This is a genomic window from Nocardia sp. NPDC050713 (assembly GCF_040654315.1).
Taxonomy (GTDB): Bacteria; Actinomycetota; Actinomycetes; order Mycobacteriales; family Mycobacteriaceae; genus Nocardia.
The window spans coordinates 1-55,415 of record NZ_JBFAHS010000027.1 but is presented as its reverse complement, the minus strand read 5'-3'; the positions used below and the strand labels follow the sequence as shown (position 1 = coordinate 55,415).

44 protein-coding genes and 2 pseudogenes are annotated in these 55,415 nt (G+C 64.8%); 32 read left to right on the top strand and 14 right to left on the bottom strand.

The window, feature by feature from the left end; all coding sequences use genetic code 11:
- Positions 1 to 402 precede the first annotated feature (402 nt).
- The 4 genes from AB0H49_RS33235 (at position 403) to AB0H49_RS33220 (ending at position 5,942) form a co-directional block, all read left to right on the top strand.
- Positions 403 to 762 carry a hypothetical protein gene (locus AB0H49_RS33235; RefSeq protein ID WP_357256851.1) on the top strand — a complete coding sequence of 120 codons (360 nt, stop codon included), beginning with the start codon at positions 403 to 405 and terminating at the stop codon, positions 760 to 762.
- Entirely contained in the window at positions 749 to 2,947 is a 2,199-nt protein-coding gene (locus AB0H49_RS33230) for a caspase family protein (RefSeq protein WP_357256849.1), read from the top strand. Before AB0H49_RS33235 ends, AB0H49_RS33230 begins: the two co-directional genes overlap by 14 nt.
- Positions 2,948 to 3,263: 316 nt before the next feature.
- A complete protein-coding gene (locus tag AB0H49_RS33225) occupies positions 3,264 to 4,091 on the top strand; it encodes a BTAD domain-containing putative transcriptional regulator (RefSeq protein ID WP_357256847.1) in 828 nt (275 codons plus the stop codon).
- Between the two features lie 63 nt (positions 4,092 to 4,154).
- Positions 4,155 to 5,942, top strand: a complete 1,788-nt coding sequence (locus tag AB0H49_RS33220; protein WP_357256845.1) for a hypothetical protein — start codon at positions 4,155 to 4,157, stop codon at positions 5,940 to 5,942.
- Here AB0H49_RS33220 and AB0H49_RS33215 read toward each other — a convergent pair.
- A complete protein-coding gene (locus AB0H49_RS33215) occupies positions 5,832 to 6,563 on the bottom strand; it encodes a BTAD domain-containing putative transcriptional regulator (RefSeq protein ID WP_357256843.1) in 732 nt (243 codons plus the stop codon). The genes AB0H49_RS33220 and AB0H49_RS33215 overlap by 111 nt on opposite strands.
- A gap of 204 nt (positions 6,564 to 6,767) precedes the next feature.
- Here AB0H49_RS33215 and AB0H49_RS33210 point away from each other — a divergent pair, with 204 nt between their 5' ends.
- From AB0H49_RS33210 to AB0H49_RS33185, 6 genes are all read left to right on the top strand, one after another.
- On the top strand, positions 6,768 to 6,956 hold the full coding sequence (locus tag AB0H49_RS33210) for a hypothetical protein (protein WP_357256841.1): 189 nt from the start codon (positions 6,768 to 6,770) through the stop codon (positions 6,954 to 6,956).
- Positions 6,957 to 7,021: 65 nt separating this feature from the next.
- Entirely contained in the window at positions 7,022 to 9,460 is a 2,439-nt protein-coding gene (locus AB0H49_RS33205) for a hypothetical protein (protein WP_357256839.1), read from the top strand.
- Positions 9,457 to 10,710, top strand: coding sequence for a hypothetical protein (locus tag AB0H49_RS33200; RefSeq protein WP_357256837.1), 1,254 nt, complete (start codon positions 9,457 to 9,459; stop codon positions 10,708 to 10,710). The genes AB0H49_RS33205 and AB0H49_RS33200 overlap by 4 nt, the downstream gene beginning before the upstream one ends.
- A gap of 18 nt (positions 10,711 to 10,728) precedes the next feature.
- Positions 10,729 to 11,178, top strand: coding sequence for a hypothetical protein (locus tag AB0H49_RS33195; protein ID WP_357256835.1), 450 nt, complete (start codon positions 10,729 to 10,731; stop codon positions 11,176 to 11,178).
- Between the two features lie 65 nt (positions 11,179 to 11,243).
- Positions 11,244 to 12,533 (top strand): hypothetical protein, encoded by a 1,290-nt coding sequence (locus AB0H49_RS33190; RefSeq protein WP_357256833.1) that lies wholly within the window; start codon positions 11,244 to 11,246, stop codon positions 12,531 to 12,533.
- A 408-nt stretch (positions 12,534 to 12,941) separates the two neighbouring features.
- Positions 12,942 to 14,558: a glucosaminidase domain-containing protein gene (locus tag AB0H49_RS33185; RefSeq protein ID WP_357256831.1), complete on the top strand. Its 1,617-nt coding sequence runs from the start codon at positions 12,942 to 12,944 to the stop codon at positions 14,556 to 14,558.
- Between the two features lie 120 nt (positions 14,559 to 14,678).
- Here the strand turns inward: AB0H49_RS33185 and AB0H49_RS33180 are convergent, their stop codons facing one another.
- Positions 14,679 to 15,317 (bottom strand): hypothetical protein, encoded by a 639-nt coding sequence (locus AB0H49_RS33180; protein WP_357256829.1) that lies wholly within the window; start codon positions 15,315 to 15,317, stop codon positions 14,679 to 14,681.
- A gap of 187 nt (positions 15,318 to 15,504) precedes the next feature.
- Here AB0H49_RS33180 and AB0H49_RS33175 point away from each other — a divergent pair.
- The 4 genes and pseudogenes from AB0H49_RS33175 to AB0H49_RS33160 form a co-directional block, all read left to right on the top strand.
- Positions 15,505 to 15,831 (top strand): annotated as a pseudogene (locus tag AB0H49_RS33175) (aldehyde dehydrogenase family protein); the annotation flags it as partial.
- A gap of 103 nt (positions 15,832 to 15,934) precedes the next feature.
- Positions 15,935 to 16,039 carry a hypothetical protein gene (locus AB0H49_RS33170; protein WP_357256855.1) on the top strand — a complete coding sequence of 35 codons (105 nt, stop codon included), beginning with the start codon at positions 15,935 to 15,937 and terminating at the stop codon, positions 16,037 to 16,039.
- 366 nt (positions 16,040 to 16,405) lie between these two features.
- Positions 16,406 to 16,567: pseudogene (locus AB0H49_RS33165) on the top strand (3-oxoacyl-ACP reductase); the annotation flags it as partial.
- Positions 16,568 to 16,824: 257 nt separating this feature from the next.
- Entirely contained in the window at positions 16,825 to 17,133 is a 309-nt protein-coding gene (locus tag AB0H49_RS33160) for a DUF3263 domain-containing protein (protein WP_357256827.1), read from the top strand.
- A gap of 218 nt (positions 17,134 to 17,351) precedes the next feature.
- Here AB0H49_RS33160 and AB0H49_RS33155 read toward each other — a convergent pair whose 3' ends face one another.
- A complete protein-coding gene (locus AB0H49_RS33155) occupies positions 17,352 to 18,308 on the bottom strand; it encodes a TetR family transcriptional regulator (protein WP_357256825.1) in 957 nt (318 codons plus the stop codon).
- Positions 18,309 to 18,985: 677 nt separating this feature from the next.
- Between AB0H49_RS33155 and AB0H49_RS33150 the strand changes: the two genes are divergently transcribed.
- Positions 18,986 to 19,279: a hypothetical protein gene (locus AB0H49_RS33150; RefSeq protein ID WP_357256823.1), complete on the top strand. Its 294-nt coding sequence runs from the start codon at positions 18,986 to 18,988 to the stop codon at positions 19,277 to 19,279.
- Between the two features lie 248 nt (positions 19,280 to 19,527).
- Here the strand turns inward: AB0H49_RS33150 and AB0H49_RS33145 are convergent, their stop codons facing one another.
- Positions 19,528 to 19,872 (bottom strand): hypothetical protein, encoded by a 345-nt coding sequence (locus AB0H49_RS33145; RefSeq protein WP_357256857.1) that lies wholly within the window; start codon positions 19,870 to 19,872, stop codon positions 19,528 to 19,530.
- Positions 19,809 to 20,507, bottom strand: coding sequence for a DDE-type integrase/transposase/recombinase (locus AB0H49_RS33140; RefSeq protein ID WP_357256853.1), 699 nt, complete (start codon positions 20,505 to 20,507; stop codon positions 19,809 to 19,811). The genes AB0H49_RS33145 and AB0H49_RS33140 overlap by 64 nt, the downstream gene beginning before the upstream one ends.
- A gap of 355 nt (positions 20,508 to 20,862) precedes the next feature.
- Here AB0H49_RS33140 and AB0H49_RS33135 point away from each other — a divergent pair, with 355 nt between their 5' ends.
- The 12 genes from AB0H49_RS33135 (at position 20,863) to AB0H49_RS33080 (ending at position 39,200) form a co-directional block, all read left to right on the top strand.
- Positions 20,863 to 22,278, top strand: coding sequence for an MFS transporter (locus tag AB0H49_RS33135; protein WP_357256821.1), 1,416 nt, complete (start codon positions 20,863 to 20,865; stop codon positions 22,276 to 22,278).
- A 1,585-nt stretch (positions 22,279 to 23,863) separates the two neighbouring features.
- Positions 23,864 to 24,913 (top strand): 2OG-Fe(II) oxygenase family protein, encoded by a 1,050-nt coding sequence (locus tag AB0H49_RS33130; RefSeq protein ID WP_357256819.1) that lies wholly within the window; start codon positions 23,864 to 23,866, stop codon positions 24,911 to 24,913.
- A gap of 155 nt (positions 24,914 to 25,068) precedes the next feature.
- Positions 25,069 to 26,118 (top strand): 2OG-Fe(II) oxygenase family protein, encoded by a 1,050-nt coding sequence (locus AB0H49_RS33125; RefSeq protein ID WP_357256817.1) that lies wholly within the window; start codon positions 25,069 to 25,071, stop codon positions 26,116 to 26,118.
- Between the two features lie 71 nt (positions 26,119 to 26,189).
- Positions 26,190 to 32,450: an SDR family NAD(P)-dependent oxidoreductase gene (locus AB0H49_RS33120; RefSeq protein ID WP_357256815.1), complete on the top strand. Its 6,261-nt coding sequence runs from the start codon at positions 26,190 to 26,192 to the stop codon at positions 32,448 to 32,450.
- 30 nt (positions 32,451 to 32,480) lie between these two features.
- On the top strand, positions 32,481 to 33,134 hold the full coding sequence (locus AB0H49_RS33115) for a hypothetical protein (protein ID WP_357256813.1): 654 nt from the start codon (positions 32,481 to 32,483) through the stop codon (positions 33,132 to 33,134).
- A 52-nt stretch (positions 33,135 to 33,186) separates the two neighbouring features.
- Entirely contained in the window at positions 33,187 to 33,981 is a 795-nt protein-coding gene (locus AB0H49_RS33110; RefSeq protein ID WP_357256811.1) for a cupin-like domain-containing protein, read from the top strand.
- A 60-nt stretch (positions 33,982 to 34,041) separates the two neighbouring features.
- Positions 34,042 to 34,311, top strand: coding sequence for an acyl carrier protein (locus AB0H49_RS33105; RefSeq protein ID WP_357256809.1), 270 nt, complete (start codon positions 34,042 to 34,044; stop codon positions 34,309 to 34,311).
- Positions 34,308 to 34,763 (top strand): ester cyclase, encoded by a 456-nt coding sequence (locus AB0H49_RS33100; RefSeq protein WP_357256807.1) that lies wholly within the window; start codon positions 34,308 to 34,310, stop codon positions 34,761 to 34,763. The genes AB0H49_RS33105 and AB0H49_RS33100 overlap by 4 nt, the downstream gene beginning before the upstream one ends.
- Complete coding sequence (locus AB0H49_RS33095) at positions 34,760 to 36,118, top strand: cytochrome P450 (protein WP_357256805.1); 1,359 nt, start codon at positions 34,760 to 34,762, stop codon at positions 36,116 to 36,118. Before AB0H49_RS33100 ends, AB0H49_RS33095 begins: the two co-directional genes overlap by 4 nt.
- A gap of 76 nt (positions 36,119 to 36,194) precedes the next feature.
- Positions 36,195 to 37,112: a phytanoyl-CoA dioxygenase family protein gene (locus AB0H49_RS33090; protein WP_357256803.1), complete on the top strand. Its 918-nt coding sequence runs from the start codon at positions 36,195 to 36,197 to the stop codon at positions 37,110 to 37,112.
- Positions 37,113 to 37,148: 36 nt separating this feature from the next.
- Positions 37,149 to 38,048, top strand: a complete 900-nt coding sequence (locus AB0H49_RS33085) for a phytanoyl-CoA dioxygenase family protein (RefSeq protein ID WP_357256801.1) — start codon at positions 37,149 to 37,151, stop codon at positions 38,046 to 38,048.
- A gap of 39 nt (positions 38,049 to 38,087) precedes the next feature.
- Complete coding sequence (locus AB0H49_RS33080) at positions 38,088 to 39,200, top strand: glycosyltransferase family 4 protein (RefSeq protein WP_357256799.1); 1,113 nt, start codon at positions 38,088 to 38,090, stop codon at positions 39,198 to 39,200.
- 80 nt (positions 39,201 to 39,280) lie between these two features.
- Here AB0H49_RS33080 and AB0H49_RS33075 read toward each other — a convergent pair whose 3' ends face one another.
- The gene (locus AB0H49_RS33075; protein ID WP_357256797.1) at positions 39,281 to 39,817 is read right to left on the bottom strand and encodes a DUF6879 family protein; all 537 of its coding nucleotides are present in this window, start codon (positions 39,815 to 39,817) and stop codon (positions 39,281 to 39,283) included.
- Between the two features lie 23 nt (positions 39,818 to 39,840).
- Positions 39,841 to 40,917 carry a 2OG-Fe(II) oxygenase family protein gene (locus AB0H49_RS33070; protein ID WP_357256795.1) on the bottom strand — a complete coding sequence of 359 codons (1,077 nt, stop codon included), beginning with the start codon at positions 40,915 to 40,917 and terminating at the stop codon, positions 39,841 to 39,843.
- A gap of 594 nt (positions 40,918 to 41,511) precedes the next feature.
- On the opposite strand from AB0H49_RS33070, the gene AB0H49_RS33065 reads away from it, so the two are divergent.
- The 3 genes from AB0H49_RS33065 to AB0H49_RS33055 all read left to right on the top strand — a co-directional run bounded on the left by AB0H49_RS33065 (position 41,512) and on the right by AB0H49_RS33055 (position 46,870).
- Positions 41,512 to 43,116 carry an ABC transporter substrate-binding protein gene (locus tag AB0H49_RS33065; protein WP_357256793.1) on the top strand — a complete coding sequence of 535 codons (1,605 nt, stop codon included), beginning with the start codon at positions 41,512 to 41,514 and terminating at the stop codon, positions 43,114 to 43,116.
- A gap of 134 nt (positions 43,117 to 43,250) precedes the next feature.
- Positions 43,251 to 45,824 (top strand): oligopeptide/dipeptide ABC transporter ATP-binding protein, encoded by a 2,574-nt coding sequence (locus AB0H49_RS33060; RefSeq protein WP_357256791.1) that lies wholly within the window; start codon positions 43,251 to 43,253, stop codon positions 45,822 to 45,824.
- A gap of 47 nt (positions 45,825 to 45,871) precedes the next feature.
- On the top strand, positions 45,872 to 46,870 hold the full coding sequence (locus AB0H49_RS33055) for an ABC transporter permease (RefSeq protein WP_357256789.1): 999 nt from the start codon (positions 45,872 to 45,874) through the stop codon (positions 46,868 to 46,870).
- 275 nt (positions 46,871 to 47,145) lie between these two features.
- Here AB0H49_RS33055 and AB0H49_RS33050 read toward each other — a convergent pair whose 3' ends face one another.
- Both AB0H49_RS33050 and AB0H49_RS33045 read right to left on the bottom strand, forming a co-directional pair.
- Entirely contained in the window at positions 47,146 to 48,078 is a 933-nt protein-coding gene (locus AB0H49_RS33050; protein WP_357256787.1) for a cytochrome P450, read from the bottom strand.
- Positions 48,079 to 48,087: 9 nt separating this feature from the next.
- Complete coding sequence (locus AB0H49_RS33045) at positions 48,088 to 48,255, bottom strand: hypothetical protein (RefSeq protein ID WP_357256785.1); 168 nt, start codon at positions 48,253 to 48,255, stop codon at positions 48,088 to 48,090.
- Positions 48,256 to 48,635: 380 nt separating this feature from the next.
- Here AB0H49_RS33045 and AB0H49_RS33040 point away from each other — a divergent pair, with 380 nt between their 5' ends.
- Positions 48,636 to 49,934 (top strand): lipase family protein, encoded by a 1,299-nt coding sequence (locus AB0H49_RS33040; protein WP_357256783.1) that lies wholly within the window; start codon positions 48,636 to 48,638, stop codon positions 49,932 to 49,934.
- A gap of 206 nt (positions 49,935 to 50,140) precedes the next feature.
- Here AB0H49_RS33040 and AB0H49_RS33035 read toward each other — a convergent pair whose 3' ends face one another.
- Positions 50,141 to 50,290 carry a hypothetical protein gene (locus tag AB0H49_RS33035; protein ID WP_357256781.1) on the bottom strand — a complete coding sequence of 50 codons (150 nt, stop codon included), beginning with the start codon at positions 50,288 to 50,290 and terminating at the stop codon, positions 50,141 to 50,143.
- Between the two features lie 913 nt (positions 50,291 to 51,203).
- Here AB0H49_RS33035 and AB0H49_RS33030 point away from each other — a divergent pair.
- Positions 51,204 to 52,427 carry an FAD-dependent monooxygenase gene (locus AB0H49_RS33030; protein WP_357256779.1) on the top strand — a complete coding sequence of 408 codons (1,224 nt, stop codon included), beginning with the start codon at positions 51,204 to 51,206 and terminating at the stop codon, positions 52,425 to 52,427.
- A 32-nt stretch (positions 52,428 to 52,459) separates the two neighbouring features.
- Here AB0H49_RS33030 and AB0H49_RS33025 read toward each other — a convergent pair whose 3' ends face one another.
- The 4 genes from AB0H49_RS33025 to AB0H49_RS33010 form a co-directional block, all read right to left on the bottom strand.
- Entirely contained in the window at positions 52,460 to 53,017 is a 558-nt protein-coding gene (locus AB0H49_RS33025; RefSeq protein WP_357256777.1) for a hypothetical protein, read from the bottom strand.
- 210 nt (positions 53,018 to 53,227) lie between these two features.
- Positions 53,228 to 53,683: a hypothetical protein gene (locus AB0H49_RS33020; RefSeq protein WP_357256775.1), complete on the bottom strand. Its 456-nt coding sequence runs from the start codon at positions 53,681 to 53,683 to the stop codon at positions 53,228 to 53,230.
- A gap of 217 nt (positions 53,684 to 53,900) precedes the next feature.
- Positions 53,901 to 54,644: a DUF2071 domain-containing protein gene (locus AB0H49_RS33015; RefSeq protein WP_357256773.1), complete on the bottom strand. Its 744-nt coding sequence runs from the start codon at positions 54,642 to 54,644 to the stop codon at positions 53,901 to 53,903.
- A 26-nt stretch (positions 54,645 to 54,670) separates the two neighbouring features.
- Positions 54,671 to 54,994 (bottom strand): metalloregulator ArsR/SmtB family transcription factor, encoded by a 324-nt coding sequence (locus tag AB0H49_RS33010; protein WP_357256771.1) that lies wholly within the window; start codon positions 54,992 to 54,994, stop codon positions 54,671 to 54,673.
- Positions 54,995 to 55,415 lie beyond the last annotated feature (421 nt).

Here is a 55,415-nt window from a genome sequence, read left to right as displayed (position 1 = left end):
CTCAACGCTTTCGCCATCACCTTCGAAGGCCGGATCCACCCGACCGGGAACTAACCCACACCGAGGTCGGATCCGCCGTTAAACCGACAGTCCCTGGAAGGAGCCCGGCCATGCTCATGAACGGCGACTGGAGGTTGCCTGATCGACTCAACCGTTGCGGTCCAGTATCGGCTCGAAATCGTAATGGACGGTGGTCGATGCAGGTGCTGGCGCTGGATCCAACGTTGTGACCGCGTGATTCTTGCCGAAATGCGAGAACGCAGGATGCCGATGTGCTCCGTAATCGGGCTGCACGCTCGTTGTCACCACCACTGAACAGCACTCAGCTGCTCGTGTCGAGGCGGGGGATCATCTACTACGAACCTTGGGGATCTCATGCGTGAACAGGTGGAATTCACTGTCGTGGAGGTCGGCGCCGACCCTGAGCGGCTGAGCTGGGACCGCGACCTGCTCCTCAGCGAATTGCGAGAACTCGGCTTCGATGACATCGGCCGTCCCATTGTGGACTCGGCCCCTCCGGGGACGCGGGCGGGTGACGTGACGACGGTCGCGTCGATCGCCGCGATCGTGTCCTCGCCAGCCGTGGTGCAGGCCGCAACCGAGATCGTCAAGAGCTGGTTGATCCGGCGCACCCGGGGTGCCGTACGGATCAAGGTCCGCGATTGCGAGATCGAGATATCCGCTGCTTCGACCGACGAGTGGCGCAGGCTCACCGCCGAACTCTTGGCCATTCTTCGAGCTGTGAACCATGGCGAAACGTAGCCTGATCATCGCGAATCAGCACTACCGCGATCCCGCCTACGCCGAATTGCCCGGCGCGGCACACGACGCGGCCGAACTCGAGGCGGTGCTTGCCAATCCGGATATCGGCGGATTCGAGGTCGAGGTGCTGCGCGATGCCACGGCAGCCCACTGCCGCATCGCGATCGAACGGTTCTTCGGCAACGCCCGAGCCGACGATCGGCTGCTGCTGCACATGTCCTGTCACGGTCAGAAGGACCTGCAGAATCGTCTCTACCTGATCGGCGCCGACTCCGAGAAGGCATATTTCGCATCGACCGGCATCGACTCGGCCTTCATCAACGATCAAATCGAGGGCAGTAGCTCGCACCAGACTGTGCTGCTGCTGGACTGCTGCTACAGCGGCGCCTTCGCCCGGGGCTGGCTCACCAGGTCCGGATCGAATTCCGTCGATGTCACTGAACCGTTTTCCGGGCGTGGCCGCGTGGTCATCACCGCCTCGACGTCGCTGCAGTTCAGTCACGAATCGGAAGCCAGCAGCCGCGCCGCCGCCGAACCGTCGGTGTTCACCAGTGCCGTCGTGCAGGGATTGCGCTCGGGCGCGGCGGATCTCGATGGCGACGGCTGGATAAGCATCGATGACCTCTACAACTACGTCCACGATTCGGTGAAACGGCGCACTCCGCACCAGACGCCCACTCGCAGCGTCAACAATGTGCAGGGCCCGCTGTACATCGCGAGGAACATCGCCTACCGGGCGAAACAAGCCTCAGAAGACAGCCGGCAATCGCGGCACGAAACCCCTTCCGTAGTGACCCGCACCGAGCAGTCGTGGCGGAGACGGTGGAGCGCCATGAGCGCGGCCACTCTGCTCGTTCTGGGGGTGGGCGCGATGGCGACATACCTGCTCGGGCCGGACCCCGCACCGGCACCCGCATCTGTCGAGCGAACGCTCGAGATCGCCAAGCCCGGTGATACGGCAGAGCTGACTTTCCAGGGACGAACCGGTCGCAAGGTATTTGTCGCGGCCACCTCGTCGACGTTGCCATCACAGTGTGGGCTCCTCGTAGTGCGAGATCCGGCAGGACACCAGATCGCCAGCGGCTGCACCTACTACGACGGCACCGGCTATGTAGACGGCACGGTGCTGCGAGCGGATGGTGAATACACGGTGACACTGGACGCCGCGAACAATGCCACCGGCAAAGTCACGGTACGCGTGAGCGATGTGGTCGACCAGGACTCGGCGATCACCGCGGACGGGGCGGCGGTTACCTCCACCCTCGAAGCACCCGGCGGAGTGAGCAAATTCCGGTTTACCGGCAATGCCGGCCAGAGGGTGTTCGTCGGAGTCACCTCCTCGACGTTGCCGTTGGAGTGCGGGATTCTCGAATTGCGGGATCCAGCCAACCGGGAGATCGCCAGCGGCTGCACGAACGCCGACGGTACCGGCTACATAGACACCGAGCGGCTGACATCGTCTGGGGAGTACACGATCGTGGTGGATCCATCCGATTCCGGGACCGGTGAGTCCCATGTGCGGCTGTTCGATGTCATCGACCAGGACACGACGATCTCGGCAGCTGGTCCGCCTGCTACCTCGTCCCTCGAGGAGCCCGGGGCCGAGAGCAAGTTCCGGTTCGCTGCTACCGCTGGCCAGAAGGTGTCAGTCGTGGTCAGCTCCTCGACGTTGCCACCGCAGTGCGGGGTCATCGAGTTGCGCGATCGTGCCGGCAGAGAGCTCGAGAGCGAGTGCATCGACCAGAGTGGCGCCGGCTTCATCGAGAACGCGATCTTGCCGGCTGCGGGGGAGTACATGATCGTCATCGATCCAGCCGACGATGGGACCGGTGAATCCCAGGTGCGGCTTTTCAACGTCAACGACCAGGACACGACAATCACCCCGGACGGACCACCGGTCACCGCCGCCATCAAGGAGGCCGGCGCGGTGAGCGAGCTCCGGTTCGCCGGGGCCGTAGGTCAGAAGGTGTCCATTGCGGTCAGCTCCCCGACATTGCCAGCGCAGTGCGGAATCATCGTGTTGCGGGACCCGACCGGAAAGGACGTCGTCGACAACGGGTGCATCAACGACGATGGCACGGGCAACATCGCTACGACTCTGCCCGCCACTGGCGAATACACAGTCGTGGTCGACCCGGCCGGGCCCGCGACCGGCGACTCCCAAGTACGGCTGTACACCGAGTAAGTCCTCAGCCGACTGCCTGCCTCGGAACAGGCGCCGACACGGACTCGATGCCCGCGGGTTCGGCGGCGGTGCGAATCATCTTCGATGTGCCGCAGCCTCCCTGCTCGCACAACCGGTCGCCGAGCGCCATCACTCTCGAACAGATTCAATCGGAAACATGTGAGGCACAACTATCACGTAATTTCCGAGCCGCCCATTCATATGTGGCATTCGCTGCTGTGGCGACGATTCGAGTAGAGATCTACTCGTGCGGCAGTGTTGGTCGCGAGGTCTTCTAGTGGCGAGAATTATTCCGATTACCAAGAGGTGATCGACCATGTGGACACCGACATCTGGTTCCGCCGATTCTCGGACCGGACCGCAGCGCCGGATGGTGCGCGCGGAATACCGCGCGACGATGAATGACCCCGTTGAATCCCGGACCACCGATGCGGCCGTACCGGCGACTCGGCTGGCGCTGTTCGGCGGGTTCGAGTTGTCGGTAGCCGGAGCACGAGTTGCCTTGCCGATGCATGCCCGGCGCGTGGTCGCCTATCTCTCGCTGCATAAAATGACGGAAAAAGATTGCGGCAGGCAGATTCTCGCGGAACGGCTTTGGGAGCACGCCGCCCCCGAACGATCGCTGGCGAGTCTGCGCACCGCGCTGTGGCTCATCCGCCGCGCCGGTCCCGGCCTGCTGTCCGGCGATGCGGAACGAGTGACCCTGGCCGACCACGTCGATGTCGACGTGCACCGGTTCAGACGGCAAGCCGAGTCGATGCTGGCCGGCGATGGCGGCCATGCGGATCTGCTGCTGTTGTGCGCCGCCGCCGAGTTGCTGCCGGGGTGGGACGAGGACTGGCTGCTGCTGTTCCGTGAACAACTGCGCCTGCTGCGGCTGCACACGCTGGAAACCGTGGGTCGCAGGTACTGCGAGCAGGGGCGTCATCCGCAGGCGATCGATCTGATTCTGCGCGTAGTCGCGGAGGAGCCGCTGCGCGAATCGGCCCAGGCCGTACTCATCGACGCTCACCTCGGCGCCGGGAATGCGGCGGAGGCCCGGCGGCAGTTCGATGTGTTCGCCGCCAATCTGTGGCAGGAACTCGAGCTCCGGCCGTCGGCGCAACTCGGGCAGCGTGTGGGCGTGCCGGGTACACGTCGTTGACGCCGGGGCATACGGGGGTACGGCAGCCTTGGACCACACGCCAACTTGATCACGAGGATGACGATGCCAGTCGATTTCGCTCACGCACCGCCCCCGACGACCGTGGATGGACTGCGCGCGGTGCCGATCCACATCCACGACCTGCGCGCGGCGGTCACACTCGATACGGCGGGGGAGGTCGCGTTCACACGCGCGACGATGACCTACATCGTCGGCCCGCATTCCGGTTCGCCGAGCTTCGATCTGCGCCAGCCGGTACGCACCTGCATCCTCGATGGTGAGGCGATCGATCCTGGGCGAATCGCGGCCCGCGATGTCGGTGCCGGGCCGCACGGTACGGTGCGCGTGGTCGATGCCGTGCAGGACGCGGGATCGGCGCACCAGTTGACCGTGGCCTACGAATTGGCCGCTCCGGCAGCCGATCTCGGCGGTGCGTATCCCCCTTGCCTGTGCTGGTCGGAGGGCGCGCGGGTGCGATGGTCGTTCGGTATGTCGGATCTGTATGCGGGCCGATACCTGGAGGCGTGGTTTCCGTCCAATCTGCCTTTCGACCGGTTTCCCTTCCGGCTCGGCCTGTGGATTACCGGAACCACCCTCGCGCATTCCCTGATCACCAACGGAGATGCCGCCGTCACCGGTGCGAATTCCTGGTCGATCCGGTTTCCACCGTTTTTCACCTCGATGTCACCGCTCGTCGAGATACGACCGGAAGACACCGTGCAGCGGAAATCGGCAACGGTTGTCCTTCCGGTGTCCGGTCGGCCGGTTGCGGTCGAGGTATGGAAACCATTGTCCGGTCCGGAGAATCCGGCTTCGCTGATTCCCCGAATCTCGCAATTTCTGGCGGGCGGCGAGCGCAGCCATGGCCCGTTTCTCGGGAACCGGTTCGTCTGTTTTCTCCACGGAGCCTCCGGCGGAATGGAATACGCCCACGCGGCCACCACCTCGGTGGGCGCGCTCGGCCACGAGATATTCCATTCGTGGTTCGGGCGCGGAGTGAGCCCGGCCGCCCCGGCCGACGGCTGGTGGGACGAGGCATACACCAGCTTCCACGAAGACGGCGATATCCGAACCGAGCCTTTCGATTTCACACAACCACCCACTGAGCTCTGCTCGCGCATGCCGTTCCAGCGCACCACACCGGCAGCGTCCTACGCGCAGGGCAGCCGATTCTTCCGCGGTGTCGCGGCGCGGATCGGGCCCGACCGTGTGCGTGCCCTCATGGCCGATCTGTATCGCAAGTACAGGGGCACCTCGGTATCTACCGCCGACCTGGAGGCTCATCTCGTCGCCGGTTGCGGCGCAGTGGATCTCGTGGATGCCTTCCATCGATTCGTGTACGGGTTCGACGAGCCCGCGCCGGTCCCCCGCATCGTTTTCGCTTCCGCACCCGAGGATCCTTCCCGCGCGTCAGCACTATGGGTTCGTCGCGCCGATGACCGATTACACCCATCCGAGCCGCCGAAACCGGGTCTGGACAACTGGTTTCATGCCCGCGTGCGCAGCTCCGCCGACGCCGGGTGCCGCCATTTCCTCGTCACCTTCGCTGTCCGCTCCTCGGCGGCATCGTTCACATACCCCGACGACTTTTTCCCTGCGACGGCGGCCATCGTGGGTTTCGATCTGGCATCCGGTCGGTCGCGCATCGTGTCGGCCCGCTGGCCGACTGCGCTGGTTCCGCCGCCCGGCACAGCAGTGTCACTGCTGGCGTCGGTGCATGCGCGCCGCGCGCATCCGGCCTCAGGCACCCATCCGTGGGAGCAGCACTCGACCGCCCGGCGCGACCTGACGATCGACCGGCCGCGGCGGCGGTACGGGGACCGCACCGACTCGGCCACACAGTTCCGGTGAGGGCCGGATGCTCAATTCGGTCCACAGCAGCTCGGCGAAGCGCGTGAACTGCCGGCGCGCCTCGACCACATTGCCCTCGCACAGGTGTGCCTCGATCAACGCGGCCTGTGCCGACTCGCGCAGCGGTTCCTCGGCGACTACCGCGAGCATCACGTCGATCGCCTCCGGATAGCAGCCGCGCTCGGCGAGTCGGCGCGCCTCCACCTCGAGCGCATGGAGCCGCAACTGCCGCAACTGTTCTCGCGCCAGCAGCAGCCAGGTCTCGTCCCATCCGGGCAGCAGATCGGTGGTGCGGGCCAGTAGCCGCTGCCGATCCCGTGCGCAGTCGCGCTGCTCGGCCAGCACCCGCTCCGCACTGCGACGGAAGTCGTGCACGTCGACCGCGACGCCGTCGGCGAGCCGCACTCGACCCCCGGCACCGTGCACCAGCACCGGGGACGCCTGCCGGATCCGCCACAGCGCGGTGCGCAGACTCGCCCGCGAACGGTCCACGGTGGCATCGGGCCACAGCCGCTCCGCCAGCAGGCCGCGGTCGCAGTCCGGCTCGGAACCCTTGTCCAGGCTCAGATACGCCAGCACACGGCGCGAATGCATCGGCAGCGCGACACGGTCGGTCCCCACGCGCAGTACGAAACCGCCGAGCAGGGAAATCGCAAGCTCGCCACTCGGGGCGCAGGCGGACACGGGCATCGGTATCCCCTCCGTCGACGGGTTCTGTCCAGGCCGGACCAGCGTGCACGGGCGCCGCCGCGAACACGTCAACACCGCGTCAACACCGAGGACCATTGACGCAGTGTGTTACGGCAGCCGGTGACCGTGAACCGTGTGATCGACGACGACAGCAAAGTGATCGTGATTCGTGCCTGGCGTGACGGCGGGCGAATGCTGATCCGTGTTCTCGCGGGCACCGGCGAGCCGAACTCCGCACAGGAATGGGTGTTCACCGACATCGACGCGGTGCTGGCGCGCATTGCCGAGGTGCTGGGCACCGCGCGCGGCAAGACGAAGTGTTGACGCTCGCGCATACCGCGGCCGCGCACAGTAACGCGAAACGACCGTCGTGCGCGGAGGTGACCACCATGCGAATCGACCCATACGCCGAGTCTCGCGGCGATGCGGAGGAGTTCGTCTCGCCCTTTGCCGGGCTCTCCACCTTGACCGAGGCAGCGCCGCCCACCAACGAGCAACCGGGCGCCGAACCCGAGGTCTCTCCCTTCGAGGGCTACTCGGTCACCGAGTCGCCGTTCGGCGAGCACACCTACTCAGAGGCGGACGAACAGTCGCAGGAGGCGATCGAGTTTCTCGAAGCCCTCTACGACGAGGAGTTCACCGACGCGCTCGAACAGCTTCTCGACGAAGGTGCCGCCCGCGTCCTCGCCGACGCTGAGCAGTGGACGGTCCCACCGTCCGAGGCAGAGGCCCAGGAATCGCTGCAGGAGTGGATGGCCCCACTCGCCGCCGAATGGGAGCGTGCGGTCGACGCCTTCGCGAGCGGACTGGAGAACGCCGACTTGCACGGGCTCACCGAACAGGAACTCGATGAACTGCTCGATTCGCTGGATACCGCTCCGGCGCTCGAATCGGAGGCGTTCGAGAACTTCTTCGGGAAGCTGATCCGCAAGGCGAAGTCGTTCATCAAACGGAAGGTCAAGCAGGCGGTCGGGTTCGTGAAGAACCCGATCAAGGGCGTCGTGAAAATCGCCAAGAGCGGCCTGAAGGCGGTCAAGAGCGGTCTGCAGACCATCGGCAAGTTCGTGCTCGGCCCGATCCTCGCCAAGTTGAAGGCCGCCGGGCGCGCGCTGCTCAAAGGCGTGGTCAAGAAGCTGCTCCGGCCGCTGGCCAAGGTCCTGCCCGCCTCGGTGCGCCCGCTGGTGCCGATCCTGGCCAGGCGGCTCGGGATCCGTGAGGCCGACGACGAGAGCGCCGACGAGGAAGCAGGCCACGACGGCGAACCCGGCACCGCCGCCGCCCTGGCGGAGGCATTCGACCAGCAATTGCTCGAGCTGTTCTACGCCGAAACCGGCGAAACCGTCCCCGACGAGGTGACGGCCGACGAAATGCTGGAAGTGGATTACGAAGAGCCGGAACATGATCCGGTGGCCGAACTCGACGACGCCCGCGCCCGTCTTGCCGCACAGTTGAGCGCCTACACCGGCAGCGAGGACCCGATCGCCGAAATCGAACAGTTCATCCCGGCCGTGCTGGCGATCCGGCCGCTGCTGAAGCTGGGCCTGAAGGTGACCGGCGCCCGGCCCAAGCTGATCAACCTCATTGCCCGGCCGCTGGCGAAGCTGATCAAGAAGATGATCGGGCCGCAGGCCGCCCGGTCCATCGCCCGAGCCGCCGGACAGGATCCGTCGCGAATGCTCGCCCGCGCGGTCGTCGACGTCGGGTTCACCGCTCTCGGGTTGGAGACCGCGGAGTCGGAGGAGCAGACGATTCCCGGTGAGGCCCTGGCCTCCGCGGTCGAGGCGAGCGTGATGCGCGTCCTCGACGAGCTGCCGGAGGCGGCGATGACCGATCCGCTGCAGGTCAGCGCCGCCGTGCAGCGGGCGTTCGCGGAATCCGCGGCAGCCTACCTGCCGGATCGGCTGCTGCGCGCGGATCTGCCGGAGCGGGAAACCGCCGAGGAGGGCGGGTTCTGGGTGATGATGCCGCGCGCGGCCCGCCCTCGGTATCGGTTCCGCAAGTACACCAGGGTTTTCGCGGTGCCGATCCCGCGGCAGGTGGCGCGGGCGGTGCGCTGGAACGACGGCGGCACCTTGGAGACCTATCTGCTCGACCACGGCGCCGACCGCTGGCCGGTACAGGCGGAGATCGATCTGTACGAGACACTGCCGGGCACGCTGCCCGGGCACTTCACCCGCGACGAAACCTTGCCCGCCGCCGAGCAGCCCACCGGCGACGAATACCAGCCGCTCACCGCGGAGGCCGCGGGACTGCTGCTGCGCGAACCGGCGCTGGGCCGGCGTCGGAAGGTCGGAACCACACCCGGCGCGTACCGCCCCGTGCCCGGTCAGCGCTACTTCCGGGTACGCGTCGCCGGCAAGCGCGCTCGCCGCGCTCGCCGCGGTCGTCGGCCGCGGCGAGTCGTCATCGTGCGCTGGGATCCGTCCTCGCAGCAGATGCGGATCGTGATCCGGATGTCGGAGCGGCGGGCGCGTGGTCTGCAGGCACGCCTGCAGAGGGCCGCCCCTGCGGGGCAGCGCGATCTGCCCGCGGTGCTCTCGGCGCTGCGCGAGGTCTTCCTGCCGCGCCTGCAATACCGAATCGCCCGGAGGCTGCTACGGGCTACTGTCGCCACCGATCCCACGGCGGCGGCCCAGCTGGCGGGCAGCATCGCGGCGGCCACCAGCACCGGTATCGCGACCTATCTGGCGCAGCGCGGCGCACAGTTCGCCGCCGCCGTCGCCGACCCGGCCGACGGTGTGACGCTCACGGTGACATTCACCGGGATCCAGGCGAACCCGGAGCAGGTTCCGGCCCCCGAAGTTGTTGCCAGCCCGGGGTTGTCATGAAGACAGACCACTTTGCGACCGAATCCGCCGCCCTCGCCTCCGAGGCCAGGCATTGGCGCCGGGCCTGCGCCGGCCTCGGCGATCTCGAGGTGAGCGCGTCCCCGGCCGCCTGGCGAGAACTCGAGTCCTATCTCGGGCTCAGCGTGCGGACGAATCTGAGCGCCCAGGCGAAACGGCTCACCGCACAGGCCGATCGCACCATCTTCACGATCCAGGGCGCGACGAGCCCGGCCGACCTGCGGACGGCGCGTACTGAGCTGCTGGCGTTGCGGCGGCGGTATCAGCGGGCCGAGACGATCGTCGACTTCTATTGCGACGCGGTGAATACCAGAACCAATCCGCGCACGGCGGCAGTGCTACGCGGTCTCGACGCCTTGGCGGTGCACAGCATGGACCAGGTGTTGCGGCCGTTGGGCATCGACAGCCCGCCGGTGCTGACCTACCTCGACAAAGGAATGGGCGCGTCGATCCTGCGGGCCGGGGTGCGGCTGTGGGACGCGTCGCTCTCGCCTGCAGCGGCGATCAAGATCACCCGGCACAACCTCGTGCAGCCCACCTCGCTCGTCCACGAGACCGGTCACCAGGTCGCCCATTTGACCGGCTGGACAAAAGAATTGGCCGCCGTGTTGTACGAGGCGATCGCCCCGCACAGCGCGGTCGCCGCTGCCGCGTGGCAGGGCTGGGCCTCCGAGGTGGCGGCCGATGTGTACGCGTTCTGCCTGCTCGGCTTCGCGCCGGTCCCGGCGCTGGCGACGGTGGTGGACGGCGCGTCGCATCAGGTGTTCCGGATGATGCCCGGCGACCCGCATCCCGTCTCGGCCCTGCGGGTTCAGTTCAATGTCGCGTTGTGCCGAGCCTGGTTCGGCGCAGGCACCTGGGATTCGCTCGGGCAACGCTGGCTGGCGAGGCATCCGCTGGCCCGGGCATCGTCGGAGGTGCGCGCGATCATTTCCGCCAGCCTGCCGCTGCTGCCCACGCTCGCCGAGGTCTGCACCCGGGTGCCGATGCGAGCCTTCCAGGGCGTCCCGCTGTCGGCTCTCGCCGACCCGCGACGGTTGTCGCCGCACGAACTGAACCGCCTCGCCGACCGCGCCGGTGCGTCGATGTACACCTCGACATATCTGCAGCGGCTCGAGCCGATGCGGATTCTGGCGCTGACCGTGTTGCGCGGGCTCGAAGCACCGACCGCGCCAACGGAAATGGAGACGTGGCTGCGGCGTATGGGTGGCGACCGAGCCGCCGCCGCCTGAACGCAGAGAGGAATCGAGATGGATATGCAACCAGCATCCATGGTGACGTGGTCGGACATCCAAGACTTCGTCCAGAAAGTGCTGGCTCAGCACCGACTGGCCACCGAGCCCAACATTTTCCATGACGGCAATGAAGAGACATTGTCGGTCTTCTCGGAGCTGCAGTGCTTCTTGCGGTCGGGTGACCTCAAGGGCGTCGGCCCGGTGCAGGAGCAGTTCCTGCCAGTAGAGGTTAAGAAGGTTGGCAACGAGATGAAGCTGGTGTTCTTGGAGAACATCCCGACTTATGCGACACAAGCCACCATCGTGCACCGTGACCGCCCGAAACAGGTCGAGTCTGTCGAGCCCGGATCTAAGCCGGAAATCAAGCTGAACTATCCCGACGAGGTGATCGCGGTAAAACTTTCGGACGACAAGCAAGTCCGTCTCGTCACCTTCGTGACCCACGCGGAGAATCCGCTCGGTTGAATCCGGCTATCCCTCGGGCAAGCCGGTCCTAGTTATCGACGCCACCCTGAGAAAGAGGCACCGCCATGTTTCGCACCTTGGCCACACTATTGATTCCGGAGGGGGCCCCTTCCGTCCAAGCGGAGGCGGTATTCGCGTTTCACCCCGAACAGTTGAGCCGATGGCTGGACGAGATGTGGGCAGAAGGCGGAATCTCCACGTGGGTACCGATCTTCACCGATCCTTTGGATCCTCTTGGCGATGTGAAAGCCATCACATCGACGCAGATACCGGATCAAATGATCGAGCTGTTCCAGTCCGGTATCAGCGGAACGGCGCCGGGCTATGTCCCACCCGCAGTCGGCACTCACAAGCAGGTCTTTCTCTGGGACCATCTCTTCTACGCCTACCTGATCGAAAGTACCGGTGCCTTGGAGATTTTCGCGGAGGTCGTACGGCGCTACGTTGTCGGGGAAACGCTGCCCGCGGCGAGTGCGGCGACCATGGCCTGGGTCCGCGCCACCGAGGAACTGTTCTTCCGTGATCCGCCCATGTTCCGGGTCGGAGGTCTGACCAGCCAGCTGCGACCGGACGCGCGTGTCAACCGGCGCAATGCCTATTGGCGTATGTTCGGCCTCGATCTGCCGCATGCGGCTCCGGGAGTGAGCGGTCAGCCCTGGAAGCAGGATGCGGGCGCCGCCCACAATGTTCGGTTCATCGAGATCTGGAACGAGCTGCTACGGCAGGTCTGGCTGGGTATCGAGAACGAACGGAACTCCTCCGGCGCAAATCCCACCGACTCGACCTACGTCGCGCTCCTGTGCAAGACGCTCGGTGAGATGCTGCGGATGCGTCGTATCGGCGGCATGCTGTCGCGCGACGAATTCAGCTTCGTTTCCGTGCTCAGCTGGTTCCACCTTACGGTCGGGAGCGATAACACGGTAATCCGGGACCTGAGTGCGAAATCCGGTTCCGGCGGGAATGCCGCCGACCGACTCGCGGTCGTCGGCGCTCGGGTAGGTGTAGCACCCTCGCGTCAGGCCCGCGAGCTGTTCGAACTTGCCGAGGTCATCTCGCCGCTGCTGTGGGCTATCGAACTGCGGATGTTCGATAGCGCGCCCCAAGCGGAACTGCTGTACCGCTCGACTGGGATCCCGAATCCCGCTCCGGCGCAGACCATGAACCGAATCATCGATCTCTGGCAGTCGGCGACCGGTGACCGGGTCAAGGATCTGGCGGTCACGACCCGGCGGCAGTGGAACCAACTGGCCGGATCCGCACAACCCGCCAAATTGCTGCCGACGGCAACGCTGTCGTCCGCGCCCGTACCCGCGCCATCGGCGAACGGTCAGCGCACCGCGGTCTCCCGGCGCTGAGCCGAGGCGCGGGCGTTTCCCACTAGGCGATCCCAATTGGTGGTCCGAAATGAGCACCGCTGCCGAATCGTCGACACTCGCGACCGAATCGACAACCGACCCCGTCGCGTGGCTCGCTCGCGAGGACGTATTCGCCGAGGATTTCGACGAAAGCTGTACGTACTCAGGTGAATACGACCAAGTGATCGCTGCGCGGGCGGACTGCCCAGGCGCAGCCAGTGCGCGCATGCCGCCTGCGTCGAACTCGTCGCGCGCGGGCAGGCGAGGAACTTCTGGACCCGCGGCAGCGCCGTGGTCATGTGGGCAGACCTGCAAGCGCGCCCCAGTGGGCCGGTTCGCCCGCCAAGGGAACGACGTGATGTCGCCTATCAGAGCACCCGCTGATGCGAACCCGATGGAGAGCCTGTCATGAGCATCTATGCCGAATCACCGATCTTCGCCTCGCCCGAATTTACACCTGACCCCGGGATGTGGCCGACCCGCGAGGACGTCTTCGCCGAGGACATCGGCGAAACCGAATATGGCGGCGAAACAACCTGGCACGGCGAGGATTTCGATACGGAATGGGCCGCGTCCGACTACGCGGGTGGGGAACTCGAGGAGGCCGATGCCAGCGAGGCCTGCCCCGGCGCAGTCGAATACGGTGACGAGTACGCCGATTACGAGAATGTCGACGTCGAAGTCGCCGACTACGAGGCCAGGGCCTACGAAGCGGCGGACTACGAAACCGCCGGCTATCAGGCAACCGATTACGAAGCGGCCGACTATGAAAACGCCGTTCACGAGGACACCGATTCCGAAGCGCCCGACTATGAGGACGCCGTTTACGAGGCCGTCGACGGTGAGGATGTCGACTACGGCGAGATGGACTACGAGGACGTCGATGCCGATTCCCTCGAACTTGAGGACGCGCCGGTCACCGACCGTGCCAAAGGTATCGTCCGCCGCGGCACATTCACCGGCTGCGTAGGCCGCGCTCAGCCTGGCGCCAAGGCTATGGCGGCGCAGTGGCGGCGGCTGACCGGCCGGAAGGCGGGTACCTATAATTGTCGCGGCACCTCACTGCACGGCGAGGGACGGTCGGTCGATCTCTACGCGCTGGTATCCGTTCCCGCGGAACGCGCGCAGGCCGAGTCCTACATCAAATGGCTGCAGGACAATGCGGTGGAATTGCAAGTGGCATACATCATCTGGAATCGGCAGCAGTGGAATTGGCAGCTCCGCCACAAAGGTTGGCGGCCTTATGGCGGCAGCAGTCCGCACACCAACCACATTCATGTCGACCTCAGTGTGGAAGGTGCGCGCACCTGCAGCCCGCTGTTCAATGGTCCCGTCCCCGGTTTGGGTTCCGGTGTCGTGCCGGTGCGGTCAGGACCACCAGCGCCCACGCCAGTGCGGTCAGCGGCGCCCTCATCGCCACGGCGCTCTGCTCCCGGGCAGGCGCCTGCGCGGAGCTTGCCGGCGCATGTCGTCGAGTTCGTGCGCAGGTACCAGCCCCATGCGATGGCGAGCCAGACCCGCACGGGTATCCCTTGGTTGGTCACTCTCGGACAAGCCGCCGTCGCAACCGGTTGGGGCAAGAACAGTTGCGGCAACAACGTCTTCGGCATCACAGCGCCGACGAACATTCCGGCGTCACAGCGCAAACTGTGCACAACCCGAAAGACGCATCGCACCCCGACCGTGCGGTATCCCGAGGTCATCTCCGTCACCCAGCGGTCCGACGGCCGCTACGATTACGTAGTCCGAGAATGGTTGCGCACCTTCGACTCACCCGGCAGCGCATTCGACGCGCACGCCCGCGTCCTGATGCTGAACCCGCGATACGGGAAGGCCTTCGCTCGCTCCGGCGGGAACCCGTACATCTTTGCCCAGGAGGTGGCCGCGGCGGGCTACGCTACCGCGCCTGGCTACGGAAGGGTGTTGGCCGCCGTCATGCGCATGATCGAGCGAGTACCGAGTAGCTCACCCCGGCGTGGGAGTCGGCAACCGGGCAGCTCGACAGCAAACGATCCGGTCAAGTGAGGTCCTGCCACCAGGTCAGTCCACATCACGTTCTCGATTCAGTCCGGTTTCCGGACCCCGGAGCGGCCCAATCACGACGGCATCGACTTCCCGGCACTGTTCGGCAGGCCATTTTTGCCCCTATCGACGGCGTCGTCGAAGGTGCGGATCGCCCGCCAGGATCGGTTCGGCCGCCGCCGGTAGTTCGGCGGTGGGTGCGCACATCGTCATCGCGGTCGGTGTTCTGCCGTCGTCGGTGACGAGGGCATCGACTGAAGCTGCGAGTTCGGCGTAGTCGCTGAACGCTGCGTCGGGGATGAGGATTGTCGCGCCGTTGTCGGTGAGCAACGCCAGTGCGCTGGACCCGAAGCGCCGCCGCAGCTCCGAATACAGCCGTGCGGCGGGTTCGGCGGTGCCGCGTGGCCCGTACTGCGGGACAGATCTGCGCGGCGGCAGCAGTAAATGGACCGCCAGACTCGCGTAGGCGTCGGTGATGCCGATCTGATGGCAATGGCCGAGCACTTTCGTCGAATCGCCACGCAACAGTGCGGCAGCCACGTCACGACCGGTGTCGGCGCACTCGTGCGACCGGGGTCTTGCCAACCGCCCGTGGACGCGAGTGACGATCCCTGTCGCCGCACGCACGGTCCGTAGTACTTGCCCGGAATCGGTGGCAAGCGGGGACGTCGCAAGCTCGGCGTCGATGATCAGTTCGATGGCTCCGATGACGATCGACAAGGTGGTGTCGAAGTCGACTCCCAGCCGAATGCACGTGGCCACAGTGCGCTCCAGACCTGCCGTCGCCTCGGCGTCGTCGTCGAGGGCCCTTGGCCGAGGCGAAGGATCTGGAGGCCAGGACGAGTAGCTGTCCCGCACTTCCTCGGAAGCGCTGTGAGTGGTCACTGCGGAGTCGACCATAAGGGTGGTATTCGTCCAGCGTCCGATCCACGACGGATTCGTCTCGCGCATGGCGGAATTCACCAAGACGATCCGAGTGGGTGACGGGCTCGAGCCGAATACCCAACTGGGCCCGCTGGTGTCGCAGCGCCAGCAGGACCGGGTGCTGAACTACATCGAGATCGGGTCCGGCGAGGCCGAGTTGGTCAGCGGCGGACGACGTCTGGACGGTGACCGGGCATCGGGATTCTTCGTCGAACCCGCGGTGTTCGCCTCCGCGACCAACGAGATGACCATCGCGCAGGAGGAGATCATCGGCCCGGTGGCGACGGTGATCCCGTTCGACGGCATGGACGAGGCACTCCGACTTGCCAACGCGACCCCGTACGGGCTGGCCGGAGGTGTCTGGATGACGGATCTCGGCACCGCCCACAAGGTGTCTCGGGGCATCACCGCCCGGCACCGTCTGGGTCAACTGCTACGGCGTACTCGACCCGTCCATGGGCTTCGGTGGAACCAAGATGAGCGGCTACGGCTGGAAGGGCGGTCGCGAACACGTCGAAAGCTACCTCTATCCCAAAGCCGTCTACATGAATCTGGGCTGAGTCGCGCCCGTGTCGGTCGGCGAGTCCCGACCGACACGGACGACCCAGTGGAAAATCATGGGCCCGCGCTCACCGCCTGACTTCGCTGCGGGGAACGCGGGCCGTGGCCGTCCCGGACCGCCGACGACGATCCGGGATCGGAGGGGTTCAGCGGGTCGGTTCTCCATCCCGCCTGGGGCCGATTGTGTGATGTGTCTGACAGGAAGCTGAAGCTCGGTTCCTATTGACGGTGTCTGTGACCTCCTGCACGATGCGACTAAGCAAGCGCTTATTTACCATGGAGCTCTGATGTCGGAAGCTGTGATCGTCGCCGCGGCCCGTTCCCCGATCGGCCGCGCAGGCAGGGGTCGCTCGAGGACATGTGCCGATTTGCTGGTCGACAACACCGGTATCAACCCGGTGTACGGTCCGATGATCGACATCGATCTGCCGGCGGCCCGCAAGATCATCGAGGTCAACTGCCTGGCCGCGCTGTCGTGGACACAGGAAGTGCACACGGCCTGGATGGCCGAGCACGGTGGCGCGGTGGCGTTCCTGCTCTCCGACGACGCTGCCTAATCACCGGTCAGCTACTGGTCCTCGACGGCAGCGTCACGCTGACCGGCGGTGTCTGACAACAACATTCGACTCCAGGAGATATCTATGAGAACCCTGACCAGACCGCGATCGTCACCGGCGCGGCTGAGTTGGGCCGTGTCTGAAACGATTTCGGATCGGTTGGGATCAACTCCGACGCGGTGCTGCGGTAGTTGGCTTTTCTGGGGCGTGGGCGAGCGTGTCCCGCGATGAGTTCTGTCGACATCGATCTCCTGGAGTTCGCCAGCGAGTGGGCACCCTACGGAGGCAACGACGCCGAGGCATTCATGCGATTCGGCCTCAGCGCAGAAGAATTCCACCATCGCCTGAACCGCCTGCTCGGCTCACCGGCTGCGCGCACGCTCACCAATTCGACCATCGCCATATTGCGCGAACAATGCCGCAAGCGGTTGTACCGGTCGTCCGCGGGCAGCACGGTTGAAACGGGCGAGGGGGGTGCTTCTCTGGTCAGGACTGAGACAGCTTCGGCTAGTCCGATCAGGGAGGGCCGGATGTAGGTGAAGGTCGCCGAACCACGTGGGGAGTTGGGCTCGTTGTGTCCGGTAGGCGCGGGCGATGGCGGTGCTTTCCAGGTCGAAGAAGGCGAATTCCATACCACAACAGCTTCGTTCGCTGTGTCGGATCGAGCACGACACCCGGAATCGCAGGTGCTCGGCGTAGTTGTCGGCCACGCTGTCGATCGCAGGCGGTCCTTCCTCCAAACCGTCAGGTTCGGCTACTGGGAGCGAGATCGAGATCCATCGGTATCCCGACGCTCGCTCCGATGGAGCCTGGGCCGGGTCGGCTCGGGTTGTGTGTGTCCGCGCATGATGTCGACGGCGAATTGCGCGTATTCGACGGCGATATGTTGTTGAGAAATGGGGCCGCCAGGTCGGAACCACTGCGGTAGGGACGTGCACATGGTGGCGACAGCGCGGGCGGCTTCGCGTGGGTGGCGGGTGGTGAACTCGCCTGCCTGGATTCCGGAGGCAACTTGATCGTCGATCATTCGCTGAATGTCGCTGCGCAGAGCGGCGATTCGGGAGCGGCTGGGTTCCTCGAAGCTGCGCATTTCGCTGGCCCCGATGAACGCGAGGTCACCGCGATACGTGTGGAACAACGCCAGGGCTTCGACCATGTTGGCGAATCGTTCGACTACGGTGACACCGTCGTCGCGGGCCGCCGGGATTCGCCAGTGCAGCTCGGACATTCCGAGGTCGAATATGGCGACGAGTAGGTCTTGTTTACTGGGGTAGTAGTGGTAGATGCCGGCGACACTCATACCGGCGTTGGCCGCGATACTCCTCATCGTCGCGCCGTGGTAGCCGGTTTGCATGAATGCTGCGATCGCAGCGTCGAGAGCTGGATCGAGGTCAAGCGGCTCGAAGGTGCGCCATGTCTGCCCGTCACCTGTCGACCGGGCGGTAGATGTGCCGGTGTCGCCGACGGCTGACGGTAGCCGGGTGGCGAGAATGTCGACGGTGGCGACGCCGAGTTCGGCAGCGATCCGGTCGAGCCGGTCGATGGTCAGTGGTGTTTTGCCGTTCTCGATGGCACTGAGGGTTCCGGCGCTGACGCCGATATTGCGCGCCAGTTCGCGGAGCGAGACTCCGGCCGCCGTCCGAGCCCGGCGCACCAGATTGCCCGCACCGGTGTCGCTGGAACCCTCGCTCGCTATCGTATGTTCAGGCATGCTGAACATAATATACCGCTCCTGTGAAATCGAATTGCAGAATTACCAGCGGATAGTCTTGACAGCCTTGTGGATGTGCAGTGACCATAGTCACTACCTGAACAGCTACCAATCGAACGTACGGTGAATGTTCAGTACCCTGGTAAACGGAAGGTGTGCGATGGCTGAGCTTCCAGCCCTCAGTGGTCCCGCTGGTCGCCGATCGCGCGACCGCGCCGGAAGTCATCGGCCTGGCGGTCGACGCGTCAGCACGCCTGGACGTGCCTACATGGATCTGTTCGCACCTCGGTGGGAAGAGGGAATCTTGTTCCAGTCGCATCTGGAGGCTGTCGCCACACTTTCCAGGCTCGAGACTGGCGGAGAGCCCATGAGATGCGCGCAGCGGCCGGCTCAGGCCGCTGCGGAACCCACTTCCGCCGTGTCTCTCGGCGCGTTCGACTGGCGGTCCGGCCTGCGCACACGACTGTCGCGACGAGACCTTCGCTACCACTCGCCGGTTCGCGCACCACCGGCTTCGGAACTGCGAACACGTCGATCCACTCCCGTTCCTTGCGGCGCGCCGCGGGTTGCTGGTGTCGTTCCTGGCGAACAGGTGGATGTGCTCCGTATGTCGCTGCCTCTTGCTATCACTGCTATCGCCGGAGGTGTATCACGCTAACTCGAACCAAGGATTGATCATGAATTCCCACGAAATAGATATCGACAGAGCCGGGTTTCATGCGGCTATGGAAGCCCTGCTGATGGACGACCCCCACCCCAGTGATTACTTCGAAGACCCCGGTGATTACTTTCGGGATTGCCCCTCACGATGGCTGCGGAGAGCGCTCTACGCGTACGAATGGGCAAAGCGGACCTATCTTTCTCAGAATCTGGATTCCAGGCTCTACCAGGAGCTTCCACGGCCGGGCGCAGCGCGTGAAGCTGTCCTGCTTCACGAGGCTGGAGAGCAACAAGGACGGACACCGCGATGACTACGTGGAGTTGTTCCGTATGCCATACCCGCATGCATACGGAGTGCGACTACAGAAATGGACGTCATCGTCGATGTGGTTCCTGGAACTGCTGCCCGCGTTGACGACGTCGGAAAGGAACAGTTCCGGTGCCGCTATTGGGATCTCCCGCGCGCCTGTATCGGCCAGAGGTCGACAAGAGTGTCTCCCTCGACCACGTGCAGGATGTCGTAGCGGTCGATGGTGGGGTCGCAGTGCGGAGGTATGAACTACACGTGAGATCCGAGGGCGGGTCTGCCGGGATGGTCGGTCAACAGAAGTCTCTGTTCGTCGCCGTAGCAGAGGTACGCACCGATGTCGCTGGTGGGGGCGCCTGCGTCGGTGGCGAAGGCCTTCGAGCCGGCGCCGTGGCGAACGAGCAGTTCGATCGCGGCGGTGAGCCGCTGCATCCCCTCGGCGACCGCGGTGTGGCGGTCGGAGGGGTCACCGATGTGCTGCCAGTTGCCGCCGTATCCCTGGACGCCGCGCCTGGCCAGCAGTGGCGCGGCGGCTATGGCTGTCGCCACACGCAGCGCGGCGTCCGGATCCGGCACACCGGTACGGCCTGAACCCACATCGATATCGACCACCGCGCAGATGCCTGCGCCGCTGCGAGCCGGTTTCGCGCTCGCCATGGGAGTGCTGGCCGCAATTTTCGGCTCCGCCGACTCATCTGTTGCGACGCACGGGCGGGGTCCGCGTACGCAGCTCGGCCGGGTACTTCGTCCTCGACAACCCGACTCCATCCTCTCCAACAGACTATCGGGGTCAGCATGCCGAGGCTGCTGTGACGGCTCTGCCGGTTGTGGAAGATCTCGAGGTAGTCGAAGATCGCATCGGCCAGCTCGATCCAGGTGTTCCAGCGGCGGTGGTTCAGTCGCTCGACCTGCATGCGGGACCAGAACGACGCCATCATCCGCGTTGTCGTACTGTCGCCGACCGACCCCTTCGATTGCACGATCCCGTTGTCGGCCAACCGATTAGCGAACCGGATCGCGGTGTGGGTCGAGTCGCGGTCGCTATGGTGTATCGACTGGCCGTCGCGGATCTCCCGGCTCCAGACCGTATTCCATCGCGCCGAGAACCAGCTCGGCATCGCAGCGGTCGGAAGGTTCCATCCGACGATTCGGTCGGAGAACGCGTCACGGACCGCCGCCAGCCAGAAAGCTGCCTGCCCGCACGGGATGTGGGTGGCATCGGCCACCCGCATCCGGTTCGGTTCGCCGGCGGTGAAGTTGCGTTCGACCAATGGCTTGGCCAGCGAAGATGGCCCAGATCCTGGCCGCGGCTGCCGCGTGACCATGGGCACCCGGCTGCCCTGGATGCATCGAATACATATCTGCGGCGGTTCACTCCGGCTGTGCTGTCGGCGGTGCGGTTCGCTGGCGGAATTTCGGCAAGCGAGCTGCTGATGGCGACCGGTCGCTTTCAGCTCGCACCGAGCGAGCACAGGCCATCAGCATCCCAAGAATGTGACGTAATTCACGTCCGATTTGTCCGAATACCGGTGCTCGCGAGTCAGTGATGATGCCCTCACGTACTGGAACCACGAAACGGAGGACACTGTGACGACAGAGCGAGAAGTGACGTCTTGGAGAGAATTCCGCGATCACCTCGGCGTTGCGATCGTGCTGGCGGGTGGAGTGCTCGTCGGTGCGATCAACATCTATCTCGTAGGGAGCCTGTTGCCGAGCGCGGTCGCCGACATCGGCGGCGAAAGGCTGTATGCGTGGAGTACCACGATCTTCTCGGTCGCGCAGGTGGCGGGCACGCTGGCGGTGAGCCGGATGTTGTCTCTGCGCGGTACGGTCGGCTCGTATCTGATCGGGTTCGGGGTGTTCGCCGCCGGTTCGGTGGTGTGTGCGGTGAGTCCTGGCATGGCGGTGTTCCTGATCGGCCGCGGGGTCCAGGGGCTTGGCGCGGGACTGCTCACCGGATTGGGTTTCGCGGCAGTGTATGTGGCACTGCCACCGTCGCTGTGGGTGCGCGGGACCGCATTGATCTCGGCCATGTTCGGCGTAGGCACTCTCGTCGGCCCGGCTATGGGGGGATTGTTCGCCCAATTCGGTTTGTGGCGAGCCGCATTCGTTGTCCTCGCCGTTGTGGGTGTGGCGGCCGCAGGTTCCGCGCCGCGGGTCCTGCCGAAGAGTGACGACCGCAAGACCCCAGCACCGGTTCCGATCGTATCGCTGACGCTGGTGGTCGGTGCCGCCACGGCGGTGAGTGTGGCGGGGGTTGTAGCGGGTGTCGCGGCGATGACGCTCGCGCTCGCGGTGGCCGTCGCCTCCGTGCTCGTGTTCCTGGTATGGGAAAAGCGTGCGGTGCAACGGATTCTCCCGCTCGCGACGTACCGGTCCGGCAGTCCGTTGCGGTGGGTATACCTGACGATCGTCGTGCTGTCGGCCGGGGTGGGTGTGGAGATGTTCCTGCCCTTGTTCGGCCAGCGCCTGGCCGGCTTGCCTCCGGTCGTGGCCGGATTCTTCGGTGCCGCCTTGTCTCTGGGCTGGCCGGTGAGTCAGATGCTCGTCGCTTCGGTGCAGAAGGAAGCCACAATCCGGCGACTTCGAGTTGCCGGTCCACTGCTGCTGGCGATCGGATTCCTGGGACTGGCGTTGCTACAACGCAGCCATGTCTCTTCGCCGATGGTTCTGGCGTGGTTGCCGCTGCTGTTCCTCGCCGGGGCCGGTATCGGTATCGCCTGGCCCCACCTGTCGGTGGCCGCGATGACCAGCGCGCCGGATCCAGAAGAAGGCCAGAAGGCTGCCGCTGCCATAGCGACAATCCTGACCATGTCAACAGCCTTCGGAGCCGCCGTCGCCGGCCTGCTGGTCAATCTCGGTGGATCCTCGCCGGTGAATTCGGCCCGCTACCTGCTGTTGGGATTCGCCGCCATCGCCGCACTCGGCATCCTTGCCGCTCATCGCGTGAACCACACGAGACTCATACCGGACCTCCGCAATCATCTCGTCGATCTCGCGTGACAGGAACTCGAGCCAGTCCGCGATCGCCGCGTGCTGTGCGGGGCGGAGGCCGCGCAGGGTCGTCTCGTCGTCGCGCACCGCGGAGAAAGATCCAGAGTTCGAAGTCGTACGGTTCGACCAGCATCAGCTTCAGCACCGCCAGGAGGTAGTACGCGACGGCCTGCGCGGTCATGTACGCGAAGTCTTCCATATGCAGACTGGACGGAAAGCTCGAGCGGTCGGTATCCGCACACTCTGTGCGGTATCCACCACCCTCGGCCACCGGCTGTCGAGAGGTTTCGTAGAGGCATGCGCAAACTCCTTCCACGTGGATGAACGTCGTAGTCGTCAGGTGGCTGTGGATATCCGCACCGCGCCGCCCGCTCAGTGCTGGTGACGCCGCCACCAGCGACATCAGCAATCAAGATCACCCCTGCGGCGGGTGCGAGTGTTGATTCCCGCGGGAATCGGGATAGTCGATCTTGGTCAGCGGCACGCTGGCATCGCGCAGATTGGCGGCGCCGCAGGCGATCCTGCGATCCTAGGCACACCGCGAGGGACTGCGTAGGCGTGGAAGTGACTGTGGCTCAGGCATTTGCGTGGCCAATAACCAGCAAGTCAACTGAAACATCCACTCTCGCAAGGCGTATCGCCGTAAAATGGTTCCGTAGCGATCGGTCGTGATCGATTACCGGAAGGGGAACCCACCCCTATGCTCGAGCCGACGACATCCGAGCGGGCCTTGCTGCCATCCGAGGAGAACGTGACGGCGAATGCCTGTCTCGCCCGGCACGATCTTCGATAGGCGTGCGGGCTCGCGCCACCGGATTCGGCTCGACGATCACGCTGACCAACCATGTCAGCTGCGGCAACCCGAGCGACCGTTCCTGCGTCGGCGCCGTCCCGCGTCCGCGCGATGGCGACAACAGATATCAACGTAGCTACGACGAAACAGGGGTTCTCGCATCGCACGATAACTAAGGCCTGAACAGCAAGCTTCCCGACTTCCCGGCCTTGTGGGAAAAGTGCCGAAGCTCGCCTTGCGCAACAGCTCAGCGTCCGTAACATATTTTCCATCTGGTACTGCCGCTTATGGTCGGCACCTTCTGCTCAGCAGGTCGTAGCGCGACGTATCGCCTCGCAGTCCGCAGCGCCCATACGAGCCGTCAACCTTGTCAACAATTGCGCAGCGACAATCTCGACAACTTGCGGGCCGGACCAGGCTACCGCTGGTCCGGACATGCGATTGTCGCGCGTGGCCATAGTGAATTTGCGACGCCTCGGTAACTCGACGGCCGTTCCGTGCCACCTGCGGACGGCAGCATTCGCACGCGGATTGCGTTCGTCGGCGTGCGCATATTTGCGAACCGAGAATTGCTTACCAACAGTCGGGCCGACTGTACGGTGGGATTGCCGAAATATAGCTATTGACACGTCATCTCCGTTGCGCCTTGCAACTCTTAGGACGGCTATTGACAGCGCACTTGCGGTGAGGCAACCTTGGACTACGCAGTATTTCCGTCTTGTTCGATCTTTCTCGAGCTTATCCAGCCGCCGAGTGGATCACTGCCCGGACGCCTGATCGAATATCTTGTAGGGGGCTAGCGTGAGTGCGAATACAGCTGATGCAGGGCAAACCAAATTCGCGGTGGTCGAGAACGATCTCGATAATCTGGAGTATTCGCTCGTCGAAAGTCCCGAAGACGTATTCGACGACAGTTTCGAGCCGGCAGTCTGCGACATGGCGGACCTCGACGGCGATGCGGCGGCGCAGTCCCGTTTCATCGATCGCCTCGGCGCGGCCATGGAGGACGTCGGACTCGCCATCTTGATCAACCATGGAGCGGAAACGGTTCTGCCCACGGCCGCCGACGCAGCACTGCAGATGTTCACGACGATACCTCTCGAACAAAAGATGAGGCACATCGCTACGGACTGCACGTTCGGCGAGCCGCTGCTGATGGGGTACATCCCGCTCCAGGAAAGTACCCCTTCGCTGCCGAATTCGGTAGAAGCGTGGGAACTCGACAAAGCGGCTTTCCGTATCCCGGGAGAAGACGCGGAAAAGGCTCTCACCTTCTGGCCGGATGAGCGATTCGAAGTAGCGCTGCGACCCTATTGGCAGGCTTGTGAACGGATGGTGCTCCCCCTCGTGCACGCGATGTTCCAATATCTGGGCGTCGAGCCTTCGTTGTACGACGAAGAACTGTCCCCGCCGAACAGCGTGCTGAGGTTCAACCACTACCCGCCGATCGATGACGCCGTGGCGGAGTCCGGGAAGACGGGCCGTGTCATCGCCCACGAGGACTACGGCTTGATCACTCTGCTGCCGGCCACTCCGGTTGAGGGGCTGCAGCTCTATCACCCGCGACACAAGACATGGAGCTGGGTCCACGCGCCGGCCGGATCTTTCGTCTTGAACAGCGGCGACTGGCTGAAAATGATCAGCAACGACCACTTCCATTCCTGTACTCATCGCGTCAGCGTGCCTCGTGACCGTGCTCAGCGGGCCGTGCCGCGCCTCACCATTCCGTATGTCGTACATCCCCATGAAACGTCGAGCGTGGAAGTGTTGCCGGGCTTCGATGCGAAATATCAGGCGCTCAGTGGCCGGGATTTCATGACGCGGCTGGCTGCGCGGTATGTGGGTCGCTGAGGTCGACCTGTGCGTCGGATCGGTGCACAGATGGACCGGCGGTTCGCTCGGGTCGAAATTTTTCGCAGAGGTTGTTTCGACTGTCTTGTCCACTCGACACTGCGCGCAAAAGTGGCCGTCCGTCGACGGCTTGGATTCATTCAGAGGTGACAAACGTGGGTACCAGCAACTCCAATAAGGCGCTCGGCAAGTTCGGAGTGGTGGACAAGGACCTCGATTACTCCCTCGAGGAGACGCCCGACGACGTGTTCGACGACAGTTTCGCGCCGCCGGTCTGCGATATGTCCGACCTGAAGGGCGACTCGGCGGCGCAGGAACGTTTCGTCGATATGCTCGGTCGCGCCATGGAGGACACCGGGCTCGCGATTTTGATCAACCACGGAATCGATGTCGACTTGCTGCAGGCCACCGATTCCTCCGCGCTGGAACTGTTCACTTCGGTTCCCGAGGAACAGAAACTGAAATTCGCCGCGACGGACTACGTGTACGGCGGAGCGTTCCGCCGCGGGTACTTCGCGGTCCAGCAGTGGACACCGACACGGCCGAATTCGGTGGAAGCGTGGGAGTTCTTTCGCGATTCCTTCCGTCTGCCCGGCGAGGATTACGACAAGGCGCTGACCTTCTGGCCGGAGGAGAAGTTCGAAACCGCGCTGAGGCCGTATTGGCAGGCGTGCGAGGACTTGACGCTGCCGCTCGTGCGAGCCCTCCTCCGGTATCTGGACATCGATCCTTCCCTCTACGACGGGGAACTCTCACCGCCGAACGGTGTGCTGAGAATCAACCACTATCCAGCCCTCGAGGGCCCCGCGAGTGGTCCTGCGAACACGGGGCGCTTCATGACCCACGAGGACTACGGCCTGATCACCTTGCTGCCCGCGAATCCGATCGAAGGCTTGCAGGTTTTTCACCCGGGGCGCAAGACCTGGAGCAGGGTCACCGCCCCCCGTGGGTCCATGATCTTGAACAGCGGTGACTGGCTCCAAATGGTCAGCAACGATCGTTTCCGCTCGTGTTCGCATCGGGTGTGTGCGCCTCGGGAACCCGGACACCGGGCGGTATCCCGGATCTCCGCTCCGTATCTCGTTCTTCCCCGGGAAACCTCGGTTCTCGAGGTATGGCCCGGCCGCACGCCGAAGTACAGCCCGATCGGCGCCAAAGACTTCATGGCGAAGCTGGCCGGCAAATATGTGGACTACGACCACTAGCCAATCGCGAGCGAGCTGCTTCCTGATATTCGGTTCGAACTTGTGCGTAAGCGTGATGAATGAATGGTGCCATGATTGACCACAGAGACTCCGGGCCGGGTGGATCGATCGCGATCGTAGGCATGGACTGTCGTTTCCCCGGCGCCGATGATCCGGATGGCTATTGGAAGATTCTTTCCGAAGGGCGGCATGTCTCCTACGACCTCCCGACGGAACGTGGATGGGATCTGCGTCGCGTGTACAACGAGGACCCGGCCGTCGAAGGGTCCACGTATATCCAGCGGGGTGGCTTCCTGCCGAACATCGGCGAGTTCGACGCGAGCCTGTTCGGGATAGGCCCGCGTGAGGCCACCACAATGGATCCGCAACAACGGATGCTGCTGGAAAGTTCTTGGCTCGCGCTGGAACGCGCACGCTCGAGCCCACGGTCGCTGAGCAATGTCCGCTCCGGAGTCTATGTCGGGGCGACCGACAGCTATTATGGCTTGGCAGGTTCGAGAATTCCAGGCCTGGAACGGCATCTGCTGATGGGCACGATGCTGAGCGCGACCTCCGGAAGAATCGCCTATTCCCTTGGCCTCAACGGCCCTGCCATCACAGTGGATACAGCCTGCTCGTCAGCTCTGGTGGCCGTGCACTTGGCGGTTCGAGCACTCCGCTCCGGTGAGTGTGATGTCACGATCGTCGGCAGCGCTACCGCGATCTCCGATCCGTCGATGCTGGCCCGATATTCACGGCACCGTGTCCTGTCCGTGGATGGCTACTCCCGCGGATTCTCCGCGGACGGCAACGGTTTCGCTCCAGCGGAGGGCGTCGCATCGTTGATCTTGATGCCGTTGGAGCGGGCCCTGCTTCTTGGGAAGCCGGTGCTGGCGGTGATCCGCGGCAGCGCGGTCAACGAGGACGGAGCCAGCGCCACCCTGCAGGCGCCGAACGGGCGCGCCCAGCAGGCCGTGATCGCTGCCGCGCTCGACGACGCCGGTTTGCTTCCCCAGCACATCGGAGCGATCGAAGCGCACGGCCCCGGGACTCCGCTCGGTGACACGACCGAGGCCTCGACTCTGCAGACCAGTTATGCGCGGCACCACTCCGCGGACGATCCCTTGTGGGTGGGTTCGGTCAAATCGAACATCGGCCACACACTGGCCGCGGCCGGTCTCGCGGGCCTCATCAAAATGGTGCTGGCGCTACAGCACGAGCGGTTGCCCGCCACGCTGCATGTGGAGAACCCCATCGCGGGTGTGGACTGGTCGGCAGGGGGGATGCGGCTGCTGCGCCGGCCTCGTCCCTGGCCGCGCACGACCGAACCGCGTCGAGCGGGCGTCCTGTCGTACGGGATCACCGGCACCAACGCCCACGTGATCCTCGAAGAAGCTCCCGAACGCCCCGCTCTCCGGCATCAGACCCCGCGCCGACGCGAAACTTCCCCGTTGCGGCGGCAACTACCGATGTTGCCGCTGTACGCCGCGTCGCCGTCCGCGCTCGTCGCACAGGCCACCGCGCTGGCCGCGCACATGCGGAACCACAGGGAACTCTCCGAGGTGGATCTCAGCTGGTCGCTGGGCACCACACGCAGCGCTCTGACGCATCGAGCCGTTGTCACCGGAGGTGGGAAAGAGGAACTGGTGGCGCGGCTGGACGCCTTCGCCGCGGGGGCGGTACCGGCCCCGCTCGGCGTTGCCGTGGGGAAGACGAGGCACGGACCGGGTCCCGTTTTCGTCTTTCCCGGTCAAGGGTCGCAATGGGACGGGATGGGAGCCGGGCTGCTCGCCGACTCACCCGTTTTCGCTCGATCGATGGCACGCTGCGCCGAGGCTCTGCGACCCTACGCGAGCTTCGACATCATGGCAGTGCTGCGCGGCGAACGGACCGCACCGGTCGAGCGGGCCGAGGTGATCCAGCCGCTCCTGTTCGCGATGTATGTGTCGCTGGCCGAATTGTGGCAGAGCCTGGGAGTCACGCCCGCCGCCGTCATCGGGCACAGCCAAGGCGAGATCGCCGCGGCTCACGTAGCTGGAGCCCTCACACTCGACGAGGCCGCCCGTGTGGTGGCGCTGCGCAGCGCGGCGCTACGGGCGGTCGACAGGCGAGGAGCCATGGCGTCTCTGGCGATGCCCGCCGAGCGCGCGCGAGAATTGCTGTGCCCGTGGAACGACCGGCTCGAGGTGGCGGTGGTCAACGGTCCGTCGGCCACGGTGGTCGCCGGCGATGCCGAAGCGATGACGGACTTTCTGCGGCAGTGCGAACAAGCCGGTGTCGAAAGCCGGCTGCTGCCTGTGGATTACGCGTCCCACAGCGAGCACATGGAGACGCTGCGCGATCGTATCCACGCCGACCTCGCGGGAATCACATCCCGTGCGGCCCGACTGCCGATCATCTCCTCGACCACCGGCGAGATCGTCGATTCGTCCGGGCTGGACGCTTCGTACTGGTTCGAGAACCTCCGCAGGACCGTTCATTTCGACGAGGCGATACGCCGTGCGCTGACCGCGGGATATCGGCAGTTCATCGAGGTATCGCCGCATCCGGTACTGACCGGCGGCATCATCGAGATCGCCTCCGCGGTCGACATCGACGCCGGCGTCACCGGCACACTGCAGCGCGGGGGAGGGGGAGGTGCGGACTTTCTCGCCGCCGTCGCCGATGCGCACGCGCAGGGCGCCGACGTGGATTGGGCGGCGTTGTATCCCGGTGCCCGCGAAGTCGACTTGCCCACGTATGCGCTCCAACGTCGGTTCTACTGGCTACCCACGACCAGTGCCGCACGGAATATGCGTGCGGGATCGTTCGACATCGCCGACCACCCGTTGATCACCGCCACCACCGACCTTTCCGACGGCAGCATGTTGTGTGTAGGCCACCTCGATGTGAAAGAACACCCGTGGCTGGCCGACCACAAGGTGTTCGACCGGGTCATCGTGCCGGCCACCGTGACGGTCGAAATTCTCGCCTGGTGCGCTTCGCGAGCGGGGGGAAGCGGAGTGCGGGATCTGGTCCTGAGCTCTCCTTTGCCGCTGTCCGATGCGGCAGTCGACATCCAGGTCACGTGCGGCCCAGTGGAAAAGGACGGCGGCCGCCGGGTAACCCTGCACTCCCGCGATCGCGGGGACAAAGGGCAATGGCGCTGCCATGGCGAGGCGACGACAACCATGGACACGGCCACCGCGGAACCCGGAGTCAACGCCGAAGACGCTGCGCCGGACCAGGTGTGGCCTCCTCGCGGCAGTCGTCGCATATCCGTGGACGGATGTTATCGCGCGCTCCGAAACAGGGGATACGACTACGGTTTCGCCTTCCAGAACCTGACGGCCGCCTGGCGCAAAGACGCCACGCTGTACGTCGAAGTCCACATGATGCGGCAACAGCGCGTCCACACCGAGGATTTCGCTGTTCATCCCGCTCTGGTCGACTCGATCCTGCACGCGCTACTGCTGAGCGGATCCGAGCAGGGCACTGTATTGCCGTACTCCATCGGCTCCGCGCGGATACTGCCGCGGCGGGCCAACGACCTGCGCGCCACGATCAGCCCGGCCGGACAGGACCGCTACCACGTTCGAGTCACCGATCTCGAGGGAAACTCTGTCGCGGACTTCCGAGATCTGCTCCTGCGTCCGGTGACGAAACGCGGGCTGCGCGGAATGCTCGCCACCGGCGCATCCCATGCGTTCCGGTTCCATTGGCGTCCAGTGGATTTGGGCACCGACAGCGAAGGAGATTCCGCACGATGGGCGGTTGTCGGCTCACACCGTGACCTTCCGGGAGCGGATGTTCACCCCGATGCCCGCTCGTTGGCGCGCGCGCTCCAGAACGGGCGATGCGTACCGGAGGTCGTCCTGCTCGATCTCCGTTCCTCGACTCGGGTGAACGAGCTGCCGAACGAAACCATACTGCGCGAACATCTTTCACGGGTGATGGTCGATGCGCAGACGCTGCTGTCCGAAGATCTGCTCCACAAGACGCTGATCGTCTGCGTCACTCGCCGCGCCTACGGCGCGAGCTTCGCGGAGTGCGTGGCGGACGCGATCGGAGCAGCATGCGCGGGCATGATGCGCTCGGTCCTGAGCGAGAATCCGGGCCGTCTGCAGTTGCTCGATCTCGACACCGGTCCGCTCGATCACCAGTTGCTGATCGGTGCGATCGCCACCGACCATCCACAGCTCGCTCTGCGCGGCGCGAAGGCATTCGTCCCGCGGCTCGCTCCCGCGGTCGACGGCCTGCTCCGGCCCCCTGCCATCGAGCAACCGTGGAGGCTCGTGCCAGGCCGGGACAAGACCTTGGACAGTGTCACGACCGCACCGGCGCCCGACCTCATGGTGCCGCTCGAGCCGGGGCAGGTGCGGATCCGCGTGCTGGCCACCGGCATGAACTTCCGTGATCCCCTCGTCGCGCTCGGCATGCTCGCGGAAACCGCGCTCGGTTTCGAAGTGGCCGGTGTCGTCGTGGAGGTGGCCGAGCAGGTCGGCGACCTGGAACTCGGCGCACGCGTCGCCGCGGTCGTACTGCATGCGGGCTCGCGGCCCGGGGCCTACGGACCCTTCGCCGTCGTCGACCGACGTGCTCTCCTCACCGTGCCCGCGAACTGGAGCGATGCCCAGGCCGCCGGGGCGCCCATCGCCTTCCTCACGGCCTACCACACGCTCGTCGAGCTGGCCGAGGTCAAGCCGGGTACGCGAGTTCTGATCCACTCGGCGGCGGGGGGAGTCGGCATGGCCGCGGTCCAGATCGCCGCCATGCTCGGAGCGGAGATCTACGCGACCGCGAGCGTTTCCAAGCAGGGGGTCGTCGAGGCGATGGGGATCCCGCGAGAACGCATCGCCGACTCGCGCACCCTCGGGTTCGAACATCGGTTCAATGGGATCACCGGCGCCACCGGTGTCGATGTCGTCCTCGGCAGCCTGGCCGGCGAAGCCGTGGATGCTTCGCTACGGCTGCTCCGACCCGGCGGGATCTACCTGGAGATGGGGAGGACCGACCTCAGAGATCCTGCCACGGCCACCGTCGGATACCCCGAAATCACCTACGATTCCATCAATATCGCGGACCTTCCGATGGCTCGTGTGGAGGTCGTCCTCGGTCATCTCCATACGCTGTTCGCCGACGGCGTGCTGAGCCCGCTGCCCGTCCAAACCTGGAACATCGGGCACGCGCGGGAAGTGCTGCGACACCTCAGTCAGGGGCACAGCACGGGCAAGCTCGTCCTGACTCAGCCCGCCGCGCTCGAACCCGAAGAGACCGTGCTGATCACCGGCGGTACGGGAAGTCTCGGTCGATTGCTCGCCCGTCATCTCGTCACCGCGCACGGTTGTCGGCATCTAGTCCTGCTCAGCCGCCAGGGCGACCAGGCGGCCGAGGCCCGGAAGCTGGCGGCTGAACTTCGTGACATGGGAGCGGAAATCAGCCTGGCCGCCTGCGATGTTTCGGATCGCGCCGCCTTGTCGTCAGTGATCGGAAGTATCCCGCCCCGCCATCCACTCGGCGCGGTCGTTCATGCCGCGGGGATCTTGGACGATTGTGTGTTCACCGACCTGACTCCCGATCGGCTCCAGGGAGTTCTGTCATCCAAGGCGATCGCCGCCCTACATCTCCATGAGCTCACCGCGGACATGAACCTGCGCGCTTTCGTGATGTACTCCTCGATCGCCAATGTGGTCGGCACGGCCGGACAAGCGAACTACGCGGCGGCGAACGCCTTCCTCGATGCGCTGTCGTACCACCGGCACGGCATCGGTCTGCCTGCCACCTCCATCGCGTGGGGACTGTGGCAGCAATCCAGCGCACTCACCTCCCACCTCGACGACACCGACCGCGCACGTCTGGCCCGGCAGGGTCTCGCCCCACTCGACACCGCCAGCGCCCTGGCCATTTTCGACATGGCCCTGGAACAGAACGAGCCTCTTCTCGTCGCTACGGCGCTGTCGCGCGTCGACCCGTGCGCGCCGCTGGCTGCGGTCCTGTCCGAACTGCCTCGGCCACGCACGCCCGCACCGGCCGACGACGGGTCCGGCTCCGCCGCGCAAGACCTCCCACGACCGGAGATCATCGGGCTGCCGCGCGGCGAACGAGTCAAAGCGCTGACAGCTTTGATTCGTACCCACGCCGCTCTAGTGCTCGGTCACCAAGATCCCGACGCCCTCGCAGCGGACCGGACCTTCCGAGACGCCGGATTCGACTCGCTGTCCAATGTGGAGCTACGCACTCGCCTCAGCGCCGCTACCGGCGTCCGGCTGACGGTAGCGGGCATCCTCGACCACCCCACCCCGACTCGACTCGCCGTCTACATCGACGAGGTTCTCGACCACGACGGCAGCTCTCGGTACCTCGACCACCCCTAGGCCGGAGAAATCGCTTGCGAAAGAAGACAGATGCCAACCAGTGAACATATTCCGCGCGTGTCCGCCCGAACCGTTGGCGGAAATGATATCGAGGTTCGAAACCTCCGGCCCTCCGACCTGGACCAATTGGTGGAGATGGAGCGCGCCAAGTGGGATCGTGAACAAGCCGCGACGGCGGAGGAATTGTTCGAAAGAATCGATCGCCTACCCGAACATGCCGCGGGAGCATTCGCGCCGGACGGGGAGAGGCTTCTCGCATCCATGTTCGCTCGACCAGTGACGCGGGAAACGATTCACGAGGCGGAGAGCTGGCGGGCGTGTGCCTACGCCCCACTGCCCCCGCGCGGGAGTACCGATTCCGTGTTCGGCGTGAGTCTGACCAGTATCAGCGCCGACGCGGCCGAAGCGCTGTTTCGCTCCTTCTTGCCGCAGTTGGCGGTAATGGGTTATCACCACCTGTACGGCGGGTCGACCGTTCCTGGATTACGCGAATGGATCAAGGCCAATCCGGACGGCTCACCCATCTCGTATGTGCGTACCAGGAACGCCGACGGCACGCCACTGGACCGGCAGCTGCGCTACTACTACTTGAACGGCTTCACGACGATCGTCTCGGTCAAGCCCCATTATTTCCCCCACCCGCAGTCGCTGGACTACGGGGTCGTCATCCACCGGAGTCTCTGAACGAGCTGTGGGTGACCGCACGAGTGGCCAGCCGAGGTGAGGAGGGAAAAGTATGCCGCAGCTACGACCGGCGACCGCACCGTTGAGCGAATACATCGCAAAAAGAGAACCGGCCTTGTTTCCTGGGCTGGCCGCCAGCTGGCCGGCTGTGCAGCGGTGGGATTTCGACTTTCTCGGAAGACTGCGGCCCGAGATGTCCATCGAACTGGTTCGGGGGGACCGGGAGAGCGGCGCCACCCATTTCACCGAGTCGACGCTGGGAACCTACATGGAGTTCCTCGCGCACGGCGATCCCGGCGAGGAATCCCTGTACCTCAAAGAATTCAACCTCCTGCGGAGGTTTCCGCAGCTCGAGGCCGACATATCCCCTCGAAAGGCGCTCTTCCCGCGGCGGGCGTTCTCCCCGCCTCCAGGGGTCTGGGTGGGTCCCGCAGGAGCGCGCACCGGCGCTCACTACGACCTTCTGGGCAATATCGCCATAGTGATCCGCGGAAACAAGCGGTTCCGCATCGCGCCTCCCGGTTTCGTCGAAGGGGCCGATGCGTTGTCCGCGAAATACGACCCTTGGGCGCGCCTGTCGGCCCTGCCGTTGGCCGAGATTGCCGCGTCGACGGATTCCGAGAAAAGTCTCTGTGAAGTCGAGCTCGCGGCCGGTGACGTACTTTACGTGCCCGATCGCTGGTGGCACGAAGTTTACAACCACTCGGCCAGTATCCTGCTGAGCGGCTTCTTCGGCACCTACAAACACGTTGCGTTTCGTGCGAGCCAGGTGGCAGCGCGCCATGTTCTACACCTCGTCCACCTCGACCGTGGCACTCCGTGTACCTGCCATGAAACCAGCGGCTGATTCGCCATCTCGATCCGGTTCGGCCACTGGTGGGTCGCTGCTTTCCGACAAGGAGCACTGATGAGAGAGTTCGCCCTCGATGACTTGAGTCGGCTGTACCGGGCGTGTGAAGGAGCCGAACTGGAACTCACCGAGAAAACACTCGACGAGCCCTTCACCGAACTCGGGCTGGACTCGCTGGGCACGATCGAATTGGCGGAACGGATCCAACGGGAATGGCATGTCCCCATACCGATGCTGTTACCGAACGAGACCGTAGAGATTCTCCGGACTCCCCGGCTCGCGCTCGAGTACGTCAACAAGCTCTTGGCGGAAGGAGCTCGCGGGTGACGCGATCGGTCGACGACTTGCTCGAGACTTTCTACCGCGGTTTGAGTGGCGACGTCGGTTTACTGGATGGCGCCATGGCCGCCGACTGGGTGGACAACTCACCCGGAACGTCGTCGGGACGTGACAGGATCGAGCGTCTCATCGCGGCGATCAATCACGCCTTCGCTCAATTCACGATCGTCGTGCAGACGATCGTCGACGGACGGGGGGAGGACGGCAACGGGATGGTCGCGGTCCGCGGGGAGATGCGCGGCGTGCACAAGGGAGAGTGGCTCGGTGTGCCCGCCACCGGAAGAGCCGTCCGGATCCGGATCCATGAATTCCACGAGATCGCCGACGGGCTCGTCGTCCAATCCTGGGGCCTCGAGGATTGGTTCGGTTGGCTTCGCCAGGTCGGGGCCGTCGGTAGCGGTGGCGCCGGGATCTCCGAAGGAGAACGAAGCGCATCATGACAGCACTCTCCTGCGAGATACCGACCGCGCCGGGCGCCCGGCCTCTGGTCGGCCACCTCTTGCCATTCGTGAAGCAGCCCTTCGCATTTCTGGCACAGCTGCCCGAACACGGTGACGTCGTGAAGATCCGCCTCGGTCCGAAAGACGCTGTGGTGATCTGTGATCCAGGCTTGACCCGCAAAGTTCTGGTCGATGACCGGACTTTCGACAAAGGCGGTCTGTTCCTGGAACGCGAGCGGGAGTGGCTGGGCGAGAGCGTCGCCACGTGTACGCACAGCAAGCATCGGCACAAGCGCCGCCTGGCCCAGCCTGCCTTTCATCCAAAACGGCTCGCGGGTTACGCGCGCACGATGACAACGCAGATAGCCTCCGTCGTAGACGGCTGGCATTCCGGTCAAGTCCTCGACATCTGCCCCGAGATGTTCACGATCACCTCCAGGGTCTTCGGCGCGACCATGTTCTCCAGCACCCTCCCGGCCGGGGTGCTGCACGAGGTGATCAGCGATCTCACCACCACTTTCGACGGCACTTTTCGGCGCACGTTGCTGCCCGACGCGATCAGCCGGCTACCGGTTCCCGGCACTCGGCGGTACAACAACGCCAATCGCCGGTTGCGGAAGACGATGAACGGCATCATCGCCGATCGCCGCGCGAGCGGCGTCGACAACGGGGATCTGCTCTCGGCGCTGCTGGCGGTCCACGACAGTGAGAGTGACGCGCGTGGCACGATCGACGGCGATGTCAGCGATGCCGTCGTGACGTTCTTCGTCGCTGGAACGGAGACCACTTCCTCCGCGCTGTCGTGGATGCTGTATTTGCTTGCGCGACACCCCGATATCGAGGCGCAGTTGCATGCCGAGGTCGACAGTGTGCTTTCGGGACGGCTGCCCGACCACAGTGACCTGGAGCGGCTGCAGGTGGCGAGCAGGATCGTCACGGAAACCTTGCGCCTCTATCCTCCCGCGTGGTTCTTCACACGCACAGTCACTGCCGGGGCGGGGCTCGGCCCGTACGAACTACCTGTCGGCAGCACAATCGCCCTGAGCCCCTACCTCATCCACCGGCGGGCCGACCTCTATGACGAACCCGACCGTTTCGATCCCGACCGTTGGCTGCCGGATCGCGCGGTGTCGTCCCCCGAAGCTCTCCTGCCCTTCGGTGGCGGGGCCAGAAAGTGCATCGGAGAAGCCTTCGGGATGACCGAGGTCGTGCTGGCCTTGGTGATCATCGCGAGTCGCTGGCGGTTGCGGACTGTGCCCGGTCTGCGCATCCGCCCCCCACTTTCCGTCTCATTGGTACCGGGAGGACTGCATCTGCGCCTTGTCGACCGAGGGGTCGATAAAGGGCTGAAGTGAGCCATTTCCGCCCTGCCGCCGCGGGAGATGCTTCTGTCCGCGGGGTCGTGTTCGTCGATTTGAAAAGGGGTGTTCAGTGTTCGAGTTGACAAGGACTGAACAGGAGTTGCTGCCTTCCGATGACGACGTCGAGTTCTATCAGCAGCACGGCTGGTACGTCTCGCCACGACTGTTCACCGACGAGGCTGTCGACGACGCGCTGACGGCGTTGGAGGCACATCACCGACGCGAGCGTGACGACACATTGCCGGGCGCGATCGATGAACTCTACGACTGGGCTCCTGGCGCGGTGCACCAGGTCCGGTTCAACGACTACGTCGCACTGACGAATCGCCGCCTCCGCGATTTCATGCTGCGGCCGATAGTCGCGGCCATTGCGGCACGGTTGGCGCAGACGACACAGATCAGATTGTGGCAGAGCAGTATCGTGTACAAACAACCACAAACCGCGGACGGCGACACCACGATCGGATGGCACACCGACCGCGCCTACTGGCGTAGCTGTACCTCGACGAAAATGCTGACCGCGTGGATCGCTCTGCAGGATTGTGACGAGAACATGGGTCCGGTGGTAATGGTCGACGGAAGCCATCGCTGGCCGGATACGGAAAGCGTTCGTGCTCTCCGATTCGGCCGAACTTTTTTCGGCGCCGATCCGGCGTTGTTGCAGGACCGCCTCGAGCGTACCGGTATGCCACTTCGATACGTGCCCTTGTTGTTGCGCAAGGGGCAAGTCAGTTTTCACAACTGCCTGACGGTTCACGGCAGCGGCCCCAATCTGAGTAAGCGGGCCAGGATCGGTGCGACGATCGATATGCAGGATGACCTGAACCGCTACCAACTGGTTTACGACGAAACAGGTGAATTGCAGTCGTACGCCAACGATCGGATGTGCCGAAGGCTGCCGAACGGTGATGTCGACTACAGCGATCCGAAGATTTGTCCCGTGCTGTGGGACGCGCAATCCGTCGCGCGATCCGTCGTAGACCAGTAGGCCTGCCGAGGATTTTGTCGCTCAGGAAGAGGTATTATGTTCGAGTTGGCGCCGGGTGAACAAGAGTTTTTGCCGTCCGATGACGATGTCGAGTTCTATCAGCAGCACGGCTGGTTCGTCACACCACGACTGTTCACCGACGAAGCCGTGGACGCCGCGTCGGCCGCGTTGGCGGATCATCACAGGGGCGAGCGCGACAGGGTGCTACCCATCACGCTCGACGAGATGGACGACTGGGTGGAAGGCTCGGCTCATCAGATCCGCTTCAACGATCACGTCGCACTGACCAGCGGTCGTCTCGGCAGCTTCATGCTGCAGCCGATCATCGGGGCCATCGCGGCGCGGCTGGCGCAGACCAGTCGGGTAAGGCTCTGGTTGAGCAGCCTGATATACAAGCCCCCGCACACGGAAGTCACCCTCGAATGGCATGCCGACCGTGTTCATTGGCACACCTGCACGTCCACCAAGATGTTGAGCGCGTGGATCGCTCTGCAGGACTGTGACGAGGACATGGGCCCTGTGGTGATGATCGATGGGAGCCATCGGTGGCCGGATACCGAGGACATCCACGCGATTCGCTATAACGACACATTCTTTTGCGGCCCCGACCCGGCAAAGGCGGAGAGCATGCTCGAGCGCACCGGAATGCCGATTCGCCGTGTGCCGCTCCTACTACGCAAGGGACAGGTGAGTTTTCACAACTGCATGACGATTCACGGCAGCGGGTCGAATCTGAGCAACCGTCCGCGAGTAGGACTGATCGTGCACATGCAGGATGACGCGAACCGATATCAACGCGTTTACGACGAAACAGGCGAACTGCACTCGCATGTCAACGATCGGATGTGCCGCAAGCTGCCGAATGGTGATGTCGACTACAGCGATCCGACGATTTGTCCCGTGCTGTGGGACGCGACTGAATCCATCCTCCGGTGAGTCCGGATACCTGCTGATGTGCGGGGATGGAGGTGGGGCGTGAGGTCGGATGTGCGGCGAGACGGCGAGGTCCGTGTTCTCTTCGTTGCGACGGTCTTCGACGGCGGGGTGGAAGCGGTGCTGGAGGTGCTGATCCGGGGGCTGGCGGAGCGTGGTGTGCAGTGTGGGGCGTATGCGCCGCAGGGCAGCCCCGGCCGGGTCGGGTCGTTCTGTGCGCTGGGCGTGTGGATCGGGTCGCCCGCGCCGGTGGCGGCACGGCTCGCGCGCGGGGATTTCACGGTGGTGCACGCGACATCGGCGTGCCCGACTTGGCCTGGTCTGGGGTCGCTGCTGCGGTGGGCGGCGCTGTTCGCGGCCGCAGTGGTGACCTCGCACGTCAGCACGCCGACCGATGTGACCGCAGTGCAGTTCGACGGGTACACAGCGGTGTCGCCCGAGGCCGCCGCGGCGTTGATCACGCGGACAGCGATCTTGCCTCAGGTGATCGCGAATGCTCCGGATGTGGCGGTGTGCACGCCGGGTCCCGGGCGGGCGGGTCCGCGTCCGCAGCTGCTGTGGGTGGGGCGCGCGGTGGATATCGACTGGCCGTCCAAGGGCATCCACGGGTTGTTGTATCTGGTGGCGGCCGGTGTGCTGACGGGTTTCGAGGTTGTGGTCATCGACACCGAGGACAACGCGGAGACACTGGGGCTCGACGATTGGCTGGCCGGGCGGGTGGACTACCGGCCCGGCGTGCGTCCGAAAGCTGCTCTGGCGCAGCTGTATCGGGATGTGGCCGCCGGTGGTGGCGCGCTGATCTCGACCTCGCGGTCCGAGGGGCATCCGATGGTGATGCTCGAGGCGATGGCCTCGGGCTGTCCGGTGATCGTGCCCGACAGCCCCGGCTTCGGCATGGTCACCGACGGGGTGAACGGGCTGAAATACTCTCGGCGTGAGGCGTTCTCCGAGATTCCCCGTTGCTTGCGCGAGCTCGGCGATGCGCGGATCCGGGAAAGGATCGTCGCGGGCGCGCTGGCCTCGGTCGCCGGGGACGTGCACCCGCACCGGATGGTCGAGGCGTATCTGCGGGTGTACCGGTCGCTGCCGCCGCGATCGTTCGGGCGTCGGGCCAGGGGTGTGCTGGAACTGGTTCGGGGCGTAGGGCATCGGTGACCGGGGGGGTGATCTTGGTCTGACGCGGCGGCGCGGATCGAGTGGGCTCTCGCCGAACTCCGTGTGCTCGACACCCGCCGCTATCGAACGCCCGGCGAATAGTCGACGTGTCGGACGGCCTTCGCCCACAGCGCGTCGCGAACGGCAATCGCGCGCGCGACTTCGACCGGATCACGCGTAAGGCCGTAGCCGACGAAATCCTCCTCGTCGAACAACGTCCAGGCGAGGGTGTCATCGTCGATCAGGCACCACTCGTCCGCGGTGTAATCCTCCTGCTGCAACCAATGACGAGGGAGCCAGCGAATGTCTTCACCGTGCGCCTGGTTGCGTCCGGTCACCGCGTGGAGAAAAGAGATGTATTCGGTCAGGGGCTCGGTGACAACCCGAACACGTTGCATCGCGACTCCTCTGGCGGTGGTCGCGTCACACAGATCCTCCCATTCCTTCCACAGCACCGGGTAATTGTCCGGGTCGAGCGGCGCCAGGCCCGCCTGATACCGGCGCATCGGTTCGTGCTCGTCGCTCACGACATGAAAGTCTTCCACCTCGAATTGAAAGGCGCGGTACTCGGCCTGGTCGAACAGGGAGGCCAGGTTCGACCGGGAAAGAAACATCATGGTCACCACTCCTCGTGGAAATATCAGGGGTGATCTGCCAGCGATTTGCATCTTTCGGACAGTCGGTGGGCTACCTGTGTCATGAAGTCCATGCCACTGGCCGGCTGGAATTTCGCAGCGAGCCCCGGCAACACTCTGACGACCGCCGTTTGATAAGGATGAAGCGTATAGAGAACAGTGACGCGGGACACAGCCCACTGGGCAGGGTCGCGGGGCACGCTGACGCGATGGGTGCAGGCACGGAAGCGGTCGTTACTGATCACCCGCAGCCATTCTCCGCTGATCACGACGAGAGAATCAGCCGGAGTGTGTACCCTGCTCCAAGCCTTGCTTCGAGGGCGATACACCTGCAGCCCCTCCACCGGACTACCCAGCATCAGGCTGATGAGCCCATAGTCCTCGTGCGATAGCACGCGGGCCGGCGATGCAAGACTCCCGGCGGCAGTGTTGATGGGCGGGTAGTGATTGATCCTCAGCACGTCGTTCGTCGGGGAGATTTCCTCGGCATAGAGCGAAGGATCGATGTCCAGATACTGGAGCAGTGCCCTGCCGAGCGCCGGGGTCAATTCCTCGCATGCTTGCCAGAAATTTCCGAATGCGGCTTCGTATTTCTCGGCCGGCCAGTAGCCGAGGGCATTGTCCGCATCTTCCCCGGGAATCCGGAAGGCGGATCTGTCGAATTCCCAGGCTTCTACCGCATGGGGCAGCGAAGGCATGCTCTCCTGGAGTGGAACGTAGCCCAGATAGTAGGGCTCACCGTAGGCGCAGTCCGTCGACACGAACCTCGATTTCTGTTCATCGGGTACTGTCGTGAAAATGTTAAGCGCCTGCGCATCGGTGGCCCGAAGTTCTTCGGCGTCGATGCCGTGGTTGATCAGAATCGCGATTCCGACGTCCTCCATGGCCGTGCCCAGGAGGTCGACGAAACGATCTCGCGCCGCCGGGCCGCCCTGCAGATCCGTCATGTCGCAGACCTGCGGCTGAAAATTGTCGTCGAAGTTGTCGTCGGGGCTCTCGATGAGCGTGTACCCGGAATAGTCGAGGTTGCTTTCCGCTACTCCGAAGTCGGACACCGTAGTGTTGGTTTCTTTCTTGCTCACGCCTTCACCCCTGTCGGACGACGATATCCAACCGAAAGTATCTCGGACTGCTGTGATATCCGATGATGATCGAGTAGCAGGTACACGAGAGAAGCACGAACTGGATCAGTTGAGTCCGCTGATGCGAATCGTCGCCCGCCTCTCGGTGATGCGGACCTGTGCTGTATTCAACATCGCATCACCACGACTGCACTGTCAATAGATGTCGCGGATTGTGGCAGCGTTCCCGTCGGCGACTGGGATTCTCTAGACGTGCCCAGCGCGGTTTTCGGCGATCCAAGAAGCGTCCCGAGTGTCAATACCTATTGACCGCAAGGTTCGACGGGAACGTGCGCCTCGAAACTGCCTGTCCTGCCCAGACTTTCGTAGATACGCAAGACGCCCCAGAGCGCGGCGAGCTGTCAACGGCGACGTCGGCACCGTACGAGGCCCGCCTTCTTCACACGCGCCGAAGCTCGCGCGAAGGTGAAATTCTGTTGTGCACATGTGAATTCGGCCTCCGCAGACGGATTCCTGTGTGACACTGAAGATTCAGATCATGTGTTGGGGTTGCCACGACGTCGATGACGGGGAAAGGCGCGTTGCGATATGAGCATGACTGCGGATCGACGGACATTCCTGAAGGGCAGTGCGCTCGTCACGGTGACGGAAGCCCTCGGGATATCGGCGCTGTTGTCGGCATGTTCGGGTGGATACGGTGGAGCCGAAACAGTCGGCGATACCATCCGTTTCGGATTCCTGGCGGACATGCAGGTGCCCGACCCGGACATTTTCTATGAGGGAGAGGGTCTCCAGGTCACCCTCAGCGTCTACGAAGGTTTGGTCGGCTACAAGCCCGATTCGCCCGAGATCGGGCCCGGCCTGGCCGAGTCGTGGACGGTCACCGACGACGGGCTCACGTACACGTTCGAGCTACGTGCCGGTGTCACCTTCCACGACGGCACGCCGATGACGGCCACCACGATCATCGAGAGCTTTCAACGGCGTTCCGCCGTCAACCAAGCGCCGGCCTATCTGGTCGCCGACGTGCGGTCGATGTCCGCGCCAGACGACTCCACGCTCGTGATCGAGCTCGCGCATCCTGTCGAGCCGTTCCTGGATTACCTCGCCTGCCCGTGGGGACTCAAGGCGGTCAGCCCGACAGCGGTGCGGACCCATAGCGTGAACGGTGATCTGGCGCAGGGCTGGCTGAGTACGCACGATGCGGGTACCGGGCCTTACCGGATCACGGAGTTCGTGCCGGGCAGTCACTACACGCTGACCGCCTACGACGGCTACTGGGGAACTCGACCGGAATTCACCACACTGCGTATCGAGATCATCCCGGACATCACGACGCAACGCCTGCTGCTCGAGCAGGGGCAGCTCGACATCATCACCAAGGGGCTGCCGATCGCCGCGATCGGGGCAATGAAGACGAACCCGAAGTTGACTGTGGCGGAACATCCGACGGCGTTCAAGTCGTCGATCTTCCTGAACTGGAAGAAGGGCGTGTTCTCCGATACGGAGTTCCGCCGGGCGATGCGCACGGCGGTGGACGTTCCCGCGCTCATCGAGCCGGCCTACGGCTCGACCGCCGCACGGTCCACGCAGTTCTACCCAGCCGGAGTGCTGCAGGACGGCGCTGCGCCGGACGCGCCCGGCCACGACGTATCCACGCTGAAGGCGCTGATCGCGAAGCTGCCGGACAGCGAGAAGCAGATCGACCTAGCCTACGACGAGGCGGGTGGAGCGACCGATGCCCGTGTCGCCGAGCTGCTCCAGACGCAGCTGGCAGCGCTGGGACTGACTGCCAGGGTGCGGGCCATGCCCACCGCACAGGTGTTCGCACTGCATTCGGCGCCCGTCGGGCAGCAACCGCACATGCTCCTGCACGGGTACGGCGGCGACGCGCTCAATGCCGACACCACATTGCGGATCTTCTTCCGCACGGGCGTATCGCCGATCAACTGGTTCAACTATTCCCACGCCGCTCTCGATTCCGTCATGGACGCCGGGAAGCGGTCCCTCAGCAAAGCGGACGCTGAAAGGCACTGGGTCGAGGGCGCTCGGATCGTGATGGATCAGGCATGGGTCATCAACCTCTGCGACATCCAAGACGTCATTGTGACCAACTCGGGCATCGGCCAGATCGTGCATACGCTGGTCGGCACCGGAATGGTGCCTATCAACCTGCTTCGGAAGGTGAAAGCGAGGTGAAGCGTTTCCGGAACGGAGCAGACCGCGCAGATGAAAGTGGCCGGTCGGCCGCCACATTCGCCCCCCGTGCGTGTCTGAGCGACCTCCACGTGACGTTTCGCCGCCGGGGCGTCGCGGTGCGTGCGGTCCGGGGGGTGAGCATCGAGATCGCGCCCGGTGAGATCCTCGCGCTCGTCGGGGAGTCCGGCTCCGGCAAGAGTGTATTGGGGCTGAGCCTGCTCGGCCTGCCGGTGGGCGACCCGCCTGCCGTCGTCACCGGACGGGCCGAGGTGTGTGGCGTCGACATGGTTGCCGCCCCGCCTGACGAGCGACGCAGAGTTCGTCGCGTCCATCTGGGTGCGGTGTTCCAGAATCCGATGACGTCGCTGAATCCGACGATGCGAATCGGCGACCAGGTGCGGGAAGTCGCCGGCTCGACCGCGGAGGCGAGCAGACTGCTCGACCTGGTCGGCGTCCCGCAGGCCGGCCGCAGGCTGCGGTCGTACCCGCATGAGCTCTCCGCGGGAATGAGGCAACGGGTCATGATCGCGATCGCGATCGCCGCGCACCCGGACCTGATCATCGCCGACGAACCGACGTCGGCGCTGGATGTCACAGTCCAGGCGCAGATCCTGGCGTTGCTTTCCGACCTGCGCGCGGACCTCGGTTGCTCGGTGTTGCTGATCACCCACGACATCGGTGTCGCCGCCGAGGCCGCCGACCGGGTCGCGGTCATGTATGGGGGGCGCATCATCGAGATCGGCGCCGTGACCAATGTCCTCGCCACGCCCTCGCACCCTTACACGGTCGGCCTCTTGGGTTCGCGACTCGATCTCGGCCTGCCGTTGGGCCATCGCATACCGGTGCTGACCGGTATGCCGCCGGATCCACGTGACGCTCCGCCGGGTTGTCCGTTCGCGCCGCGCTGTTCGCTTCGCACCGACGAATGCGAGAAGTCGTTGATCCCCCTGACACCGGCTGCCACACATTCCGGTGTCGCGGCGTGCATCCTCCCGCCCGAGGTCGACCGGTCCCAGGCGCGTGGACTGTCTCCCGCTTTCCCACCGTTGGACATCCCGGTCCGTGCGCGACCTGCCGTGCGTTGCGTCGAAGTCAGCAAGGGCTACCGCATGCGCGGCGGTCTGGCCAGGCGCGAGACGCTGGTGGTGCTGCGCAAGCTCAACCTGCAGGTGGAAGCGGGCGAGGCCGTCGCGGTGGTGGGCGAGTCCGGGTCGGGCAAGTCGACACTGCTGCGGATGATCGGGGGACTGGCGAAGCCCGACAGCGGTGTCATCGAACTGGCCGGGGGATCGACACAGATGATCTTCCAAGACGTCAGCGCGTCGCTGACACCGTGGCTGACCGTAGAACGACAGGTCGGCGAACGGCTGCCGCGGTCACTCGGGCGGGCCCGTCGCCGGGCCCGGGTGATCGCAGCCCTCGAACGGGTGGGGCTCCCGGCGGCCGTCGCCGACCTCCGTGCCGACAGTTTGTCGACAGGGCAGCGTCAGCGCGTCGCGTTCGCGCGGGCGACGATCGTTGTTCCGGCGGTATTGCTGTGCGACGAGCCGACTTCGGCGTTGGACGCGCCGCTGGCGGCGACGACGTTGAACTTGATTCAGACGCTGCGGCGCGAGTTCGGGCTGACGGTCGTCTTCGTCACCCACGATCTGGCCGCGGCGCGTTTCATCGCCGACCGCGTCGCCGTGATGTATCGCGGCGAGATCGTCGAGATCGATGCCGCCGAGAAGGTGGCCAAGGCACCGACGCACCCGTACAGCAAGGCGTTGGTGGCTGCGGTGCCGAATATCGGTAGCGCGCAGGAACAGCGGCGCGGCAAGCCGACAGGCGCGCCGAACGTTTCGCCGTCGGCGCCCGCCATCAGCAGCGGCGTGGGCAGCGAACCGGTGCCGGCGGCAGTGGCGGCGCGCCGACGCGCGAAACCGGGTGATGTGATCACGTTGGGTGTGCTCGCGACGCTGATCGTGGTCATGCTCGGCGCATCCTGGATTGCCCCCTACGACCCCGATCTCCCGGTTGGACGCCCGACATCCCCACCGAACGCAGCGCATTGGCTCGGCACCGACGAGGTCGGGCGCGACATCCTGAGCCGTGTCCTGATCGGCATGCGCGCCAGCTGGTGGGGTGCCCTCTGCGTGATCTCGTCCGGAATTGTCCTCGGTGGCGCGGTGGGGCTCGTCGCCGGGACTCTCGGCGGGTTCGTCGACCGGATCCTGATGCGGATCACCGACATCTTCATAGCCCTGCCCGCCTCGCTGCTCGCGATCGCCGTCGTAGCCGCGATCGGGCCGTCGTATATGCATACGCTGACGGCGTTGGCACTCGTCTGGTGGCCGCTGTACGCCCGAGTCGTGCGGGGCGAGGTGACCAGGCTCCGATCGCTGCCCCACGTCGACGCCGCGTGGATGTCCGGTGCAAACCGATTCAGGCTCGGCTGGCTGCACCTGCTACCCGGCGCGTGGCCGCCGACCATCATCGCGGCCAGTCTCGACGTCGGCGCCTTGATCCTGATGCTGTCCGGCCTGTCGTTCGTCGGACTCGGTTCTCCCGCGCCGGCTCCCGAGTTGGGTGCGATGTGTGCGCGGGGACTGCCCTACCTCCTCGATGCCTGGTGGGTGCCGATCATGCCCGCGATCGGGCTCTTCGTGCTCGCCACGATCGCGAACCTCGCCGGTGACGTACTCCGCGACCGTCTGACCGATCGCTGACCGCGGGCCCGCATTGCCCTTTCTTCCACAGCAAGGGAGAGCCCCGAATGCTGAAAGTCATAGCCCGGCGCGGCCTCGAGGCGATCCTCGTACTGCTCGCGCTCGTCGCCGTGGTGTTCGTGCTGCGACAAGTCTCTCCAGTCGATCCGGCCCGAGCGTTCGTCGGTGAAAGAGCCTCCGCCGAGGTCGTCGAGCGGGCGCGGCACGAGCTCGGCCTGGATCGGCCGCTGCCGGTGCAGTATGTCGCCTACGTCGAGAAGGCGGCCACCGGTGATTTCGGACAGTCCGCGGTGACGCGTCGGCCGGTCAGCTCCGATATCGCCGACTTCCTGCCCGCCACAGCCGAACTGGTTGTCTGCGGATTCGCGCTGGCCGTAGCGCTCGGCTTGCTGCTGGGAGCGGCGACAGCGTTGCGGTGGCCCGGGTCGGGCGTTCTTCGACTCGTGCTGATCGGTGGATCGTCGATGCCGGTATTCCTCGCCGCGTTGCTCGGAATTCTCTTGTTCTACAAAGAGTTCGGGATTCTGCCCGCTCGCGGACGCAGCTCCTACGGCGACGCGCCCAACGGGCCGTCCGGGTTCTTGCTCGTCGACTCGCTGCTCGCCGGACGGCCGCATGTGTTCGTCGATGCCGTCGAGCATTTGGTTCTTCCCGTTGTGTGCTTGTCCCTGGTCCCCGCGGTCGCTATCGGCCGGGCGCTCCGTAGCAGCCTGCAGCACACCCTCCGCTCGGATTTCATTCGCACCGCCCGTGTCAAAGGCATGACCGAGCCACGCGTCGTCGTCGAGCACGCGTTGCGGAATTCGGCGAACTCGACCATGTCGATCGCGGGCATGCAGGTCGCTGCCATGTTCGGGGCCGACATCCTGCTGGAACTGATCTTCGCTTGGCCCGGCATCGGCCTCTACACCGCGCAAGCCATCAAAGCCGGCGACTACACCACCATCGCCGGTATCACCTTGACCCTCGGCGCGATCTACGTCCTGACCAACTTCCTCGTCGACCTCGGTCAAGCGTTCGCCGATCCCAGAATTCTCGATGACTGACGAGCGCGAGATTCGGCGAATGCCCTTCTCTTACAGGCTGTTTCCGCATCGGCCCCGGTGCCCATCCACGTCGGCCAGCAGTGCCGGATGCACATCCCATGCTGCGTCGTTCGCTGGGGAGCCCGCGTCTCGGGCCAGATGCCCCCATCGGGGACCTCCCCAGACGTCGAGTCGGACCCCGCGTCGATATCCAGTGCGCCACTCCCGGTCGAGTTGCGGCCCGGGCCAGCATGATCAGCGGCCCGGGCTGGTACCAACTCGACCCCTTCCCACGCTTACCCCACTGGATGCACCGTCGCCGGCCGGCGGCCGCGAGGCGGGCATCCGCGTCGACGTGCACGTCGCCCCGATGCCGCCGCGGATTCACGGCGCGGCGCATGGGCCGCGTTCATCGGCCTGAATTCCGGCGGCACCATCGTTTTCGCGGCAAGGCGAACTGCCCGGCCGCCAAGAAGTACGCCGCCGGGCACCCCGTCCTCGCCCAGCGTCCCCGAAAACCCAGTCTCCCCGTTCGAATGCGTATCGACCGTCGCCGATGGTGGTGGCGTGCCGGGCTTCGCGGAAGTAGTGGGGCGATGGGCCATAGCCGCAATCTCGTCGACGACGCGGCGCAGGTAGCGCAGTTTGCTCACGTCGTGGTATTCGATGTCGGCTCGTCCGGGTGCGGGCCAGCGTTCATCAACTTCCGCACGGGCTTGGGCCGCTACGTCGAGGTGGGTGGCGAGAAAGTAGAGCGCGAAGGCCAGTGCGCCCGCGGAGGTTTCGTGGCCGGCGACGAGGAAGGTGAGGATTTGGTGGCGGATGTTGATCTCATCGAGTTTCTCGCCGGTGGCGGGGTCGGCGTGATTGAGCATCAGCCCGAGCAGGTCTCCCGTGCTGTCGGGGTCCTCGCGGCGGCGGGTGGCGATGACGTCGTCGACGAGTTGGTGTGCGAAGGTGACATCACGTCGATGTTGTTCGGCGCGGCGGCGGGGGAAGTCGTGCAGTACGGGGGGAAGGTTGGCGTTGCGGTTGATGTGGCGCAAACCTCTGGTCATCGCGGCGACGAAGGGGTGCTCATCGCGGCGGGTGAACGAGTCGAACGAATAGCTGAATCCGGCGCGGCCGATCACTTCGAGGGTGAATCTGTTGGTGGAGTCCGCAATGTCGACCCATTGGTCTCGCCGCGTCGACCAGTAGTCGAGAAGGTCGAAGACGGTGTCGGTCATGGCCTGGTGTTAGCGCCGCATCGCCTCTTGGGTGAACGCGGAGCTCAGAATGTTGTGTGCCTTCGACCAGTTCGGCTCGTGGTTGTAGGCGGTGAACAGGCCGTCGCGGGCGATCGGGCGCATCAGCTTGAACAGCACGCCGACTTTCTTGGTCCAGTGCTTCTCGTCATTGATCATGGGCGGCAACCCGATCAGCCGGTAGCCGCGAGTTCGGGAACGGTGAGCGAGGACCCCGCAACCAGCTGAGCCGACCGGTAGCCCAGCGACCACCCGGTGGACACCGGGTGGTCGCGTCGGCGACGGGGCCTGAGTGTCGGAGAACGGTTTCCGTCACGCCCCGCCGGTGGCTAGCACTTCGTCTGCCGTCTCGTGGTGGGGGTGTTTGTGGCTTCCGGCTTCGGCCGGTGGCAGGTGCAGTCAGGGAAGGGGATTTGGCAGGTCGAAGCACCCGCTCGCCGTACCGGTTCGGGTATTCATCATGATCGGGAGATGTACTCTTACTGCCATCAGGGGGATTCGCCGGGAGTCGGTCCCCACCAGGGAGGGAAGTCGGAAGCGTGGGCAGCGCCGTATCAACCTGGGGTGCAACGTATTCAGTGGTCAAGCGCGGTCAGTTGCGTTCGGTTCTGATCGCAGTTTCGGTCGTGTTGTGCTTTACCGGTACTCCCATGGCGGTCGGTAGTGCGGATCCGCTGCCAACTCCGCAGAACGACCCGTTCTATACCCCGCCATCGGGCTGGAGTTCGGAGGCGCCGGGCACCATCCTGAATTCGCGACCCGTCAAGGTGGCGTCGCTAGGGCCACAGGCGCAGGACGCCGATGCCTGGCAGTTGCTGTATCGAACGACCGATACCGCCGGGCAACCCATGGCGACCGTGACGACGGTGCTGCGCCCACGAACCGGGCACGTCAAGGGATTGATCAGCTACCAGGTTGCCGAAGATGCCTCGGCCCCACAGTGTGCTCCCTCGTTCGTGCTCCGGCAAGGAGCGCCCGACAAGTACGACTCCTCCCTGGATCTCGTACAGATCGACCAGATGTTGTCGTCCGGTCATGTGATTTCCGTACCCGACTGGGAGGGGCCGCTGGGGGCTGTGTTCTCCCCGAAACAGCCGGGTTACGCCGTGCTCGACGGAGTGCGCGCCGCCGAGGGTTTCACGCCACTCGGCCTGTCCGGCATCGATACTCCGGTTGCTGTGACGGGCTACTCCGGCGGGGCGATCGGTACCGGGTGGGTCGCGCAGGTTCAACCGGCCTACGCTCCCGAAATACGACTGGTCGGTGTTGCCATGGGTGGTTGGACAGTACCCGTCGGCCCCTACCTGGAGTCGCTCGATTCCGGTCCGTTCTCCGGTTTCCTGCCGTCGCTCCTGCCGGGCATGATGCGCGCCGATCCACGTCTGGCGGCGGTTTTCAACAAATATCTGACCCCTGCCGGGCAAGCTCTGATGGCCGCGGGTGACAGCAAATGCGTGGCGCCGAACGTGGCTCAGCATGCGTTCCTGCGCATGGACGACTACCTGACGATCCCTTTTTCGCAGCTGTTCGAGCAGGTACAGGCGTCGTTTGCCGACGTGGACTTCGGCAACGTGGTACCGACCGCGCCGCTGTTCCTCTACAACGCCGTGCACGACGAGATCCTCGACATCGCGCCAGCCGACCAGGCGGTGGCACAGTGGTGCGCAGCGGGGGCGCAGATCACCTATACGCGGGACCAATTGAGCGAGCACGTCAGTCTCGCAATCACTGCGACACCCGCGGTCCTGCGCTGGATCGATGACCGTCTGGCGGGGCAGGCCGCGCCAACCGGTTGCTCGACACGCACGGTGCCGTCCATGTCGCTCGGTGGTGCATAGCGCGTTGAGGTAGGCGTGGCCGATGGGTTCGCCGCGGACGCAGAACAGGATCCTCGTCGCGTCCTTCGTCGCGGTCGACGCAGTCGAGTTCGAGGCGGCGGATCGTGTCGATGCGCCATCCGCCGAACAGCCATACCCCGACCAGCGCGCGGATCGTTTCGATCGGGTATGGACTCGCGCTCACGCCGAGGCGCGCTGGAATGGGGTCAGGCTGCCCAGTCCTGGATCGGTCCGGGACCGGCGGTGGCGGCGGCTTCGGCGATGATCTCGGCCATGGACCGGTCGGCGCGGAATCGGTGGCCGATTTCGGCCTCGGCACTGGCGTGCTGTGCCGGAAGCAGGTGCGCGGCGCGCACCAGCGCGCTGCGTGAGGAAAGAACGCAGAACACGCACGACGCGCGCGGAAACCCGCGGCGTAGGCAGGATGGATACGCGTGCCCGCGACAGCGATGCGCGCCCACACCTGCTCGAGGGTCCAGGCGTGGATCGGCAGCCATGTATCGACATGGCGGCGGCTGTTGGACACACTGCCCTTGGGCGGGCAACCCCGCGCACATGCCCGGCAGCAGTCCCGCACAAGCACGTTCGACCAGGTTCATGGACGAACGGGGCCTTGTTGCGGCGCTCGAGAGATTCCTGGGCTCGGTGGCCCATGATGTTGAGCACCCGCACTGGACGGTCGATTAGCCCCGCCGCGCGTGACTCGGCGACCAACGCGGTGATCACCCGACGGATCGGGCCTCGCTCGAAATCCGAAGTGCTTATCTGCACCAGGACCGGCAGGGCGCTTGGGGGTATCAAATTTGTGTCTCCTGCTGGTGGGCGAGACCTGTGGTGGCTGGGATGCCGAGGTCGACGGCTGGTCGTTGAAGCCGTCGGTGGGTGTCGTCTCGTTTGGCGCGCAGCAGAGTCAGGGTCATATCGGTGCCTTCGATCTCGCCGACCCGGCCTTGGCTTCTGCGCGGGTGCGGCGGTCGGTGAAATCGTTTCGAGTTCGTCGAGCCGGGCCAGCATTTTGGGGTTGACGTGCAGCATGGGGCAGCGGATGCGGGCTTCTCTGAACTAACTGACGATGCCCATCCCGGCGCCGCCCGAACGCGCGCTCATGCCGAGTTCAGAGTGTTCGCAGGAACAAGGACACGGGTCTCGGGTGCACCGATGAATTCCTGGCGGATCCGTCGTCGATACCTCTGGATACACCGACAGCGGTGGGTCGGAACAGAAGCTATCGATCCGGACAGTGATTCGGCGGGGTACGTGGGAGGCGCAGTGAGCGGTGTCAGAGTGTTGGTGGCGGGTGCGAGCATTGCGGGGCCCGCGCTGGCCCACTGGTTGCACCGGCGGGGAGCCGTGGTGACCGTGGTGGAGCGGGCCGCCGAACTGCGTTTCGGTGGTCAGGCCGTGGACGCGCGTGGAGTGACCAAGGAAGTCATCCGGCGGATGGGGCTGGACCCGGCAGTACGCGCGGCCTGCACCCAGACCATCGGCGCGCACGCCGTGGACGCAGACGGGAACGTGCTGGAGAGCTTCCGCGTGGACGACGACGGCGGCGACGGATTCATCGCGGAGATCGAGATCCTGCGCGGTGACCTGTCGCAGGTGCTCTACGAGGACACCCGTGACGATGTCGAATATGTCTTCGGCGACCGGATCGCAGAGCTCTCCCAGGACGCGGACGGGGTCGAGGTGGTCTTCGACAGCGGTAACCGGCGGCGTTTCGAGCTGGTGGTCGGAGCCGACGGGCTGCATTCGGCGCTGCGCACAATGGTTTTCGGGCCGCACGAGCAGTTCGTCCGCCACCTCGGGCACGTGCTGGCCTTCTTCAGCGTGCCCAACGAGTTCGGGCTCGACAAATGGCTGATCGAGTACCAGGAGTCCGGGCGCTCGGCTGGGCTGCGGCCGATACAGGACGCCACCCGGGCGATGGCCATGTTCTCCTTCCCCGCGGCCGACGTCGATGTCGATTACCGTGATATCGAGGCCCAGAAGCGGCTGCTGCGTGAGCGGATGGACGGCCTGGGCTGGTTGACCCCGCGCATTCTCGCGCATCTGGACGACACCCCGGACTTCTATCTCGACCAGGTCGCTCAGGTCGTGATGGATCGGTGGTCGCGTGGGCGGGTGGGGCTGCTCGGCGATGCGGCGTTCAGCTCCTCCCCGATGTCGGGCCAGGGCACTGGGCTGGCCTTGGTCGGCGCCTACGTGCTGGCCGGCGAGCTGGCTGCGGCCGAGTGGAATCCAGAGATCGGTTTCGCCCGCTATGAGGATCGGATGCGCTCGTTCGTCGAGGCCAATCAGGAGATCGCCCAATTGAACGCCCGCAGCCGCGACATCCCCGGGTCCGATGCAGAGCCGGGCCCCGATTTCACCGGAGAGTGGTTCGCCGAGCTGGTCGAGCGCGCGATCAATGGGGTCGAACTGCCCGACTACGCGGGGCTGCCGGACTCCGGAGTCCTGGCCGAATCGCCGACTGCCTCGTCGGCCAAGCCGTAGGTGTCACATAGCGTGTCGGACGGGACAACGCTTTAGTAAGACAGCGTCGCACTGCGTCCGCACATGCCGCATGGCGGGCGCTGGTCAGTCAATCGTTCCGATTGGTTGGGCGGCAGGGGCATCCCATGTCCGGAAATGCCGCGTGGCGCGCGGTTCGAAACGGTCATCACGGGACCGCCGACAGCGAGCCCGACAGTGGCACAGCGGCAGCTACGTTGGCAGCGACCACGTTTCGAGAGTGGTGAAGTCCGGAGGCGGTTCAGCAGCCCTCCGTATCGCTCCCAGAGCGCCTCGTAAGCGGCTGCGGTATCAGGAGATTCGAGCCTGAGCCAACCGATGTGAAAACCGATGCTGCTCATGATCTCGCCGTGTTGATCGTCCAGCCTTGTCCGGGTCTCCGCGCTCGAATCGAGTCGTCGTACAACCCTGTACGGAATTTCCTGGTACTGACGGATTGTGCGTAAGGCTTCGGCGTAGGCCTTGGCTCGACGCTCCCGCCGCGCCGTCATCTGATTGATGACATAACCGATCAGCGCCACGGATGCGGCGATGATTGCGGTCAGGACTCCGACGATCGCGGTGGCGTTCATGCTCTTCCCGTTTTCGGCCGTAGATCTGTGGGCGCACTCATTCTCGCGTACCCGTTACCTACGTGGCCCCGAACGTACAGTTGGGACGACTGCTGTCGACTATCCGCACGTGCCGCATATCGCGCGGCTCGAAACGGCCACAGTCTCTTCCGAGGCCCCATCGAGGTGTGCCGAACCACTCCGAGGTTCTACTCGGCAAGGGCCGGGATGTCACCGGGCAGAAGATCGTCCGGAGATGGACCCGATGGCGGCCTCGGCGCTGGCTGGTCCGAGGGTGTCGGTGTGCTCGTAGTTGTCGGCGAGTTCGACGAGTTGTTCGCCGCGTGCGAGGGCTTGTTCGACTTCGGCGCGGAAGCCGGAGTCGCTGGTCCCGGCGTAGCCTTCGAACATTTGAATCGCGTGGTGTCGGAAGGCGAGTGCACCGGCGATGACGCCGCCGAGGCGGCGGGCGATGAACCAGGCCAGAGTGCGGCGGAATTGGCTGGTCTTCAGCCGAAAGGGGCTGCCGTCGATGTCGGGGATGGTGTCGGTGCGGTGGTGGGTGGTGCGGCAGTTGTTGACCCAGCGGACGAATCGGTTCAACCAATTGTTGGTGGTGCCGGTGTTCAATGCGCGGCCGCCGTGTTCCTCGGCCCAGCCGACGCCGTAGGGCAGTGTCTGGAACAAGATGTCGGTGTCGTCGGGCTGGAGTTGTTCGAGGACAACAACGGCGCGGGCGGCTGGCTCGCCAACAACCCAGGTGGCCGGGACTCCTTGGTGGGTGCGTTCGCCTTTGAACGCGCGGCCGTGGATTCTCCATCGGTAGGCGTTGCCGTCGGCGTCGCGCGAGATTTCCAGACATCTGCGGTTGACGTGCTTGACAACTGATGGAGGGGTGCTATTCCTAGCGTGCGCTATTCCCTGCGGTCGCGGAGCCAGCAGCGACTCGCAGGGGTGGAAGGGGACGCCAGGTCACGGGCACTTCGCGCATCAGCAAGGCGCAGTCGAGCACCGCGCTGCCTGGCGGGAACCGGTCCTGGTCGTCGAAGACCGTGGACCGAACCGAGTGGATATCGACCGGCTCGACTTGCCATGCGTCCGTTTGGAGTTCGAGCCCATCAAGGCATTGACCGCTATGCGTGGGCGAGAATCCGGCCGCGCCACGCTGAAAGAAGTCCGATGCCTGCGCCAGATCGGCGAACAGTTCGCTTCCCTGGAACCGCTCGGCGGTCCGGACGTCCACGCTCACGGAGATCGTCTTGTCCTGACTGGTGAAGGCCACATGCAGGTCCTGCGCCGTCTCCCGCACGTCGAATCGCGCCAAACTGTGCTCACCAGGAAACAGTCGGCCACCGGCAAGGACATTGATCGCCGAACCGCTGTCGCGGCGCGGGATGTACACGCCGGTCGAGAGTCCCTGCGGACCATCCCACTCAACCGCGATGCGGTGCGCCGCGTTCTCGCTGCGCATCCCGACCCAGCCGGGTAGCCAACTGGGCCGTAACTGTCCGAGGCGGATCAGGCAGATGCCGGCAACCGCCCAACCGTCAACCAATTGAGGGCGCATCGGCGACGGCACCAAGCTCGCGGCGACCTCAGGGGCGACGCGGTAGTTCACCAGAAGACGTCGCTCGACGACGCTGGACATCCGCGGAGGTTTCATCCGGCATTCCTTTATTTCGTGGTTCGCAGCCTGCGCTGTCTGACGATGACCTGTTCCGGGCAGATCGCGCTCAGGAACCTGCCGACAGATAACGCCAGTCGTTCCTCGACAAGCGAGTAGAAGATCCGATTGGCGACTCGTCGCTCTCGGACGAGCCCGGCTGCCTTGAGTACGCCCAGATGCCGGGAGATCGAAGGACCGCTGATCGGAAACTTCGCGGCGATCTCACCCGCGGTCAACTCGCCGGAGCGGAGATCCTCCAGGATCTGCCGGCGCGTCGAGTCGGCCAGCGCGCGGAACACGCCGGCTTCCTCTTCAGGGTCGAACTCGGTCATGTTTGCATATTAGCACTATAGCTAAATATCGAAGCCGACACCCGAAGACCGGATCGACAGCCTCACAAAGCAATTGACCCGGAACCTCATCCTGCTCGAGCACCGTCTGCCCGACCATCGCAAGATCGGGCTCGAATTGTTCAAGTGCTCAGCACAGAAGGTCATCGCGCACCTATACGCCTACCGCAGCGCAGTCGCTCACGGAGGCTCGACCGCGGCCACGCTGAAGTGGTTCGGGCAGAATCAGCCAGCGGGCCAGTCACTGGGTACCGCCGTTAACCTGCATCTTTTTGTACGGGCGATGACCAAACGCGTACTTGTCGCAGTGAACCGTCACGGGTAGGAGACCGGCTTCGGTTTCAGACCAGCGCCGGTCGGCGTGGTGGTTGTTGAGCGTAGTAGGCAGCTTCGTATTCGGCCG

Bases quoted from the DNA above. Each gene is read 5' to 3' on its own strand.
- AB0H49_RS33230 (WP_357256849.1), top strand. From the start codon at position 749: ATGGCGAAACGTAGCCTGATCATCGCGAATCAGCACTACCGCGATCCC.
- AB0H49_RS33225 (WP_357256847.1), top strand. From the start codon at position 3,264: ATGTGGACACCGACATCTGGTTCCGCCGATTCTCGGACCGGACCGCAG.
- AB0H49_RS33220 (WP_357256845.1), top strand. From the start codon at position 4,155: ATGCCAGTCGATTTCGCTCACGCACCGCCCCCGACGACCGTGGATGGA.
- AB0H49_RS33205 (WP_357256839.1), top strand. From the start codon at position 7,022: ATGCGAATCGACCCATACGCCGAGTCTCGCGGCGATGCGGAGGAGTTC.
- AB0H49_RS33200 (WP_357256837.1), top strand. From the start codon at position 9,457: ATGAAGACAGACCACTTTGCGACCGAATCCGCCGCCCTCGCCTCCGAG.
- AB0H49_RS33195 (WP_357256835.1), top strand. From the start codon at position 10,729: ATGGATATGCAACCAGCATCCATGGTGACGTGGTCGGACATCCAAGAC.
- AB0H49_RS33190 (WP_357256833.1), top strand. From the start codon at position 11,244: ATGTTTCGCACCTTGGCCACACTATTGATTCCGGAGGGGGCCCCTTCC.
- AB0H49_RS33185 (WP_357256831.1), top strand. From the start codon at position 12,942: ATGAGCATCTATGCCGAATCACCGATCTTCGCCTCGCCCGAATTTACA.
- AB0H49_RS33170 (WP_357256855.1), top strand. From the start codon at position 15,935: ATGGGCTTCGGTGGAACCAAGATGAGCGGCTACGGCTGGAAGGGCGGT.
- AB0H49_RS33160 (WP_357256827.1), top strand. From the start codon at position 16,825: ATGAGTTCTGTCGACATCGATCTCCTGGAGTTCGCCAGCGAGTGGGCA.
- AB0H49_RS33155 (WP_357256825.1), bottom strand. From the start codon at position 18,308: ATGCCTGAACATACGATAGCGAGCGAGGGTTCCAGCGACACCGGTGCG.
- AB0H49_RS33150 (WP_357256823.1), top strand. From the start codon at position 18,986: ATGAATTCCCACGAAATAGATATCGACAGAGCCGGGTTTCATGCGGCT.
- AB0H49_RS33140 (WP_357256853.1), bottom strand. From the start codon at position 20,507: ATGCGGGTGGCCGATGCCACCCACATCCCGTGCGGGCAGGCAGCTTTC.
- AB0H49_RS33120 (WP_357256815.1), top strand. From the start codon at position 26,190: ATGATTGACCACAGAGACTCCGGGCCGGGTGGATCGATCGCGATCGTA.
- AB0H49_RS33115 (WP_357256813.1), top strand. From the start codon at position 32,481: ATGCCAACCAGTGAACATATTCCGCGCGTGTCCGCCCGAACCGTTGGC.
- AB0H49_RS33110 (WP_357256811.1), top strand. From the start codon at position 33,187: ATGCCGCAGCTACGACCGGCGACCGCACCGTTGAGCGAATACATCGCA.
- AB0H49_RS33105 (WP_357256809.1), top strand. From the start codon at position 34,042: ATGAGAGAGTTCGCCCTCGATGACTTGAGTCGGCTGTACCGGGCGTGT.
- AB0H49_RS33095 (WP_357256805.1), top strand. From the start codon at position 34,760: ATGACAGCACTCTCCTGCGAGATACCGACCGCGCCGGGCGCCCGGCCT.
- AB0H49_RS33085 (WP_357256801.1), top strand. From the start codon at position 37,149: ATGTTCGAGTTGGCGCCGGGTGAACAAGAGTTTTTGCCGTCCGATGAC.
- AB0H49_RS33075 (WP_357256797.1), bottom strand. From the start codon at position 39,817: ATGATGTTTCTTTCCCGGTCGAACCTGGCCTCCCTGTTCGACCAGGCC.
- AB0H49_RS33065 (WP_357256793.1), top strand. From the start codon at position 41,512: ATGACTGCGGATCGACGGACATTCCTGAAGGGCAGTGCGCTCGTCACG.
- AB0H49_RS33055 (WP_357256789.1), top strand. From the start codon at position 45,872: ATGCTGAAAGTCATAGCCCGGCGCGGCCTCGAGGCGATCCTCGTACTG.
- AB0H49_RS33050 (WP_357256787.1), bottom strand. From the start codon at position 48,078: ATGACCGACACCGTCTTCGACCTTCTCGACTACTGGTCGACGCGGCGA.
- AB0H49_RS33045 (WP_357256785.1), bottom strand. From the start codon at position 48,255: ATGATCAATGACGAGAAGCACTGGACCAAGAAAGTCGGCGTGCTGTTC.
- AB0H49_RS33025 (WP_357256777.1), bottom strand. From the start codon at position 53,017: ATGAACGCCACCGCGATCGTCGGAGTCCTGACCGCAATCATCGCCGCA.
- AB0H49_RS33015 (WP_357256773.1), bottom strand. From the start codon at position 54,644: ATGTCCAGCGTCGTCGAGCGACGTCTTCTGGTGAACTACCGCGTCGCC.
- AB0H49_RS33010 (WP_357256771.1), bottom strand. From the start codon at position 54,994: ATGACCGAGTTCGACCCTGAAGAGGAAGCCGGCGTGTTCCGCGCGCTG.